Source organism: Citrobacter sp. Cpo037, from assembly GCF_030332945.1.
Lineage (GTDB): Bacteria > Pseudomonadota > Gammaproteobacteria > Enterobacterales > Enterobacteriaceae > Citrobacter > Citrobacter portucalensis.
Genome location: NZ_JAOWGW010000080.1, coordinates 42,656 through 99,041, shown reverse-complemented (window position 1 = coordinate 99,041; position 56,386 = coordinate 42,656). Strand labels below are relative to the sequence as shown.

General features: G+C 50.6%; 58 protein-coding genes and 2 pseudogenes (1 of these 60 only partly in view). 21 read left to right on the top strand and 39 right to left on the bottom strand.

The genetic code is table 11. The features are described from left to right. On the bottom strand, window positions 1-726 hold the 5' portion of the coding sequence (locus OGX94_RS21480) for a LysR family transcriptional regulator (RefSeq protein WP_257661688.1). It extends 189 nt beyond the left edge of the window; only the first 726 of its 915 coding nucleotides appear in the window; its start codon is at window positions 724-726; its stop codon lies beyond the left edge, outside the window. Window positions 727-840: 114 nt separating this feature from the next. Here OGX94_RS21480 and OGX94_RS21475 point away from each other — a divergent pair, with 114 nt between their 5' ends. The 3 genes from OGX94_RS21475 to OGX94_RS21465 all read left to right on the top strand — a co-directional run bounded on the left by OGX94_RS21475 (window position 841) and on the right by OGX94_RS21465 (window position 5,215). Beyond that, the gene (locus OGX94_RS21475) at window positions 841-1,983 is read left to right on the top strand and encodes a M20 family metallopeptidase (protein ID WP_257661689.1); all 1,143 of its coding nucleotides are present in this window, start codon (window positions 841-843) and stop codon (window positions 1,981-1,983) included. Between the two features lie 114 nt (window positions 1,984-2,097). Further along, on the top strand, window positions 2,098-3,480 hold the full coding sequence (dcuC, locus tag OGX94_RS21470; protein ID WP_257661690.1) for a C4-dicarboxylate transporter DcuC: 1,383 nt from the start codon (window positions 2,098-2,100) through the stop codon (window positions 3,478-3,480). 40 nt (window positions 3,481-3,520) lie between these two features. Beyond that, complete coding sequence (locus OGX94_RS21465; RefSeq protein WP_257661691.1) at window positions 3,521-5,215, top strand: NAD-dependent malic enzyme; 1,695 nt, start codon at window positions 3,521-3,523, stop codon at window positions 5,213-5,215. A 115-nt stretch (window positions 5,216-5,330) separates the two neighbouring features. Here OGX94_RS21465 and trpS read toward each other — a convergent pair whose 3' ends face one another. The 4 genes and pseudogenes from trpS to OGX94_RS21450 all read right to left on the bottom strand — a co-directional run bounded on the left by trpS (window position 5,331) and on the right by OGX94_RS21450 (window position 9,564). Then, a complete protein-coding gene (gene trpS / locus OGX94_RS21460; RefSeq protein ID WP_032943285.1) occupies window positions 5,331-6,335 on the bottom strand; it encodes a tryptophan--tRNA ligase in 1,005 nt (334 codons plus the stop codon). Between the two features lie 215 nt (window positions 6,336-6,550). Then, window positions 6,551-7,378, bottom strand: coding sequence for a sensor domain-containing diguanylate cyclase (locus OGX94_RS25045; protein ID WP_502873449.1), 828 nt, complete (start codon window positions 7,376-7,378; stop codon window positions 6,551-6,553). Window positions 7,379-7,585: 207 nt separating this feature from the next. Next, window positions 7,586-7,771, bottom strand: a pseudogene (locus OGX94_RS25040) (HAMP domain-containing protein); the annotation flags it as partial. Between the two features lie 683 nt (window positions 7,772-8,454). Next, window positions 8,455-9,564 (bottom strand): AI-2E family transporter, encoded by a 1,110-nt coding sequence (locus OGX94_RS21450; RefSeq protein WP_126318234.1) that lies wholly within the window; start codon window positions 9,562-9,564, stop codon window positions 8,455-8,457. Between the two features lie 288 nt (window positions 9,565-9,852). Between OGX94_RS21450 and OGX94_RS21445 the strand changes: the two genes are divergently transcribed. Then, entirely contained in the window at window positions 9,853-10,812 is a 960-nt protein-coding gene (locus OGX94_RS21445; protein WP_212023724.1) for a YbgA family protein, read from the top strand. A gap of 12 nt (window positions 10,813-10,824) precedes the next feature. Here OGX94_RS21445 and OGX94_RS21440 read toward each other — a convergent pair whose 3' ends face one another. From OGX94_RS21440 to OGX94_RS21410, 7 genes are all read right to left on the bottom strand, one after another. After that, window positions 10,825-12,753, bottom strand: coding sequence for a putative bifunctional diguanylate cyclase/phosphodiesterase (locus OGX94_RS21440; RefSeq protein WP_126956289.1), 1,929 nt, complete (start codon window positions 12,751-12,753; stop codon window positions 10,825-10,827). Between the two features lie 17 nt (window positions 12,754-12,770). Then, window positions 12,771-13,265, bottom strand: a complete 495-nt coding sequence (locus tag OGX94_RS21435) for a putative pterin-binding protein (protein ID WP_003832739.1) — start codon at window positions 13,263-13,265, stop codon at window positions 12,771-12,773. A gap of 410 nt (window positions 13,266-13,675) precedes the next feature. After that, window positions 13,676-14,317, bottom strand: a complete 642-nt coding sequence (locus tag OGX94_RS21430; protein WP_008784655.1) for a helix-turn-helix transcriptional regulator — start codon at window positions 14,315-14,317, stop codon at window positions 13,676-13,678. A 127-nt stretch (window positions 14,318-14,444) separates the two neighbouring features. After that, window positions 14,445-15,413 (bottom strand): threo-3-hydroxy-L-aspartate ammonia-lyase, encoded by a 969-nt coding sequence (locus tag OGX94_RS21425; protein WP_286569922.1) that lies wholly within the window; start codon window positions 15,411-15,413, stop codon window positions 14,445-14,447. A 27-nt stretch (window positions 15,414-15,440) separates the two neighbouring features. Further along, a complete protein-coding gene (locus OGX94_RS21420) occupies window positions 15,441-15,836 on the bottom strand; it encodes a RidA family protein (RefSeq protein WP_003832744.1) in 396 nt (131 codons plus the stop codon). A 246-nt stretch (window positions 15,837-16,082) separates the two neighbouring features. After that, window positions 16,083-16,391: a monooxygenase gene (locus OGX94_RS21415; protein ID WP_003832746.1), complete on the bottom strand. Its 309-nt coding sequence runs from the start codon at window positions 16,389-16,391 to the stop codon at window positions 16,083-16,085. Window positions 16,392-16,427: 36 nt separating this feature from the next. After that, window positions 16,428-17,219 (bottom strand): PhzF family phenazine biosynthesis protein, encoded by a 792-nt coding sequence (locus OGX94_RS21410; protein WP_257661693.1) that lies wholly within the window; start codon window positions 17,217-17,219, stop codon window positions 16,428-16,430. A 129-nt stretch (window positions 17,220-17,348) separates the two neighbouring features. On the opposite strand from OGX94_RS21410, the gene OGX94_RS21405 reads away from it, so the two are divergent. Further along, window positions 17,349-18,047, top strand: coding sequence for an RluA family pseudouridine synthase (locus OGX94_RS21405; protein ID WP_257661694.1), 699 nt, complete (start codon window positions 17,349-17,351; stop codon window positions 18,045-18,047). A 37-nt stretch (window positions 18,048-18,084) separates the two neighbouring features. Here the strand turns inward: OGX94_RS21405 and mdtK are convergent, their stop codons facing one another. Then, window positions 18,085-19,458: a multidrug efflux MATE transporter MdtK gene (gene mdtK, locus OGX94_RS21400; protein WP_008784661.1), complete on the bottom strand. Its 1,374-nt coding sequence runs from the start codon at window positions 19,456-19,458 to the stop codon at window positions 18,085-18,087. Window positions 19,459-19,675: 217 nt separating this feature from the next. On the opposite strand from mdtK, the gene OGX94_RS21395 reads away from it, so the two are divergent. Beyond that, window positions 19,676-20,323, top strand: a complete 648-nt coding sequence (locus OGX94_RS21395) for a riboflavin synthase (protein ID WP_003832752.1) — start codon at window positions 19,676-19,678, stop codon at window positions 20,321-20,323. Between the two features lie 41 nt (window positions 20,324-20,364). Here the strand turns inward: OGX94_RS21395 and cfa are convergent, their stop codons facing one another. After that, window positions 20,365-21,513, bottom strand: coding sequence for a cyclopropane fatty acyl phospholipid synthase (cfa, locus tag OGX94_RS21390; protein ID WP_003832753.1), 1,149 nt, complete (start codon window positions 21,511-21,513; stop codon window positions 20,365-20,367). Window positions 21,514-21,803: 290 nt separating this feature from the next. After that, window positions 21,804-23,009: a purine nucleoside transporter PunC gene (gene punC, locus OGX94_RS21385; RefSeq protein WP_003832754.1), complete on the bottom strand. Its 1,206-nt coding sequence runs from the start codon at window positions 23,007-23,009 to the stop codon at window positions 21,804-21,806. Between the two features lie 112 nt (window positions 23,010-23,121). Here punC and punR point away from each other — a divergent pair, with 112 nt between their 5' ends. Next, a complete protein-coding gene (punR, locus tag OGX94_RS21380; RefSeq protein WP_003029215.1) occupies window positions 23,122-24,054 on the top strand; it encodes a DNA-binding transcriptional activator PunR in 933 nt (310 codons plus the stop codon). Here the strand turns inward: punR and purR are convergent. Continuing rightward, entirely contained in the window at window positions 24,051-25,076 is a 1,026-nt protein-coding gene (purR, locus tag OGX94_RS21375) for an HTH-type transcriptional repressor PurR (RefSeq protein WP_003832757.1), read from the bottom strand. The genes punR and purR overlap by 4 nt on opposite strands. Window positions 25,077-25,373: 297 nt before the next feature. Here purR and cydH point away from each other — a divergent pair, with 297 nt between their 5' ends. Continuing rightward, a complete protein-coding gene (gene cydH / locus OGX94_RS21370; RefSeq protein ID WP_003029209.1) occupies window positions 25,374-25,463 on the top strand; it encodes a cytochrome bd-I accessory subunit CydH in 90 nt (29 codons plus the stop codon). Between the two features lie 175 nt (window positions 25,464-25,638). After that, window positions 25,639-26,808: an MFS transporter gene (locus OGX94_RS21365; RefSeq protein ID WP_257661695.1), complete on the top strand. Its 1,170-nt coding sequence runs from the start codon at window positions 25,639-25,641 to the stop codon at window positions 26,806-26,808. Between the two features lie 39 nt (window positions 26,809-26,847). On the opposite strand, the gene sodB is transcribed toward OGX94_RS21365, so the two are convergent. Continuing rightward, window positions 26,848-27,429 (bottom strand): superoxide dismutase [Fe], encoded by a 582-nt coding sequence (gene sodB, locus OGX94_RS21360; RefSeq protein WP_003029205.1) that lies wholly within the window; start codon window positions 27,427-27,429, stop codon window positions 26,848-26,850. Between the two features lie 127 nt (window positions 27,430-27,556). Beyond that, window positions 27,557-28,387, bottom strand: coding sequence for a C40 family peptidase (locus OGX94_RS21355; protein WP_257661696.1), 831 nt, complete (start codon window positions 28,385-28,387; stop codon window positions 27,557-27,559). A gap of 334 nt (window positions 28,388-28,721) precedes the next feature. Between OGX94_RS21355 and grxD the strand changes: the two genes are divergently transcribed. After that, complete coding sequence (gene grxD, locus OGX94_RS21350) at window positions 28,722-29,069, top strand: monothiol glutaredoxin 4 (protein WP_003832760.1); 348 nt, start codon at window positions 28,722-28,724, stop codon at window positions 29,067-29,069. Window positions 29,070-29,122: 53 nt separating this feature from the next. Here the strand turns inward: grxD and rnt are convergent, their stop codons facing one another. The 4 genes from rnt to OGX94_RS21330 form a co-directional block, all read right to left on the bottom strand. Beyond that, entirely contained in the window at window positions 29,123-29,770 is a 648-nt protein-coding gene (gene rnt / locus OGX94_RS21345) for a ribonuclease T (protein WP_257661697.1), read from the bottom strand. A gap of 95 nt (window positions 29,771-29,865) precedes the next feature. After that, a complete protein-coding gene (gene gloA / locus OGX94_RS21340; RefSeq protein ID WP_003832762.1) occupies window positions 29,866-30,273 on the bottom strand; it encodes a lactoylglutathione lyase in 408 nt (135 codons plus the stop codon). A gap of 97 nt (window positions 30,274-30,370) precedes the next feature. After that, window positions 30,371-31,468, bottom strand: a complete 1,098-nt coding sequence (locus OGX94_RS21335; RefSeq protein WP_063941544.1) for an alkene reductase — start codon at window positions 31,466-31,468, stop codon at window positions 30,371-30,373. Between the two features lie 54 nt (window positions 31,469-31,522). Continuing rightward, window positions 31,523-32,122, bottom strand: a complete 600-nt coding sequence (locus tag OGX94_RS21330) for a TetR/AcrR family transcriptional regulator (protein ID WP_003832766.1) — start codon at window positions 32,120-32,122, stop codon at window positions 31,523-31,525. Window positions 32,123-32,193: 71 nt separating this feature from the next. On the opposite strand from OGX94_RS21330, the gene OGX94_RS21325 reads away from it, so the two are divergent. From OGX94_RS21325 to sodC, 3 genes are all read left to right on the top strand, one after another. Continuing rightward, entirely contained in the window at window positions 32,194-32,463 is a 270-nt protein-coding gene (locus OGX94_RS21325) for a DUF1289 domain-containing protein (protein ID WP_257661698.1), read from the top strand. A 49-nt stretch (window positions 32,464-32,512) separates the two neighbouring features. Continuing rightward, window positions 32,513-33,409 carry an aldo/keto reductase gene (locus OGX94_RS21320; protein ID WP_148362018.1) on the top strand — a complete coding sequence of 299 codons (897 nt, stop codon included), beginning with the start codon at window positions 32,513-32,515 and terminating at the stop codon, window positions 33,407-33,409. An 81-nt stretch (window positions 33,410-33,490) separates the two neighbouring features. After that, complete coding sequence (gene sodC, locus OGX94_RS21315; RefSeq protein WP_003832772.1) at window positions 33,491-34,015, top strand: superoxide dismutase [Cu-Zn] SodC; 525 nt, start codon at window positions 33,491-33,493, stop codon at window positions 34,013-34,015. Here the strand turns inward: sodC and OGX94_RS21310 are convergent. The 3 genes and pseudogenes from OGX94_RS21310 to OGX94_RS21300 form a co-directional block, all read right to left on the bottom strand. Then, window positions 33,991-36,031, bottom strand: a pseudogene (locus tag OGX94_RS21310) (FUSC family protein). The gene sodC and the pseudogene OGX94_RS21310 sit on opposite strands and share 25 nt — an antisense overlap. Then, window positions 36,028-36,891: an efflux RND transporter periplasmic adaptor subunit gene (locus tag OGX94_RS21305; RefSeq protein ID WP_032934449.1), complete on the bottom strand. Its 864-nt coding sequence runs from the start codon at window positions 36,889-36,891 to the stop codon at window positions 36,028-36,030. Before OGX94_RS21305 ends, OGX94_RS21310 begins: the two are co-directional and overlap by 4 nt. 2 nt (window positions 36,892-36,893) lie before the next feature. Beyond that, complete coding sequence (locus tag OGX94_RS21300; RefSeq protein WP_063941548.1) at window positions 36,894-37,130, bottom strand: DUF1656 domain-containing protein; 237 nt, start codon at window positions 37,128-37,130, stop codon at window positions 36,894-36,896. A 192-nt stretch (window positions 37,131-37,322) separates the two neighbouring features. Here OGX94_RS21300 and slyA point away from each other — a divergent pair, with 192 nt between their 5' ends. Further along, window positions 37,323-37,763: a transcriptional regulator SlyA gene (slyA, locus tag OGX94_RS21295; RefSeq protein WP_122973940.1), complete on the top strand. Its 441-nt coding sequence runs from the start codon at window positions 37,323-37,325 to the stop codon at window positions 37,761-37,763. A 46-nt stretch (window positions 37,764-37,809) separates the two neighbouring features. Here slyA and slyB read toward each other — a convergent pair whose 3' ends face one another. Continuing rightward, window positions 37,810-38,277, bottom strand: coding sequence for an outer membrane lipoprotein SlyB (gene slyB, locus OGX94_RS21290; RefSeq protein ID WP_003029175.1), 468 nt, complete (start codon window positions 38,275-38,277; stop codon window positions 37,810-37,812). A 274-nt stretch (window positions 38,278-38,551) separates the two neighbouring features. On the opposite strand from slyB, the gene anmK reads away from it, so the two are divergent. The 5 genes from anmK to pdxY all read left to right on the top strand — a co-directional run bounded on the left by anmK (window position 38,552) and on the right by pdxY (window position 43,132). Continuing rightward, complete coding sequence (anmK, locus tag OGX94_RS21285; RefSeq protein ID WP_257661699.1) at window positions 38,552-39,673, top strand: anhydro-N-acetylmuramic acid kinase; 1,122 nt, start codon at window positions 38,552-38,554, stop codon at window positions 39,671-39,673. A gap of 87 nt (window positions 39,674-39,760) precedes the next feature. Further along, a complete protein-coding gene (mliC, locus tag OGX94_RS21280; protein ID WP_003029170.1) occupies window positions 39,761-40,090 on the top strand; it encodes a C-type lysozyme inhibitor in 330 nt (109 codons plus the stop codon). 59 nt (window positions 40,091-40,149) lie between these two features. After that, the gene (gene pdxH, locus OGX94_RS21275) at window positions 40,150-40,806 is read left to right on the top strand and encodes a pyridoxamine 5'-phosphate oxidase (RefSeq protein WP_003029169.1); all 657 of its coding nucleotides are present in this window, start codon (window positions 40,150-40,152) and stop codon (window positions 40,804-40,806) included. A gap of 126 nt (window positions 40,807-40,932) precedes the next feature. After that, a complete protein-coding gene (tyrS, locus tag OGX94_RS21270) occupies window positions 40,933-42,207 on the top strand; it encodes a tyrosine--tRNA ligase (protein WP_003029168.1) in 1,275 nt (424 codons plus the stop codon). Window positions 42,208-42,271: 64 nt separating this feature from the next. Beyond that, a complete protein-coding gene (pdxY, locus tag OGX94_RS21265; RefSeq protein ID WP_286569916.1) occupies window positions 42,272-43,132 on the top strand; it encodes a pyridoxal kinase PdxY in 861 nt (286 codons plus the stop codon). 83 nt (window positions 43,133-43,215) lie between these two features. Here pdxY and gstA read toward each other — a convergent pair whose 3' ends face one another. The 12 genes from gstA to blr form a co-directional block, all read right to left on the bottom strand. After that, a complete protein-coding gene (gene gstA, locus OGX94_RS21260) occupies window positions 43,216-43,821 on the bottom strand; it encodes a glutathione transferase GstA (protein WP_286569914.1) in 606 nt (201 codons plus the stop codon). 104 nt (window positions 43,822-43,925) lie between these two features. Continuing rightward, complete coding sequence (dtpA, locus tag OGX94_RS21255; RefSeq protein WP_020996425.1) at window positions 43,926-45,431, bottom strand: dipeptide/tripeptide permease DtpA; 1,506 nt, start codon at window positions 45,429-45,431, stop codon at window positions 43,926-43,928. A gap of 613 nt (window positions 45,432-46,044) precedes the next feature. After that, a complete protein-coding gene (nth, locus tag OGX94_RS21250) occupies window positions 46,045-46,680 on the bottom strand; it encodes an endonuclease III (protein ID WP_003029161.1) in 636 nt (211 codons plus the stop codon). Next, the gene (locus tag OGX94_RS21245) at window positions 46,680-47,372 is read right to left on the bottom strand and encodes an electron transport complex subunit E (RefSeq protein ID WP_126956307.1); all 693 of its coding nucleotides are present in this window, start codon (window positions 47,370-47,372) and stop codon (window positions 46,680-46,682) included. The genes nth and OGX94_RS21245 overlap by 1 nt, the downstream gene beginning before the upstream one ends. A 2-nt stretch (window positions 47,373-47,374) precedes the next feature. Further along, window positions 47,375-47,995 carry an electron transport complex subunit RsxG gene (gene rsxG, locus OGX94_RS21240; RefSeq protein WP_164562825.1) on the bottom strand — a complete coding sequence of 207 codons (621 nt, stop codon included), beginning with the start codon at window positions 47,993-47,995 and terminating at the stop codon, window positions 47,375-47,377. A gap of 9 nt (window positions 47,996-48,004) precedes the next feature. Further along, entirely contained in the window at window positions 48,005-49,057 is a 1,053-nt protein-coding gene (gene rsxD / locus OGX94_RS21235) for an electron transport complex subunit RsxD (protein WP_003832796.1), read from the bottom strand. Then, on the bottom strand, window positions 49,058-51,175 hold the full coding sequence (gene rsxC, locus OGX94_RS21230; protein WP_257661700.1) for an electron transport complex subunit RsxC: 2,118 nt from the start codon (window positions 51,173-51,175) through the stop codon (window positions 49,058-49,060). It abuts the gene before it with no gap. Next, window positions 51,168-51,746, bottom strand: a complete 579-nt coding sequence (rsxB, locus tag OGX94_RS21225; protein WP_003832800.1) for an electron transport complex subunit RsxB — start codon at window positions 51,744-51,746, stop codon at window positions 51,168-51,170. Before rsxB ends, rsxC begins: the two co-directional genes overlap by 8 nt. Continuing rightward, window positions 51,746-52,327, bottom strand: coding sequence for an electron transport complex subunit RsxA (gene rsxA, locus OGX94_RS21220; RefSeq protein ID WP_003029144.1), 582 nt, complete (start codon window positions 52,325-52,327; stop codon window positions 51,746-51,748). Before rsxA ends, rsxB begins: the two co-directional genes overlap by 1 nt. Window positions 52,328-52,403: 76 nt before the next feature. After that, window positions 52,404-52,844: a DUF2569 domain-containing protein gene (locus OGX94_RS21215; protein WP_003832803.1), complete on the bottom strand. Its 441-nt coding sequence runs from the start codon at window positions 52,842-52,844 to the stop codon at window positions 52,404-52,406. A gap of 91 nt (window positions 52,845-52,935) precedes the next feature. Next, complete coding sequence (gene ydgT, locus OGX94_RS21210) at window positions 52,936-53,151, bottom strand: transcription modulator YdgT (protein ID WP_003832804.1); 216 nt, start codon at window positions 53,149-53,151, stop codon at window positions 52,936-52,938. A 290-nt stretch (window positions 53,152-53,441) separates the two neighbouring features. Beyond that, a complete protein-coding gene (blr, locus tag OGX94_RS21205; RefSeq protein ID WP_003029134.1) occupies window positions 53,442-53,567 on the bottom strand; it encodes a division septum protein Blr in 126 nt (41 codons plus the stop codon). Between the two features lie 241 nt (window positions 53,568-53,808). Between blr and OGX94_RS21200 the strand changes: the two genes are divergently transcribed. Continuing rightward, window positions 53,809-54,849, top strand: a complete 1,041-nt coding sequence (locus OGX94_RS21200; protein WP_148362016.1) for an oxidoreductase — start codon at window positions 53,809-53,811, stop codon at window positions 54,847-54,849. Between the two features lie 104 nt (window positions 54,850-54,953). Here OGX94_RS21200 and add read toward each other — a convergent pair whose 3' ends face one another. After that, a complete protein-coding gene (add, locus tag OGX94_RS21195) occupies window positions 54,954-55,955 on the bottom strand; it encodes an adenosine deaminase (RefSeq protein ID WP_003832808.1) in 1,002 nt (333 codons plus the stop codon). Between add and OGX94_RS21190 the strand changes: the two genes are divergently transcribed. Next, window positions 55,954-56,178: a hypothetical protein gene (locus OGX94_RS21190; protein WP_257661701.1), complete on the top strand. Its 225-nt coding sequence runs from the start codon at window positions 55,954-55,956 to the stop codon at window positions 56,176-56,178. The genes add and OGX94_RS21190 overlap by 2 nt on opposite strands. Window positions 56,179-56,386: the final 208 nt, after the last annotated feature.

Genomic DNA, 56,386 nt, shown 5'->3' with positions numbered 1-56,386 from the left:
AATCCCCAGTCCCGCACGGCACAGGGCTATTGCGCTGGTAAACAAATTACAGCAGTAGGATGGCCTGAACATAATCGCTTCATCGCGAAACATCGCAGCGAGATATCGCTGAAGCCCAAAATTGTCATGCATAGCAATCAGGCGATGCCGGGAAAGTTCCTGAAGCGTTACTTTCTTTAAATCAGAAATAACATGATCCTTCCTGACAATGGCACAAATGGCTCCCCGGTTATAGCTATATCGTTTAAGTGCCGGTTGCCCAACTGGACCAAATCCTACGGCCATATCCACTTCACCTCTTGCAATGAGTTCCATCGATGTTTCCATGTTGCCAGAGGTGATATCGACAAACACATTCGGGTAGATTTGGGCAAAATCGCTCACGACGTGGGTAATGATTTCATGGACCATTCCTTGTCCAACGCGCAGCGTAACTGTCCCTCCACGCATATGGCGCATATCGCTGAGTTGCCGCTCAAGTTCATTGCGTTTTTGTTGAGTAATGGCGTAGTCATCAGCCAGTAATCTGCCCGCCTCGGTGAGGACTACGTTACGTCCTCTTTTCTCCAACAATGGCAGCTGTATTGTTCTTTCCAGAAGAGAGATTTGACGACTGACAACCGAAGGGTTAAAGCCAAGGATGTCGGCGGCTCTGCGGATCCCACCGTACAATCCGACCATATATAAATAACGGATCGCTTTTTCTGGATAGGTGCTCAATGTCATGTTTTTGCCATTATTGTTGACCTGAAGGCAACAATAATAGCATAGGAGCCTGATTCTTTTTCAACCGGGATTCATTACATACTAATGCTAAATACCTATACGGAGAGTGTGGCAATGAAGAGCGTTGTTAATTACTTACAGAAACATACTGACCTTATCATGGAAGATATCAGCGATTTGGTACTGGCTGAGTCTCCTTCAACTGATAAAGCTGCTGTTGACCACTGTGGTGACGTTTTAAAAGCTATTTTCGAAAAGCGTCTGGGTATACAGGCTGAAACTGAAAAACAGACACATTACGGTAACCAGTTAAAATTTGTTCTGGGAAATGAGGGCCCGCAAACCACAATTTTGGGGCATTTTGATACGGTCTGGGATAAAGGGGTACTCTCACTTCGCGAAGAAGAGGGGAAATGGTATGGCCCGGGGATCCTCGATATGAAAGCCGGGATGATTCAGTCTATCTGGGCGGTTCGTGCGTTAAAAGAGAGTGGGCAACTCGGCGGTAAGCGCATTGTTTTCCTGTGCAATAGTGATGAAGAACTCGGAAGTCCAAGTTCGAAGGAATGGATTATCCGTAATGCTACAGGATCTGAGCAAGTATTGGTTGTTGAACCGGCGACAACTCATGGTGATTTAAAAATTGCCCGTAAAGGCACTGGCCGCTACCGCATTGCTATCACAGGTCATGCTGCGCATGCAGGCAATAATCCAGGTGAGGGGGTTAGTGCTATTGAGGAAATGGCTTTTCAGATCCTCAAATTGCGAGAGTTGAATGATCCTGAGCGCGCTACTACCGTTAACGTTGGTATTGTACGGGGTGGCAGTAGGGTCAATGTCGTCGCGGATTATGCCGAATTAGAAATTGATACCAGAGTGGAAAATCAGTCAGAAGCTGCACGGATCCATGATGCTATCACCCGTTTGACACCTCATTTGCAGGGTAGCCAACTCAGGATTGAAGGAGGGCAAACTCGCCCACCGATGGAACGTTCTTCAGCTTCTGAACAGCTATTTGAAAAAGCGCAAAAGATTGCGGAAATACTGGGTATTACGATTACCGCGAAATCGGCTGGAGGTGGTAGTGATGGAAACTTCACCGCGGCGTTAGGTATTCCTACATTAGATGGCCTTGGTGCGACAGGAGCCGGTATCCATGCGCTCCATGAGCATATATTACCCGAAAATATCGTTACCAGAACCGCACTGGTTGCTGGAATGATGCTTAACGATATTAATTCTGATGATGAGGCATAATTTTAGCTAAATACATCATGCACACTCAACGACATTATTGTTTGTTATCCTCATGTAACCACTGTGGCTATATGGATTATTAATATCTTGACGAATAAATAACAGGACATATCCATGAGTGCTTTTATTATTGCGATAGTTATTACTGTCGTTGCGGCTTGGTTAATTATCAAGAATTACCAACCGCAAACTATTTTGCTGTTGGCGGGGCTTTCCTTGTTAACAATTACAGCCATTTTCTACCCTGAAAAAAGTATCTTATATGGAAATGCAAAATCCACAGGGTCTGTCTGGATTGATATATTTGCTTTTGTAAAAGGTTCATTATCAACGCAGGTAGCAGGGATCGGTTTGATTATTATGGCGGCCGGTGGTTTCGCCAGCTATATGGATCATATTAAAGCTTCAAAGGCCATGGTTGATGTCTGCATTCGGCCGCTGGAGGCTTTAAAAGCACCTTATCTGATCCTTGCCATCGGCTACATTTTTGCACAATTGCTCCATGTTGCCATATCCAGTGCTGCGGGCCTTGCAATGTTATTGCTGGTGACATTTTTCCCGGTCTTGGTTCGGCTTGGGGTAAGTAAGGCTGCTGCCGCGGCTATGATTGGCATGTGTGCCTTTATGGATCTTGGTCCGGCCGTTGGCACCGCGAACTTAGCTGCTGAATATGCTGGCATGGAAACAGCACTGTATTTTGCTCATTATCAGATGCCGGTAGCTGCGGCGGTGATGGTTGTCGTTTCTATATTAATCTATTTTACGGCGAAATATTTTGACAAAAAAGATGGACATGTTGTTGCGTCACAACGTGCTGTGCACCCCGAGATTGCTGAAAAAGATGACGCACCAGCACCTAAGTTCTACGGGTTATTGCCCATTTTTCCTGTCGTTCTGGTATTGGTGTTCAGTCCGTTGGTTGTTGATACCATTAAAGTAGATGTCGTGACTGCAATGGTTATCGGAACTCTTGTCGCCTTTATTTTTGAGCTATGTGTAAAACGAAACTTTAAAGAGTGCTGCAAGGGAGTACAAGTCTTCTTTAAAGGTATGGGGAGTATGTTTACCAGTATCGTTTCATTACTGGTATGCGCCGAAATTTTCGCACAGGGATTACAAAAAATTGGTGCAGTGGATTATTTACTCGATGCGACACATAACGCTGGCTTTGGTTTCACCAGCATGACGATTGTAATGGCATGTTTGGTCGGGGTAACGGCCGTACTGACAGGATCGGGGGTTGCAGCCTTCTTTTCATTTGCCGGTATGGCGCAGACTATTGCAACAAAGTTTGGAATGAACGCCGTACATATGCTTCTGCCGATGCAACTGATGGCTGGGATGGGGCGCGCAATGTCGCCCGTAGCCGGTATTATTATTGCCGTCAGTAAATCGGGTGAGTGTTCCCCATTTATGATCGTGCGCAGAACGGTCATTCCGGCACTTGGTGGAATCATAACTATGCTAATCGCTAATATGCTAATTTCCAGTATGTAATAGTAACTGAATACGGAAGGTTTTTATCTGGATGAACACTATGTTAAATAAAAATGTAGATAATTTACTCTATATTCCTTACTCAGGTTCTGTTCTACTCGAATCTCCTCTTCTTAATAAAGGAAGTGGTTTTAGCGAAGAGGAACGAGTGATATTCAATCTGGAAGGATTGCTACCCAATGCAGTTGAAACAATTGAGGAGCAATCCCATCGAGCATATCGCCAGTTTAGCGATTTTAAGTCTGCTATTGCACAGCATATCTACCTTAGGAACATTCAAGACACTAACGAAACACTATTCTATTATCTGGTGAATAAACATTTAGCAGAAATGCTACCTATTATTTATACACCTGTTGTTGGCCATGCTTGCGAGCATTTTTCTGATATTTACCGTAGGGCCAGAGGGTTATTTATCGCATGGCCGGATCGCCATAAAATCGATGATATATTGCACAATGCCACGAAACAGCATATTCGTGTCATTGTCGTCACCGATGGCGAACGGATCCTGGGACTTGGGGATCAAGGTATTGGCGGCATGGGGATTCCAATCGGCAAACTGTCTTTGTATACCGTCTGCGGTGGTATAAATCCGGCAAATACATTACCCATTCTGCTGGATGTTGGAACCAATAATTCTCAACTGCTAAATGATCCTCTTTATATGGGATGGCGTCACCCAAGAATTACCGGGGAAGAATATTTTGAGTTTGTGGATATGTTCATAAACGCGGTTAAACGTCGATGGCCTGAGGTCCTACTGCAATTCGAGGATTTTGCTCAGCAAACGGCACTTCCTCTTCTGGAGCGATACAGAGATGAGATGTGTTGTTTTAATGACGACATCCAGGGAACTGCTGCCGTCGCGCTAGGATGTTTAATGGCGGCAAGTTCAGTCTCTGGTCGTTCATTATGCGAGCAAACAGTCGTATTTCTGGGGGCCGGATCGGCTGGTTGCGGTATTGCTGAGCATATTGTTCAGCAGATGATCGCTGAAGGCTTGTCTGAAGTGGAAGCTCGTGCCAGAATTTTTATGGTGGATCGGTTCGGATTGTTGACTGATGACCAGGCAAACCTTCCACCTTTTCAGCGACAACTGTCACAGCCTCGAACGATCGTCGAAAGCTGGGTTGTGGAAAGCGAAAAAATGACGCTGATGGATGTTGTTTGTCACGCGCATCCTACGGTGTTGATAGGTGTTACCGGCCAACCAGGCTTGTTTAGCGAAGCTATTATTAGGGAAATGTACAAGTACTGTAAGTTCCCAATAATCATGCCGTTATCCAACCCAACTTCACGGGTCGAGGCGAGGCCGGAAGACATCATTGAATGGACAGAGGGAAACGCCATTGTTGCAACGGGAAGTCCATTTAATCCCGTAGTATACAAAGGAAAGGAGTACCCCATTGCACAATGTAATAACGTTTACATCTTCCCTGGTATTGGTCTAGGGTGTCTGGCAAGCGGCGCCACACGAATTACCGAAAATATGCTAATAACGGCAAGCCGAACGTTAGCCTCTTTTTCGCCAATGAAAAGCAATAAAGATTCTCCATTATTACCGGATATAAATAATATTCAGGAAGTAACAAAGGCTATTGCCTTTAGTGTTGGTATTGCAGCGCAACGCGATGGCGTAGCCATTCGTATACCGGAGGAATCATTACGAGGCAAAATTGACGAGATTTATTGGCATCCGCAGTATCGTCAATATAAACGCACTTCATACTAACATTAATCAGCAATACGAAAACCGGCCCCCTTCATGGAGGGGGCCTCTGATAACTCCCGGCGGTGGCATTCAGACGGGAGTCATCGTTACTTATCGCTCCTGTTGCAACTCGATATCAGAACACCGGCAAACCCAGCCCTTGCTTCACTTCTCTTAATGTCTGCTGCGTAATCTCGTGCGCCTGCTCGCTTCCTTTTTTGAGCATCGCCATCAGCATGCCTTTATCCTGAATGTAGGTTGCACGCCGCTCGCGCATTGGCGCGATGAGTTCTTGCAAGCACACTTCCAGCTCGTTTTTGCATGTCCGGTCACCCAGTCCACCCCGTTGGTAATGCGCTTTCATTTCCGCCACTTTTGCTTTATCCGGATGAAAAGCATCGAGGTAAGTGAATACCATATTGCCGTCTATTTGCCCTGGGTCGGACACTTTCAGATGATTAGGGTCGGTGTACATTGCGCTGACCGCGCGGTGAATGGTTTCTTCGCTGGCTGACAGGAGCAATGTGTTACCAAGCGATTTTGACATTTTAGCGTTTCCGTCGATCCCTGGAAGGCGGCTGGTTTCACTCAGCAGCGCTTTGCAGTGCGATAGGACGGGGGCCGGTAACAGGCTATTCATCTTATGCACGATTTCGTTAGTCTGCTCAATCATTGGCAACTGATCGTCGCCGACGGGAACGACTTCGGCTTTGAAGGCCGTAATATCTGCCGCCTGACTGATGGGATAAACCAGAAAACCAACCGGTAACGAGCGGGCGAACCCTTTCTGCGCAATTTCGTTTTTGACCGTAGGATTACGCTCCACGCGAGCCACGGTAACGATGTTCATATAAAGCGCGGTTAACTCTGCGAGAGCAGGCAGTGCCGATTGCAGACAGATGGTAGTAAGTGACGGGTCTATTCCTGCGGCAAGATAGTCGGCAAGTACTTCGGGAATATTGTTGCGGATCTTTTGCGGTGTGCTGCCGTTATCGGTTAACCCTTGTAGGTCAGCCACCAATATAAACTGCTGATAATCGTGTTGCAGCGTGGCGCGCTGGCGCAATGACCCCACATAATGGCCAAGATGCAGCGGGCCGGTGGGACGATCGCCAGTGAGGATGATGGTTTTATTGTTCATGTAAGACTCCTTAGTCATAAAACCGAAAGGGGTCTCTAAATGCAAATAACCGCCTTTCGGCGGTTATTTAAAATGAGGAAAACACATTCTGACCGCCTTTAAGAAGGCAGCCACCACAGGTTGTGATTAAAACCGTTGATATCGTGTTTTGTGTTCATCCAATTAACATACCACCTGGCGTAGAGGTAAAGCAATGCCCGAAGTGCTGGCGCATATCAGCTCGCTTCCAGCATGCCAAAGCTCACAATGCGCGAACGACCTAACTCTTTTGCGCGGTACAGTGCGACATCTGCGGCGCGTAACAGGTTGTCGCTCTGGGCGTGCTGCGGGTAACTGGCGACGCCAATAGAGACATCCACGTGTCCAATATCGGAAACGCCAAAGCGCAGCGACAGTTCGCGTACACCGTTGTAGATTTCCGTAGCAAAGCGGTTAGCGGCCTGTTCATCCGTATTGGGCAGTAGTACCAGAAACTCTTCACCGCCGTAGCGGAAGGCCATACCGCTGTCGTGGACCACGCGCTGAATAGTCGCGGCGATACTTTTAATCACGCTGTCGCCTGCCTCATGGCCAAAGCGGTCGTTAATACTTTTAAAATGATCGATATCGATCATCAGGCAACTGATCGGTTCTTTGTTACGCACTGCCTGGCTCATCTGAGTACGTAGTGTATCTTCAAGATGATGACGGTTGCGCAGTCCGGTTAGCGGGTCGTAGAGCGCTTTCTCCAGCAGGGCGTCACGCAGACGCTGGTTGGCTAATGCGAGGCCGAGTGCTTCTGCCATTAGCTCCAGATACGCACGAGAGGGGGCGGAATCATCGCTAAGGTTCTGGAATGAGAGCAGGCCGATGGCTTCGCCCTGGGCAATCAGCGGGACGCACAAGGTATGCTGCTGGCATGACTCCGGCAGATGGTAGCAGGCGATATCGGGTTCGCCTTGTACCGGAGGATGGCTCTGGCCGCGGCGCACAGCCCAGCATTCATCCGGGTGGAACGCATCCGCTTTGCTCTGCGGTGAAAGCCATTGTGCAACGCAGCGCATTTGCCAGGGTTCCCGGTCCAGTATATAAAGCCGCCCGGCAATCCCTGGGGCAATATTCGGTGCAAACAGCTCCGCCACATTGATGACATCGGCAAAATTCTCGCAGCCCTGCAGACGCTGCGTCATACGTGCCAGCAGATCGCGGATTGCCCAGTCGGCATCTCGCTCTTTCTCCAGTCTCTGACGAGCCAGACCGTTCTCGCGAAATATCCGGATCGCCTGCGCCATGTCGCCTATTTCATCTATCTGGTTAAAGCTGGGCGTCTCAACGGCATAATCCTGCGATGCGAGACGGTTTACGACATCGCTCAAACGCACGACGGGGCGCAGGACGCGACGCTTTAGAATGAAACCGAGAACGAAAAAAAACAGCAGCGCCGTCAGGCCGACCATCACTTCAGAGGCTGTCCGCAGCATGCGGGATGACTGGGTTGCATCTTCAATTGTATTGCGTACGCGGTTATCGAGCAGTTGGCGGAAATGATCTATCCGGTCCTGGGCGCGTTCCAGTTCCTGTTCATAGCTTTTCCCATAGAGCAGGGCAATAGCCTGCGACTCTTCTGCGCGCGCGACGCTGGCAAGCGCCGCAGCTTGCTCGTCCTGCAGGGCATCAACAATCTGTAGCCCTTCGTGCAATAGCGCCAGCTCTTCATCCGTTGCCCCAAGGTCTTTGAGCTTTGACAGCCGATGCTCAACAGCTTTCAGCGTCGCTTCTTTCTGACGGTAGGCGTTAAGCACCTCAGGATCTTTTGCAATAACATAGTCGCGCGCCAGGTCGGACAGCGACCAGGCATCGAGTTCGACTTCTTCGGTAAGTTGATCGAACTGATAACGCTGTTCTACCACCTGGCGTTCTGTGTTATCGGCGCTGGATGCCATCAGCATGACAACGCCTGAAGCGATGGTCAGGCATACCGTCGCGCTATAGGCCCAGTTGGTGATTGTGGCAATTCGCACTGATTAGTTCCTTCTGCGACGATTAATGAATACGCATGATTGCAATTATAGGAAACACATGATTTTGCGTGAAAATAAAAAAGGCGGTCCCGAAACCGCCTTCTGTTATCGTCCTGCAATCATAAATCTGGAGGATTTTTTCCTTCCTCCATAAAGGCTTCGTCGATTCCTTCCACGTTACCTTCATGGTCACGCCCGGAAAACAGGTTCCAGCAGGTTATGAATAGTGCAGCAATCAGGGGGCCAATCACAAAGCCGTTAATGCCGTAGATCTCCATGCCGCCGAGAGTGGTAATCAAAATCAGATAGTCCGGCATTTTGGTGTCTTTACCTACCAGCAGCGGGCGCAGGATATTGTCCACCAGCCCAACGATAATCACGAAGAAGCCAACGATAAACAGCCCTTGCCATAGCTGGTGGGTGGCGAACAGGAATATTGCTGCAGGTACCCAGACGATCGCTGAGCCCACTGCAGGCACGAGCGAGAGAAACGCCATCAACGCCCCCCACAGAACGCTGCCGTCGATATCCACAATTGCAAACGCGATGCCGCCAAGAATACCCTGAACCAAAGCGACGACCGCCGTGCCCTTGACGGTTGCCCGCGTCACGCCGACGAATTTGGCAAACAGGTGCTGTTTGGCAAAGTCAGAAAGGGGTAATGAGTCCAGAATCTGGCGCACCAGATACGGTCCATCCTTCAGTAAGAAGAACAGCAGATACAGCATGATGCCAAAACTGATAGCAAAGCCGAATGTCCCTTTCCCAATCAGGAATGCACTGCCAGCAAGGTACTGCCCGCCTTGCAGCACGACATCGGACAGTTTTTTCTGGATCTGCGCGACATCATCCAGATTGTGTTCTGCCAGAAATCCTCTGGCCCAATCAGGAAGGTACGAAAGAACAGAAGTGACTACTTCCGGGAACTGCGTGTCATTCTGTTGCAGTTTGGTGTATACCACGTTCAGTTCAATGGCCAGCGATGACAGGATTACCATCAGCGGGATAAATACAATCAGACAGATAATGGCGATGGTAATCAACGATGCCAGCCCGTTGCGTTCGCCAAGCGCGCTACGCAGTCGGTTTTTTACCGGGTTAAAGATAGTCGTTAATATCGCGGCCCACAAAATGGCGGAAAAGTAGGGGGACAATACATCGAAGAACGCCCAGGTCACGAGGGCAAGTATGAAAATGAAGAAACCTTTAGTCAGTCCGTTAAATCGCATTAGTGAACCCTGTAATGAGAAGCAGTCCCGACTATAGAACCGTTCAGGGGATTTACCAACTTTAGCTGCAGATATTTAGAATAAAGATGTTGCACTAAGGCTACATTCTTATTGTCCTTGCTTCACTGGCGGGAGAGCTATCCTTGATCTCCTCCCTGAAAACAGTACCAGTCTAAACTGAAGTCTCCGGTCTTTCTTCCATCTCACAGCAGATAACGTACGCTATGATTTAATAGTGAAACCGTCATTTTTTCCCGAAAAGGGTCATCAATTAACGAGGGGGTCGTTATGAACACTCAGCCTGTCATCGGGATTAGTGGATGTTTAACTGGTTCAGCCGTGCGATTCGACGGTGGGCATAAACGGATGGGGTTTGTGATGGACGAGCTGGCTCAGTGGGTGACTTTCAAACCTGTCTGCCCTGAGATGTCTATCGGTTTGCCTGTACCACGTCCCGCGTTGCGTCTGGTTCAAACCGCCCAAGGGAATGTCCGCATCTGTTTTAGCCATGCGCCTGGTGAGGATGTAACCGATAAAATGTCCGATTTCACCAACTCATATCTTCAGGGACTTGGTGGCCTCTCGGGTTTTATCGTCTGTGCTAAATCACCGAGTTGCGGTATGGAAAGAGTGAGACTGTATGACGAGAAGGGAAATCGTGGGCGAAAAGAAGGGACTGGTCTGTTTACTGGCGCATTAATGGAAACCTACCCATGGTTGCCAGTCGAAGAAGATGGCCGCTTGCACGATCCGGTGCTGAGGGAGAACTTTGTCGAACGCGTGTTCGCATTGCATGAGCTTAATAGGCTGCGGGCCAATGGTCTTACTCGCCATGGCTTACTCAACTTTCACAGTCGCTATAAGCTCCAGCTTCTGGCTCATCACCAGGCCGGTTACCGGGAAATCGGCCCATTCGTAGCCTCGCTTCACCAGTGGGATGATTTGGACGCTTTTTTCGTTGTCTATCGTGAAAAGCTCATGACAATCCTCAAAAAGCCCGCCTCACGGAAAAATCACACCAACGTACTGATGCATATCCAGGGCTACTTCCGCGAACGGTTGAACACCCGCCAGCGCGGAGAGTTACGTGACGTTATCCTCAACTATAGCGGTGGGCTGCTGCCAATATTGGCGCCTCTGACGCTACTCAAGCACTATCTGGCTGAATACCCAGACAGCTATCTGCTTACCCAGAACTATTTTGATCCTTATCCGAATGATTTAGCGCTACGGTTGATGATCAAATAGTCTGAGAGCGATTCAACCGTTTCTGATTTTCTCATCGATACAAGGCTGAGGTTTACCAAACAGATATCCTTGGGCGAAATCGCAGCCCAGCGCCTGAAGGCTTTTTAGTTGTTCCTGCGTTTCAACACCTTCAGCAACAGCCTTCATATTGAGGGATTTCGCCATGCCGGTGATCAGTTTGATGATATTAAGTGCATCTTCCTGTGTGGATATTGAATGGACAAACGACTTGTCTATTTTAATTTTATCGAAGGCAAGCCTGCTCAGGCGCGAAAGGGAAGAATATCCGGTGCCAAAATCATCGATGGAGATTTTTACACCCATGGCTCTGAGTTTGTTAAGTGTGTTCATCGGCGTCGTACTCTCAGTGAAGAGAGAGGATTCTGTTACTTCCAGTTCAAGACGATCGGCTGGGAGTCCAGTTTCTTTCAGAATAGACAGTACGATACCGACAAAGGCTTTGCTGCTTAGCTGGACAGGAGAGACATTCACTGAAATTTTAGCCGGAACCGCCCAACAAGCCGCTTCCCGGCAGGCAATTTCAAGCACAGCTTTCCCCATCTCATTAATCATTCCGGTTTTTTCAGCAACAGGAATAAAGTTATCCGGCGACAGGAGGCCCTTTAGAGGATGGAGCCAACGAATTAGGGCTTCATAGCTATAAATTTCCTGACTGAAGGAGTCAACAATGGGCTGATAATAAACCACGAATTCTTTGTTCACTATTGCCAATGCCATATCATGCTCAAGCGTTCTGCTTTCTTGTAGCTTTTCTAACATTCGTTGTCGGAAGACTTTTATCTTACCAGAGCCTTCACCTTTGGCTTCATAAAGGGCCAGATCGGCAAATTTATAAAGATAGTCGGAACGACGTTCAGTGTCTGAGATAACAATGCCAACACAGGTGGTTATGTTGATAATCGTGTTATAAATAGTGTAGGGCTGGCTGATAAATTCACATATTTTCTGGGCGCGCGAAACGGCGTGGCTTTCTGTCAGGCCGCTTGAGAGAAACGCAAATTCATCTCCACCCAGGCGATACAGCGTATCCGAGGTAAGGCTCATCGAAACCAGTCGGTCAGATATCTGGCGTAGCAACATATCACCGGCATCATGACCATACGTATCATTTACTTCTTTGAATCGATCTAAATCAAACAACATCACAGTCACAGAATCGTGATTTTTTTCTGCTCTCTCAATTGTTTTATTTAAATCGCTCCAGAATAGCTGACGGTTATTCATCTCGGTAAGAGAGTCATGGTAGACGTCATATTCCAGTTTAGCATTCTGCATTTGCAGTTTTTCTTTAGATTTCTGCAGTTCTTCGGCAAGACTCTTGACCTGCAGGTGCGCCCGCAGAATATTTCTGTTTTGATAGAAAATGAGCACGCCCAGAATCGCACTCAGTATTATCAGCAGCACAGAGGTAGCAGAATAAATATAGTACAGCGTCTGAATTTTTTGGTTGGCGTTATTGATCGAGTTAACATCTTTGTTTAACGCACCAGATGAAAGACGACCCAGTGGCGCATCCAGAGTATGCATTTTTTTCAGATAAGCCTGGAGTGCTAAACGGTTCATTTTCTCTAGATTAACATCCAGAAAACTAAGGGTATTTTCAAGTTTTACCGCCAGTTCACGGTGCGCTATATTGCTTTCGATGTAGCGCCCCAGGTCTCCTTCTTTTATCAAATCACTCTGGCTAAGCATAATGTCGAGGCGCATGCGTACATCATCGAGATTCATCGTATCATCGATAGTGTAAAGACCAAGCAACGATTCAAATCGGTAATATTGTGATACCAGCTGAGCAGCAGACCAGGAATCGGTGTAGTGAGTCAGTTTCTGTAACTCTTGTTGCCGTTCATGCACGAGGAAAGAGATATACCCGGTAGATATAAAAAGAAAAAAGATGATGCCAGCCAGTATTCTGTTCATGATGTTCCCCTGAACGCTTACTCAATATCCATACTACTGACCTGCCATGCAGACCTTGAATAATAAATCTGATTATTCAGTTCTGGCATGCTGTCATAGGGGTACACAATGAATAACGGGCCTTTGTCACGGATGCGCATATATTTTCCGTTGATTTTTAACGCAAGGATAGCATTGTATTTTTTGAAATCACTAAGAGGGATTACGGTGGTGTAGTCATTGAGTGCAGTGACCTTAACAACAGAGCCGTTAGCCCCGACATAATCCATGAGCTTTTGTAGCGGAATACCCGTAAAGGTAGTACGCCCATTATACCAGGGGGAGGTGGTCTGGAAACTGACCATGCCCAGCTTCTCAAGGCTGGCGGTATCAAAAACGGCTTTCCCGTCTGCATTTGTATTTTCAATATTACCCGACAGCGTTAAAAGCACTTTACCGGTGGGCCTGGAAAGTTCACCTGCCCATAGCTGGGTGGAGAGTACAAAGCTTACCAACATGACCATTAACCGCATTCTTACCTCACCAATCAGCCGGATGTTAAAGAATTATAATTTAGATATCACGCTATTTATATATATTGCATGGGTATTATTGGTGTAATAACTTCAATGGCTTTTAAACTCTTTTAAATCAGTGGGTTATTTGTTGTCTGTTCTGCTGTGGTGCATTAAAAATGCTGGTGTGTTATTTGAGTAAAGCTAAATTTCACTATGTATGTACAAAAATAAATCATCTATTTACTCAGTGCCAATAAATACGCACGAAAATAAAGGTTTATTTTTTCACTGCGGCTGGATTTGGTTGTTTACTGGTAGGTAACTATATCGGGCACGAAGCCGCCTTTAGTGGAGCGGGAACGCTTCGTGTCGGTAATCAAGGACAGAAATTCTATACGCGGCAAGTGTGGTCTATCTGAACCCGTTTATTCACCCGCCTGAGCTGACTGGCGGGCATACAGATAGGCGGTGGCCCTCGATACGCCCAGATGCTGCGCTACTGTGTCCATAGATTTGCGTACGTTCAGCAAACCGTCCTGGCGTAATTGTTGAATCAGCAGCTTACGGTCTTGAGGTTTAAGTGCTCGGGCCGTCGTCGCGCGTTTAGCGGCAAAGTCATCAATACGCTGGCGGATGACTTCATTACTGCCGGGATCGATATGTTCCTTAATGGGGGAATTTTCAGTTTCAGTAAAACGCGCAAGAGCACTCTGCATACCACGGAACAGCGTCATATCGACATTCAGGCAAAGTGCCGCTACGTATTTGCCGTCTTCGTCCTTGATGCCAATGGAGGTACTTTTCACCGGGCGGCCATCGGCAAACTGATTACTGTAGTTCGCAATGATGCTGGGAAAGTCAGGTGATGCAATTCTCGCCAGACCAAGCTCGGTTGCTGGCTGGCCGGGTTGACGTCCGGACAGATTATTATGGATGGACAAAATGGCATGTTCAGGATTTTTGAGGTCATGAACCACCACTTCGCAAAACGGAGAGAAGGTCTCACTCAATCCCCTGGCGATAGTATCAATTTGGCTGAGAAGCGAGTTATTGTCGGTTTTTGGCATGCCAGTCTCCTGCGGTGATGTCTGTTGCCATGATTGCGAGCAGTTTACAGTGACCTGGGAGCGTTTTTCCAGACGGGAGTGTACAGACAGTAAAAGTAGGGTATCTGCATGGCAGATACCCTGTTTATCATCCGGCCAGAAATTCACTGTAGCGACTGATATCCACGTTTCCGCCGCTGATGATAATGCCGATTTTCTTGCCGCGAAGTTCAGCTTTACGCGCTCTGGCGGCAGCAAAACCCAGACACCCGGTCGGCTCTACGACGATTTTCATGCGTTCAGCGATAAATTTCATTGAGGCAACTAACTCAGCGTCTGAAACAGTCAGAATATCGTTCACGTTTTGCTTGATAATCTGAAACGTATAGTTCCCGAGATGTTGAGTCTGAGCACCGTCAGCAATGGTTTTGGGAGTATCGATATGAACTATTTTTCCACTTCGGAACGACTGTTGACCATCGTTACCCGCCTCAGGTTCGACACCATAGATGATGCAGTCAGGAGACAGATTTCTGGCCGCCAGGGCGGATCCTGAGAGCAGGCCGCCACCGCCAAGACACACGAAAAGGGCGTCTAACTGACCCACTTCTTCAATCAGCTCTTTTGTGGCGGTGCCCTGGCCTGCGATCACGTGCGGATGGTCATAAGGGGGAATCAGCGTTAACCCCTGTTTCTCTGCCAGGTCCCGACCAATTTTTTCACGATCTTCAGTATAGCGATCGTAAGTTACCACTTTTCCGCCATAGCCTTTCGTCGCCGCAACTTTGGCCGCCGGGGCATCATGCGGCATGATAATTGTTGCTGGAATGCCCAACAACTTTGCCGACAGGGCAATGGCCTGTGCATGGTTGCCGGAAGAAAACGTCACGACGCCCGCAGCGCGTTGTTGTGGGGTGAACTGGCGTAGCGCATTCATAGCGCCGCGAAATTTGAAGGCGCCCATTCTCTGGAAGTTTTCGCACTTAAAGAAGACTTCCGCGCCAAATTCTTCGTTAACCGTTCGGGAGGTCATCACCGGCGTTTTGTTAGCATAATCTGCGATGCGCTCTGCCGCAGCGGCAACATCGTTATAATCAGGCAGTGTCATTTCAGTCATTGTTGTTCACCTGTATGTTTTTAAACGTCACGCTTGCGGGGCCAACGCAATAGCTTCAACTTCCAGCGCAAAACCATAATGAAGTTCCGCAACACCTGCTACTGCACGGGATGGACGGAAATCGCCGATCCACTCTCCATAGATTTTGTTAAACGTCGGCCACTGGTTCATATCCGTCACATAGACGCGAACAGACACCAGATGCTGACGTGATGCCCCAGCACCAGCCAGACAAGCATCAATATTCTTGAGTACCAGCCGGGTTTGATCTTCAAAAGAGGCATCCGCTTTTTTCTCGCCGTCGAAAGTGACCGGCAACTGCCCGGAAATGAAGACGAATCCGCCAGCCGTTGTACTGTGCGAGTAATGACCTGCTGGCGGGAAGCTTCCAGCAGATGAGTTCAGTGTAATGTCCGCGGTCATATGAGAATCTCCAGTCGCAGTTTGTGATTCATTTTGTATAAAATAATACTGTTTGTATTATTTTATACGCCTTTATGCCACTTCCTGCTAGAGATAGTTTTCGCGAGTGATGATTTTGTGAACTATTGCAAACTTGGCACACGCTATAGCGCAATCGCGAGGTGACGAAAGAGGGGGATCGCTTTTGATGAGGGAAAGCCGGGGGAAATGAAGAAACGCCCCGGGAGGGGCGTCTAAGGCAAAAGTTTAGCTGATATGACCGTGGTTAATTTTACTTAACGGTTCATTGATATCGAAGATTTTGAACGTTACTTCTTCCACACCCAGGTGCTTCAGGCGGGCGGTATGCTTTTTGATATAGGCCTGAGCGGTGTCTTCGTTCTGGAACAGGTAGATGCCACCCGCTTCGTGATTTGCTTCGTTCTCGGTCCAGATTTTCCAGATGAACCCCGGCTCCTGGTTGATTGATTCGGCCAGTTCAACGAGCTGATTCGACATCTCAGCCCCAAACGGACCATGAAAATCAAAGTGTATCTGCACGAGTTTGTTCGACATAAATCCTCCATGGATTGGTTATTTTGGGTAAGGCCGCTAGCGCAACAGCACTTCACCGGTCAGATAAGTTATCGCCTGCCCACTGATATAAACACGCGTTCCTGCTAACTGACAGCGTAAATCCCCGCCGCGTTCAGAGACCTGGCGTGCCAGCATCTGTGTTTTATTCAGTTTTCCAGCCCAGTAAGGGATCAGCATGCTATGTGCCGAGCCTGTGACCGGGTCTTCCGCGACGGCTTCACCCGGGCAAAAGAAACGGCTGACAAAATCGTATTCCCCGTCACCCGGCGCGGTGATGCATACCATTTTTCCCAGCGGCAGCATGGCGTGGATGTTTGGGCGCACAGCCTCAACCTGCTGTTGATTTTCCAGCACCACCATGTAATCTCTTGCCACACGCACCTCTTTGTATTCGGTGATGCCTAATGTTTCCAGCAGTAAAGCTGGCGGCACGGCAGATTCGCTTGGCCAGGCTGGAAAATCAAGCGTCAGCCATTCACCGCAGCGCGTGACCGTCAGCGGTCCCACAAAGCGGGTAGCAAATTGGATTTTCGTATCCGGGTAATCCAGATGTTCAAAGATGACATGCGCGGCGGCAAGCGTGGCATGCCCACAAAGATTGATTTCACCCTGAGTGGTAAACCAACGCAGCTCAAAACCATTCTCATCGGTGACAAAAAAAGCGGTTTCTGACTGGTTATGCTGCTGCGCCATCTTTAATAATGTTTCATCGGGCAACCAGTCCGTGAGCGGACAGACTGCTGCGGCATTCCCGCCAAACGTCGTGGTGGTAAAGGCATCCACCATGTAAAAATTGATTTGTTGCACAGAGTAACCCTCTCATCGCACTCAGGATAAATCACACTCTACCATGCCAGCCATTGGGTCAATGCTCAGATTCGCCACTGTGGTGAAAATTCGTTATCATCCGTTCCCACACCTCATTCTGGCCGCCTGATGTCTACGATCCTCGATACCTTTATTGCCCCGCCTTGCCATGACGAGATAGAGACCCTCTATCAGGACGAGCATCTGTTGCTCATCAATAAACCCCGCGGGTTGCTTAGCCTGTCGGGCAAAAATCCGCAGAATCTCGATTCGGTACATCACCGGCTGGTACAGATTTACCCTGGCTGCACGCTGGTACATCGGCTTGATTTCGGCACTTCTGGGCTGATGGTGGTCGCTCGTAACAAGGCTATCAACGCCGCGCTTTGCCAGCAGTTCAGCCAGCGTACGGTCACTAAGGTGTACAGCGCGCTGTTATGCGGGCATCTGGAAAACGACGAAGGGGTTATCGATGCAGCGATTGCTAAAGACCCGGCGCTGTTTCCATTGATGTCGATTTGTGCTCTCAACGGCAAACCCGCACGCTCGCGCTATCAGGTTGTCGAGCGTTTTTATCATCGTCAGGAAGAGGGGGCGTTGCTCCCCTTGACGCGAGTGCAACTGACGCCTGAAACCGGGCGTACCCATCAACTACGGATCCACTGTCAGCAGTTAGGACATCCCATTTTAGGATGTGATTTGTATGGCGGGCGTTTGCTGCCTGGCACTGAACAAACGCCGCGATTGATGCTGCATGCCAGTGAACTGCATTTCAGGCATCCCATTAGTGAAGCGTGGATGAACGCCAAAAATGACAGCCCGTTTTGAGGCGAAAAAAAGCCGCCTGGCGGCGGCTTTTATGAGGTTATCGCGCAGCGCGTTGTAAAATAACCGCTGACGGCTGGCGTTGTAGAAACCGCATCCGCAGCATCATCAGTATCGCCGCAGAGGTCAGGCCGATAATAAAGCCCATCCAGAATCCCGCTGGTCCCATCCGGTCAACTACCAGATCGGTAAGCGCCAGAATATAACCGCTCGGCAGACCCAGCACCCAGTATGCCGTAAAGGTAATAAAGAAAATGGAACGCGTATCTTTATAACCACGCAGGATCCCGCTGCCAATAACCTGGATAGAGTCCGAAATTTGATACACCGCGGCCAGTAACATGAGCTGAGCCGCCAGGGCGACAACTTCCGGGTTATTGTTATAGAGCAGGGCAATATGCTCGCGGAATGTCACGGTGAAAATCGCCGTTACGACAGCCATGCAGACACCAACACCCAGACCCGTTCTGGCTGCAGTTTGCGCATCCAGCGTGGAGCCCTGGCCCAGACGATAGCCGACACGAATGGTGACGGCGGCAGCCAGAGACATCGGCAGGACGAACATTAACGAGCTGAAGTTCAGTGCGATTTGGTGTCCGGCTACGTCGACAATCCCCAGTGGAGAAACTAGTAGCGCGACCACCGCAAACAACGTCACTTCGAAAAATAACGCCAGCGCGATAGGTAAACCCAGCTGTACCAGACGCTTCATTACTGCGGTGTCAGGTTTCTGGAAACCACGCTCATTACGGATATCGCGCATTGAACGCGCACGTTTGATGTAAGAGAGCATGGCGATAAACATCACCCAGTACACCGCTGCTGTTGCCACACCACAACCCACGCCACCCAGTTCCGGCATGCCTAAATGCCCATAGATGAAAACATAGTTAACTGGAATGTTCACCAGCAGGCCGAGAAATCCCATCACCATCGCCGGTTTAGTCTTTGCTAATCCTTCGCACTGGTTACGGGCTACCTGGAAGAACAGATAACCCGGTGCGCCCCACAGCAGGGCACGCAGGTAGCCAACGGCTTTATCCGCCAGCGCCGGGTCGATGTTATGCATGGAGCGAATAATGTACCCCGCATTCCATAGCACAACCATAATCAGCACGGAGACGCTGCCCGCCAGCCAGAAGCCCTGACGTATTTGATGGGCGATACGGTCGCGGCGTCCGGAACCATTGAGTTGCGCAATTACCGGCGTCAACGCCAGCAGTAGTCCGTGACCAAACAGAATGGCCGGTAGCCAGATGGACGTACCAATGGCGACTGCCGCCATATCCGTCGCGCTGTATCCGCCCGCCATGACGGTATCAACGAATCCCATTGCGGTTTGAGCGATTTGCGCAAGAATCACCGGAATTGCCAGAGCTAATAACTGACGCGCTTCACTTACATACTTTTGCACGTGTACACCACTATATTGTTGTTATTTGAGAGACTAAAAAAGCCGCCTTATATGGCAGCAAGGAGAAAAAGCAGGGGAAATTTCAGTCTATTGTAGCGAGGAATACGTAATTCTCCAGTGAAAAAACAGGCGCTGGTGGCGCATTGCTGGCAACCTGAATTTCCACCTGCTATTGTGCTGTGCAGAGATGTCTTAATTGAGTTCAGGAGTAGGAAGTATGTTTACGGGTATTGTGCAGGGCACCGCAAAATTGGTGTCCATTGATGAAAAACCAAATTTTCGTACGCATGTTGTGGAGTTGCCTGAATATATGCTGGATGCGCTGGAGACCGGCGCATCGGTTGCCCACAATGGGTGCTGCCTGACGGTCACCGAAATTAACGGTAACCAGATAAGCTTCGACCTGATGAAAGAAACGCTGCGTATCACCAACCTGGGCGATCTGAAGGTCGGAGATTTGGTTAACGTTGAACGTGCGGCAAAATTCAGTGATGAGATTGGCGGACATTTAATGTCGGGCCATATTATGACCACTGCCGAAGTGTCGAAAATTCTGACCTCGGAGAATAACCGTCAGGTGTGGTTTAAAGTCCAGGATCCGTCGCTGATGAAATATATCCTGTACAAAGGATTTATTGGTATTGACGGAATCAGTCTGACGGTCGGTGAAGTGACGCCGACGCGTTTCTGTGTGCATTTGATTCCGGAAACGCTGGAGCGCACTACGCTTGGCAAGAAAAAGCTGGGCGCACGGGTTAATATCGAAATCGATCCCCAAACGCAGGCGGTGGTTGATACCGTTGAACGTGTCCTGGCGGCGCGTGAAAGCGCCATCAGCAACATAACGGGCGAAGCGGGAGCCTAAGCCAGAGAGTAAAGCCCCCGTTGCTACGGGGGCGAAAACGATTAGCGGGGAACGCGCAGACCGTGTTCAACACCGCGGGAAAATACCACCTGCCATAGCTGAATGTCGCGAGCACGAAACGCCCCGGCGCAGGCGTTCAGATAATAGCTGAACATCCGTTTGAAACGTTCGGTATAGTTATCGGCGATTTCAGGCCATGAGTTCATGAAACGCTCGTGCCATGCCATCAGCGTCGTGTCGTAATCCGCGCCAAAATTATGCCAGTCCTCCATCACAAAATGCGGTTCGCTGGCGTTGGCAATCTGGCGAACTGACGGCAAACACCCGTTTGGGAAGATATACTTATTGATCCACGGATCAACGTTATTGTCGGTTTTTTTGGAGCCGATGCTGTGCAGTAAAAAGAGACCATCCGGTTTTAAATTACGATCGACCACCTCAAAATAGGTGGCGTAGTTCTTCGGTCCAACATGTTCAAACATGCCGACGGAGACAATGCGGTCGAATTTGTCGTTCAGGTCGCGATAATCCTGCAGCAAAATGGTGACATCCAGCCCAGCGCAACGTTCCTGTGCCATTTTCTGCTGTTCTGCCGAAATGGTCACACCCACCACGCTCACACCATATTGCGATGCCATAAACTGGGATAAACCACCCCAGCCACAGCCAATATCAAGCACCCGCATTCCTGGCTTCAGTTGCAATTTTTCAGCAATCATTTTGAGCTTCGCCTGTTGGGCAGATTCCAGAGTGTTGGCATCTTTCCAGTAGGCGCAGGAATACTGCATATAGGGGTCAAGCATGCGGGTAAAGAGATCGTTGCCCAAATCGTAATGTTCTTTGCCGACCATCCACGCACGTTTTTTGGTCTGTAAATTGAACAGGCGAGCCGTGGCGATACGTAGCGTATCTTTAAAGTGGCGGGGGAGTTGGTTTTCAAGACCGGCACGCAAGACTTTACTAAAAAACATGTCCAGCCGGTCGCATTCCCACCAGCCATCCATATAACTTTCACCCAACCCTAACGATCCTTCCTGCAATACGCGTTTGAAAAAATCGGGGTTCTTTACTCGAATATCAGCCGGTGCAGGGCCATTAATGGCAATGCCTGCACGGCTCAATAATTCATTGGTAATGCGGTACCAGTCATCATCCGGTACGCTGACGTCTTCTATACATGATGAACTCATAGCTTCTCCATCACTGGTCGGTGATCAGAACCTTAAAACAGCGTAGACGCTTTTTTGGGCTTTGTGAGAAATCTCACGGAATTAATCCGCGAATCTATAATCCGACGTAGAACAGAGGAAGGGAGAAACCCTTGCCGAAAAGGCCATCCGTGGTAAAACGGGAACGTTCTTGTCCCCGTTAACGCATTAAAATTATCGTTTTTTTAACAACTGAAAATCAGTATATGCCTGAATTTTTGACGATTCAACCGATAATTGTTAGCGGGCTAACTAAATGCCCGCAACCATTATTAGTGCGACTCTCCGTGGGCAACTTGCGCATGATCATCTGTTTGCGGGGCGTCAGTTTTCTGCGATTGCATTTTGTAACCCACAGCAGCCAGCAATACTGTTGTCAGCATAACGCTGGTGGTGGTGAGCAGCGGGGTGGCAATCAACCAGGAAACGACAAGGCTTGCCAGGAAGCATAAACCCAGTTGCAGCGTATTCTGCAATGCGGCTGCGCGTCCCGTGGCCTGTGGGAAAGGGCGTAATGCCTGCGCGACAACGATAGGGTAGATTGCGCCGTTCGCAATCGCCATAACGCAGAATGGGATCAGGATTTCAGCCAATGCAACATGATGAATAAAACCGGTCGCCCAGGTGCCTACAACGCTGAAGGCATACAGGATGAGTAACCAGGGCAGCAGCTGACGACCCTGCCATTTTTGCAGCGCTGCACGACAGCCGTAACCACCAATTAAGAAGGCGATAGTTTGCGGAACATAGCTCAGACCAATTACCGCTGGGCTATAACCCATTTCGCTGAGGATGAACGGGGAACCCGTCAGCCATGCGAAAAAGCTCGCGGAACAGGCGGCATAAATCAGCACGTTTCCACGGTAAGTTTTCGAGCGCAGCAAGGTGGCGAAAGTCAGTTTATCCTGGCTGTCATCGCGCGCTTTAGCCGTTGGCTTTAGACGCAGAGCCGGAAGCATCAGAATCAGAGTAATGGCAAACAGAGTGGCAAAAATGGCCTGCCAGGAAAAATGTACCAGGATCCAACTGCCTAATAGCGGGGCGAGTGCAGGAGATAACCCGACCAGCGGCATAATAGTAGCAAAGATGCGGTTTACTTTTTGTGAAGGATAATAATCGGTAACCAGCGCTTGCCAGATAACCGATGCCGCACAGACGCCAACGGCCTGAACAAATCGCAGTACCAGTAGACCAGTGGCGTTTTCAACCCACAGCATACCCAGACTGCCTAGTGCGAAGATAGATAAACCCAGCAGCAAAATAGGCTTGCGACCATAGTGGTCAGAAAGCGGCCCCCACAGCAGTTGTGCGACGGCAAAACCGGCTAAGAACAAGCTCAGGCTGGCGCTGACGGCAGATGCAGGTGTTTGCAGATCGGACTGAATAGCAGCAAAGGCGGGTAGATACATATCCGTTGCCAGAAAACCAAGCACGCTAAGACCAGCCAGCCAGACTAAAAACCCTTTCCCAGGTTGCATCATCATTTCTCTTTTTTAGCAGTAGAACAATGCCGCTGAGTGTAGTGAGTGTAATTCTCGCTGTGAAACGCTAATATTTGCTTACTGATTTCAAATTTTTTGCAGGCAGAATATGTGGTCGGAATATTCACTTGAAGTGGTTGATGCGGTTGCGCGTAACGGTAGCTTTAGTTCGGCCGCGCAGGAGCTGCACCGTGTACCTTCGGCGGTAAGCTACACCGTGCGCCAGCTGGAAGAGTGGCTGGCGGTGCCACTTTTTGAGCGACGCCATCGGGATGTTGAATTAACGCCTGCCGGGGCGTGGTTTTTAAAAGAAGGCCGCTCTGTTATCAAAAAAATGCAGATCACGCGCCAGCAATGTCAGCAAATTGCTAACGGCTGGCGCGGACAGCTGGCGATCGCCGTCGATAACATTGTCCGCCCGGATCGTACCCGACAGATGATAGTGGATTTCTACCGTCACTTTGATGATGTGGAATTGTTAGTTTTTCAGGAAGTGTTTAACGGCGTGTGGGACGCACTGTCTGATGGACGCGTGGAACTGGCCATCGGTGCCACACAGGCCATTCCGGTCGGGGGGCGCTATACCTTCCGCGATATGGGAATGCTGAGCTGGAGCTGCGTGGTAGCCAGCCATCATCCACTGGCGTCAATGCCTGGACCGCTAAGTGATGACACGTTGCGCAACTGGCCGTCACTGGTGCGCGAAGATACCTCTCGAACATTGCCGAAGCGTATTACCTGGCTGCTGGACAACCAAAAGCGCGTAGTCGTGCCGGACTGGGAATCCTCAGCGACCTGTTTGTCCGCGGGATTGTGCGTGGGCATGGTACCGACGCATTTTGCCAAACCGTGGATCGATAGCGGCAAATGGGTTGCGCTGCAACTGGAGAACCCTTTTCCTGATGCCGCATGCTGCCTGACATGGCAGCAGAACGATACGTCACCGGCATTGAGTTGGCTGCTGGACTATTTAGGGGATAGTGAAACGTTGAACAAGGAATGGCTGCGGGAGCCAGATGAGACTCCCGCACAACAGGCTTAACGGCGGTAATCGCGGAACGGACCGTCGGCAACGGAGCGACGCTCAACCAGGCGCGGATGCACCTCGATAGACTGTGACTCTTCACGTTTATTCACGATACGGTCTAACAGCATGTTGAAGGCCGTTTCACCCAGTGAATCCTTCGGCTGGTGAATGGTCGTCAAGGCCGGCGTGAAGAAGCGGGCGTTGCGCACGTTGTCGTAGCCGATGAGTGAGACATCCTGCGGTACGCGCAGTCCCATTTCGTCAGCGGCGCACAGCGCACCCATTGCCATAATATCTCCACCGCAGAAGACCGCGGTCGGACGATGAGACTGCGACAGAATTTGCTGCATGGCGCGATAGCCGGATTCAGGCTCAAAATCGCCCTGGACAATCCAGTTTTCAGGCACTTTAATCAGCGCTTCTTCCATCGCTTTCATAAAGCCAGCCAGACGCCCGGCCCCGGTGTTACGTTCCATTGGGCCAGGGATCACGCCAATCTCACGATGACCGCGTTCTACCAGATACCGGCCCGCCATGTAACCGCCTTCGAAGGCGTTATCAATGACCGTATCGGTAAAGTCGGCTTTTGCTTCGCCCCAGTCCATGACGACCATCGGGATATGGCGATACTCTTCGAGCATCGAAAGCAGTGACTCCGGATACTCAGAACACATCACCAGCAGACCATCAACGCGCTTTTGCGCCATCATCGACAGATAAGCCTGCTGCTTTTCGAGACTGTTCCATGCGTTACCCAGGATCAGGGTATAGCCTTTCTGGAAACAGTTTTTCTCAACGGCTTCGATAATTTCGGCGAAATAGGCCGCTTCGCTGCTGGTCGCCAGCAAGCCGATAGACTTGGTGTGATTTACCTTCAGGCTGCGGGCAACAGCACTCGGAGAATAGTGCAGTTCTTTGATTGCTGCCCAGACAGCATTACGTGTTTCTTCCGCGACAAAGCGCGTCTTGTTAATTACGTGTGATACGGTTGTAGTGGAAACGTTTGCTCGCTTCGCTACATCTTTAATTGTTGCCATTACATCTCACTCCAGACCATATCCTAAGCTCCTGAGAATACTCCAGGTAAACGTTTGCCTTTACACACCCTTATCGCAACGTAAGGGTTGCGGCACGCCGGGAAAACGACACGGAACGTCAGGAAGGGGTCAATGGCCGGTACGCTAATCAAGTAAGCGTGGAATTTTGTCTGATCTTAACGAAAAGGGGAAGAGTTAAAAGCAGTTATCAATATAAATCGTGAGAGATTTTTGCTTTCAAGTGTGTAAAAATGCGCAATATCACTTTTTGTGTGGGAATAAAAAGGAGAAAACTTGATGAGCACCGATCTGAAATTTTCGTTAGTGACTACCATTATTGTTCTGGGTTTGATCGTCGCGGGTGGTCTGACCGCAGCGCTGCATTGATTTCCCCGAGGGAGTTAGCTCTCCCTCATCCCTTCGACTCGTTTTTCCCCTGTATTGTTTGCGAATAAGCAAAAGTCTTTTGCAGTTTTGTTAACTTTATTAATTTTGCGATCAATGTCATGCTTTTGACTCTTATTTTATGTCGTGCCACGGCTCGACGATACGGAGTCGAAATATGAAAATCAATTACCCTCTACTGTCGCTGGCAATCGGGGCGTTTGGTATTGGCACCACCGAGTTTTCGCCAATGGGGTTATTGCCCGTCATTGCCAAAGGTGTGGACGTCTCGATTCCGGCGGCTGGCATGCTGATCAGCGCTTATGCAGTAGGTGTGATGGTAGGTGCACCGCTGATGACATTGCTGCTGTCTCATCGTGCGCGACGTAATGCTTTGATATTCCTGATGGCGATTTTCACGCTGGGTAATGTGCTTTCGGCTATCTCGCCGGATTACACCACGCTGATGCTATCGCGTATTTTGACCAGTCTTAACCATGGAGCCTTTTTTGGTCTCGGTTCTGTGGTTGCAGCCAGTGTGGTACCCAAACATAAGCAGGCCAGCGCTGTGGCAACGATGTTTATGGGGTTAACTATCGCCAATATTGGCGGCGTTCCGGCGGCGACCTGGCTTGGTGAAACCATCGGCTGGCGCATGTCGTTTATGGCCACTGCAGGGCTGGGCGTCATTGCGATGGTCAGCCTGTTCTTCTCATTACCCAAGGGGGGAGCAGGAGAGCGCCCGGATGTCCGTAGCGAACTGGCGGTACTTATGCGCCCGCAGGTGCTGTCGGCGTTACTGACTACCGTACTGGGTGCTGGGGCGATGTTCACGCTGTATACCTACATCTCGCCGGTTCTGCATACTATCACTCATGCTACACCGGCATTTGTTACCGGGATGCTGGTGTTGATAGGTGTTGGCTTCTCGATCGGTAACTATTTTGGCGGCAAACTGGCTGACCGTTCAGTCAACGGTACGCTAAAAGGCTTTTTACTGCTGCTGATGGTTATTATGCTGGTCATTCCTTTCCTTGCGCGTAATGAGTTGGGAGCGGCGGTCAGTATGGTGGTCTGGGGCGCGGCGACGTTTGCGGTCGTTCCACCGTTGCAGATGCGTGTGATGCGCGTTGCCAGCGAAGCACCTGGATTATCATCGTCAGTCAATATTGGCGCGTTTAATCTGGGGAACGCACTGGGGGCTGCGGCCGGTGGGGCGGTAATATCTGGCGGCCTGGGCTACAGTTTTGTGCCGGTAATGGGGGCGATTGTGGCGGGTCTTGCGCTGCTGCTGGTGTTCATTTCCGCAAGAAGACAGCCTGAAGAGGCTTTCACTACCGCGAATTAATGCAAAAACGCAGAAGGAAGTCCTTCTGCGTTATCTTTTTTATGCTGCGAAGTTCTTCGCAACAAATTCCCAGTTCACCAGTGCCCAGAAATGTTCCAGGTAGCCAGGACGAGCATTGCGATAATCGATGTAGTAGGCGTGTTCCCATACGTCAACGGTCATCAGCGGCGTCGCGTCGGTGGTCAGCGGAGTACCTGCGTTGGAGGTGGAGACGATAGCCAGTTTGCCATCCGTTCCTTTAACCAGCCAGGTCCAGCCAGAACCGAAGTTTTTGATAGCGGCATCGGTGAATTGCGCTTTGAAATCTGCAAAGCTGCCAAAGGAAGCGGCGATTGCATCGGCCAGTTTTCCGGTCGGTTCACCACCTGCGTTTGGTGCCAGGCAGTTCCAGTAGAACGTGTGGTTCCATACTTGTGCTGCGTTATTGAATACACCGCCTTCAGAGCTACGAACGATCTCTTCCAGTGATTTGCCTTCAAACGCCGTGCCTTTAATCAGATTGTTCAGATTGGTCACGTAAGTTTGATGGTGTTTGCCATAGTGATATTCCAGCGTTTCGGCAGAAATGTGCGGTGCCAGAGCATCTTTGGCATACGGTAATGCAGGTAATTCAAACGACATTGCTTCTCTCCTTATTATTTATATTGAGTACACACAATAGCCTCATTGTGAGTAAGGATAGGGTAGCAAATTGAAAGGTTATGCAAAAGAAGAACTTACCCTACAGTATGTTCTGTAGGGTAAGTTTTTAGCGAATTGTTTTTGGCGTCATTACCCGACGAGCGCCCACATAGTGGCGCTGCCAGTAATCTTCGCTCAGAGAGGTGATTTGAATTTCCTGCCCGCTGCGCGGTGACTGAATAAACTTACCGTTGCCGACGTAGACGCCGACGTGATCGGCTGTGCCGCGACCCTGGGTACGAAAGAATACCAGATCGCCATTTTTCAGTTCGCCACGTTCAATTGGTGCGGCATCACGCAGATGGTACATTTCATTCGCGGTACGCGGAATGTGGAACTTCACCAGATCTTTATAGGCGTAATAAACCAGACCGCTGCAGTCAAACCCGGTTCTTGGCGAGGAGCCGCCCCAACGATAAGGTTTACCGATTTGGTTCATCAAGGTGGACATAGCTGTTTTAGTCGCTTTCTGCACTTTCACTTTATGTGCGTCAGCAAGCGTAGTCGGTGCAGTGGTTTTCACCTTCACGCAGCGTGGTTTATGACCTTTGCGCGGTGTGCATTTTTCCGTCCAGGTAACGGCTGCGGTTTGTGCTGCGGCAGTTTTACCACGGCGATTTGCAGTTTTAGTCGACTTTGCCGGAGTGGCAGTGCGTTTTTTAGAAGAGGAAGCGGTTTTGGTGCTGGTTTTGCTGGTGGTCTTTGTCGCCGTTTTCTTACTGGTCTTTGTTGTTTTTTGGCTGGTTGTTGCGCTTTTCTTTTTATCTACCGTTTTGATGGTGTGAGAATTGGTAGGTGTCGTCCTGGCCTGCTTGGAAGCATGAGCCATAGGCGTAAAGGGCAGTGTAGTAAAAAGCAAAGCACAGAGCGTGATCGAGATTCGGTTTATCCGCGCCACTGAGCAGTCCTCTGGTAAGGCAGGTCTATCGTGCCTGCGTGTGATTTTCAAAACTTGATGATTCTAATCTATAGAAAGAGGGAAAGTTAATAGCTTTTTTTGTTTAAAACTATGTTTCGTAACCGACCGCAAAAAAAAACAGCAATTAACGTTTGAGTTGGTGAACGGATAATCAAATCCACATGTTTGAAGGGGATAAGTGAGATTGTGAATGCAACTTTTAGCGTCAGGGGATAAAATAATAACGCGTAATGAAAATGTTATTTTCCGTTGCCTGTCTGACCCGTTACAATGTCAGACTACTGCCGTAAAAGAAGTTTAAGGAAGCAAGATAATGAGCACCACTATCGAAAAAATCCAGCGCCAGATCGCTGAAAACCCGATTCTCCTGTACATGAAAGGTTCCCCTAAACTGCCAAGCTGCGGTTTCTCCGCACAGGCTGTGCAGGCGCTGTCAGCCTGTGGTGAACGCTTTGCTTACGTTGATATTCTGCAGAACCCGGATATTCGCGCCGAACTGCCGAAATACGCAAACTGGCCGACCTTCCCGCAACTGTGGGTTGATGGTGAGCTGGTTGGCGGTTGTGACATTTTGATCGAAATGTACCAGCGCGGTGAGTTGCAGCAGCTGATTAAAGAAACAGCAGCGAAATACAAAACCGAAGAGCCGGACGCTGAGTAATACCAGCAGAAGTAAAAAAGCGACCTGAAATGGTCGCTTTTTTTATATCGCCGTTACGCTTCTTCAGGCACGGGAAGAGGCCAACCGCCGAGACGTTTCCAGCGGTTAACGATTTCGCAAAACAGCACGGCCGTACGTTCGGTGTCATACAGCGCCGAGTGCGCCTGATTCCCGTCAAACTCCATTCCCGCCGCCAGGCACGCTTTTGATAACACAGTCTGCCCCAGAGACAGGCCGCTTAATGCCGCCGTATCAAAGGTTACAAATGGGTGGAATGGGTTACGTTTGATTGAGGCGCGTTCTGCTGCAGCCATCATGAAACTGTGGTCGAACGTAGCGTTATGCGCCACCATGATCGCCCGATTGCAGCCGCTGTCTTTAATGCCTTTACGCACCATTTTGAAGATGGCATGCAGAGCATCATATTCGCTGACCGCACCGCGTAGCGGATTGTTAGGGTCAATACCGTTAAAGGCGAGCGCTTCCGGTTGCAAATTGGCACCTTCAAACGGCTCTACGTGGAAATGTAACGTCGTGTCCGGCATCAGCCAGCCTTGTTCATCCATTTTCAGTGTGATGGCGGCAATCTCAAGCAGCGCATCGGTTTTGGCATTGAACCCTGCGGTTTCGACATCAATGACGACAGGATAAAAACCACGAAAACGGTCACACAGACCGGAAAGTTGAGCGTTATCGGACATCTGGGTCTCTTAATACGGGAAAATTGCAGCGCGTATTATGGCAAAATGATGAGTATAAAACTATGGGCACAGACGATCTGCGCCCGAGGGGGAGATTAATCGCCCAGGCCGCGCCCGGCGTCTTTCTCTTCGATCAGCTCAATTTTGTAGCCGTCCGGATCTTCAACGAACGCAATCACTGTGGTGCCGCCTTTTACTGGACCTGCTTCACGTGTTACGTTACCGCCATTCTGGCGAATACGTTCACAGGCTTCAGCCGCGTTGTCTACGCTCAGGGCTATATGGCCATAGGCAGTACCCAGATCATACTTGTCGACACCCCAGTTATAGGTCAGTTCGATTACTGCTTCACTGGTTTCAGGACCGTAGCCGACAAAAGCCAGAGAGTACTTGTATTCAGGGTTTTCGCTGGTACGCAGCAGCTTCATGCCCAGCACGTTGGTATAAAACTCGATGGAACGCTGCAGGTCACCCACGCGCAGCATGGTATGGAGTAAACGCATCTTTTTCCCCTTCAAAAATGGCTAATACATTCAAAATGTTGTTTTAGTATAGCGGCGTTGTTACGCCGCTATCAATGTCAGAACGGAGATTGTGACGTTAGAGGGTAGGATAGTCGGTGTAACCTTCCGCGCCGCCGCCGTAGAAGCTCTCGGCACGTTGCGGATTCAGTTCTGCTTTGCGTTGCAGACGCGCCACCAGATCCGGGTTAGCAATATAGGCGCGACCAAAAGCAACGGCGTCGATCAGACCTTTCTCGATCAGCGCTTCTGCTTTTTCTGGGGTGTAAGCACCAGCACCAATGATAGGACCGTGGAAGCGTGCGCGAACTTTTTCGCGGAACGCATCGGAATACGGCTCGCCACCGGCCCAGTCCGGCTCAGACATGTGCAGGTAAGCGATTCCGCGCTTGCCCAATTGTTCAATCAGATACAGCGCATCGGCTTCTTCGTTCGGACCGTTGTCAACGTTCTGGAAAGTGCCAATCGGGGAGACGCGAATACCAATGCGATCGGCACCCCATTCTTTAATACCGGCGTCAACCACTTCCAGCACCAGACGCGCACGATTTTCGACGCTGCCACCGTATTGATCGGTACGCTGGTTAGACGTTGGCGACAGGAACTGGTGCAGCAGGTAGCCGTGGGCAGAGTGCAGTTCAACCATATCGAAACCTGCCACGCGCGCATTGGCTATCGCCTGACGGAAGTCATTAACGATACCCGGAATCTCTTCTGTTTCCAGCGCACGTGGCATTGAAGTATCGGCACGCGTTGCCAGGCCGTTTTCATCACGTAGCGAGGTGCGGGTTCCAGCGCTAATCGCGGAAGGTGCAACTGGAGCTTGGCCGTTTGGCTGCAGACTGGCGTGAGAGATGCGTCCGGTGTGCCACAACTGGACAGCAATATGACCTTGCTCAGCGTGTACGGCAGCAGTGATTTTCTTCCATGCGGCAATTTGCGCTTCGCTGTGTAAGCCGGGTGCTCCGGCATAGCCTTTCGCCTGTGCGGAAATCTGCGTCGCTTCGCTGATGATAAGACCCGCGCTGGCGCGTTGACGGTAATACTCGGCCATCAGCGGAGTAGGGATGTCGCCAGGCTCAATACTGCGCAGACGCGTCAGTGGCGCCATAAATACGCGGTTTGCTGCCGTAATGGCACCCACTTTCAGTGGGGAAAACAGTTTTTCAGATGACATGTGATACTCCTGAATAGACCGGTCGTCTAGTAATAAAGAAAATAAAAACGCCTGTTAAACGGCAGGCGTTGTGATGATGTTTTTAACGTGCGCCAGCGCATTTTCCAGCGGAGTGGCGCTACGAGAAATCTTGGCCTGCAGGTTGGCGCCAAGCCACAGCGCATACAGTACCTGCGCCTGCTGTAACGGCTCGCCAACAAAAGACAGACAATGGCTGGCCTGACCTTTCTCCAGCGCCTGCGCTAACAGCACAATAATGTGCCGCGCGCCTTTATCCATCGCAGTGCGCATATCTTCTGACAGATCGCACACTTCGGCAGACAGTTTTACTGTTAAACAGCCGCTAATAATGCCGTGCTGGCTAAACTGGTTCAGGGTTTCCTGATAGTAGGCCAGAATGCGGTCGCGGTAGTTTCCCGCTCCCGTATCAAAGTGCGTAGCCAGTCGCCGATGATAGGCCGCATAGTGGCGTTCCAGCATCGCGACACCGAACGCTTCTTTAGAGCGAAAGTAATGATAAAACGAACCTTTGGGTACTTCAGCGGTTTTCAGTAGTTCGCTTAAACCCATGCCGGTGAAGCCGCGCTGCATACACAGCAGTTCGCCAGTCGCCAGCAGATGTTCGCGTGTATCGTGTTCAGTGATTTTGTTCATGAAAACGAGTGTAATAGACCAGTCGGTCTAATGCAATAGCGCTTGCGAGAAATTCAGTTAACGTCTTCAATATGTATATCAATCTTATTAAAGGAGGGGATGTGGCCGAACAGCTGGAGTTTTTCCCCGTCCAGAGCCCATGCCGTGGAATATGTCAGTCTGACGAACGCGGCTTTTGCCGTGGCTGTTTTCGCAGTCGGGATGAGCGTTTTAACTGGCAAAAGATGAGCGATACCCAAAAGCAGGAAGTGCTGCGGCTTTGTCGTCAGCGCCTGATGCGTAAATTACGAGCAAACAAAGCCAACCCTTCGGAAGAACCGCAACAACCTTCACTCTTTTAAAAGCGTAATTGCGTATACTCGAGGCACATTCACTTAAAAGGAAGCTGCTATGGTTCAGCGTATTACTATTGCGCCGCAAGGCCCGGAATTTTCTCGCTTTGTGATGGGGTACTGGCGCCTGATGGACTGGAATATGTCCGCGCGCCAGCTAGTCAGCTTTATTGAAGAGCATCTGGATCTTGGCGTGACCACCGTCGATCACGCCGATATTTACGGTGGATACCAGTGTGAAGCGGCGTTTGGTGAGGCAATGAAGCTGGCTCCGCATTTGCGTGAAAAAATGCAGATTGTGACCAAATGCGGGATCGCGACGACGGCGCGCGCGGAAAATGCGCTGGGCCACTACATCACCGACAGTGCACATATTATTGCCAGTGCAGAAGAGTCGCTGAAGCTGTTGGCGACCGATCATATTGATCTGCTGCTGATCCACCGTCCCGATCCGCTTATGGATGCTGACGATGTCGCCGACGCTTTTAAAAAATTGCACCATAGTGGCAAAGTGCGTCACTTTGGCGTCTCCAACTTTACCCCTTCACAGTTTTCGCTGCTGCAATCGCGTCTGCCGTTTACTCTGGCGACCAACCAGGTAGAAATTTCACCAGTACATCAGCCGCTCCTGTTGGATGGTACTTTAGATCAACTGCAACAGTTACGTATTCACCCGATGGCCTGGTCCTGTCTCGGCGGTGGTCGCCTGTTTAATGATGATGCTTTCCAGCCTTTACGTAATGAGCTTGCCGTGATCGCAGAAGAGTTGAATGCGCAGTCTATTGAACAGGTGGTATACGCCTGGATTTTACGTCTGCCGTCTCAGCCGCTGCCGATTATTGGCTCAGGAAAAATAGAGCGTGTACGTGCTGCCATTGAGTCTGAATCGCTGAACATGTCTCGCCAGCAATGGTTCCGCATTCGTAAAGCGGCGCTGGGTTACGACGTACCCTAATCGCGTTTTTGGCGCATCTCCGTTCAAATTTGTGTCACTGGTTTACACTTAACAATCAGACACCTTTTGGACGGAGGTCTTATGAAGCGTTTGAGTTTGGCCATTATCACTCTACTCGCCTGTGCAGGTGCGCAGGCTGCCAGTGAAGAAAAAGTGACGATGAATCTGGTCACATCGCAAGGCGTCGGCCAGGCGATTGGTACGGTCACTATTGCTGAAACCGCAAAGGGGCTGGAGTTTACGCCCGATCTGAAGGCGTTGCCGCCAGGTGAACATGGCTTCCATGTGCATATGAACGGCAGCTGCCAACCGGCAATTAAAGATGGGAAAGCCTCAGCCGCAGAATCGGCTGGCGGCCATTATGATCCGCACCAAACCGGCAAACATGAAGGCCCGGAAGGCGCAGGTCATATGGGCGACCTGCCGCTATTGGTGGTGAATAACGACGGTAACGCTACAACGCCGGTCGTTGCGCCGCGGCTTAAAACGCTCGATGAGGTTAAAGGTAAAGCGCTGATGATCCATGTGGGCGGCGATAATATGTCCGATCAACCGAAACCGCTTGGCGGTGGCGGAGCACGCTATGCCTGTGGTGTTATCAAATAATCAACGACTGAGAGTGCCCGGCGGCGGCGCCTGTTCGAGTTGTGAAAGCGAGCAGTGTAGCCGCCAGACCAGTGCCGACAGTTCCTGCGCAGCGGGTTGATGATGGTGGGCAAGCGTATCGCAGATGCGCTGTAGCTCATTCAGTGTGGCATTCAGTGGTCGTTGCTGGACGCCACGCTCGCTCATTACATCGCGCAGCAGCGAGATACACACGTCCCTGACGCGAGCCAGCGGATCGGAACGCGCCTCCCAGGTACGCAGTTGCCACACCACGTGCGAGCAGTTCAGTAAAACGACCCCCCAACGTAATAACCAGCGTCGCGCCAGCGCATCCTGACTGTTGCTGAGCTGGCTGACGTGATGATAGGTCAGCGATTCAAATTCGTTTTCACTGAGTGATGGATGTCGGCTGAGCTGATCGACAAAATCCCGGCGCAGGGCGCGAATATGGCGGCGACTTTTCCGTGCATCCGATCCGGGGCGCAGAATGGCGAAGGCCAGCCATGACAGCGCCACGCCGGTGATTTTCGCCATATTGTCATTCAGGAAATCAGCAAAATCATATACCGGCGGATTGGTTACCGCGATAAACGAACCCATAAATACAATCAACTGCCCCCAAAGACCTGCCAGGGCAGGCATTTGTAGCTTCAACAGTTGCATGGTGGCGAGTAGCGGGAAAAGAAAGAGAATAAACTGCCAGAGGTCGGAAATTTGCACCATCAGGCCAAACTTAACCACAAAGCTAAATAGCGACAGTAGAACCAGCGTACGCATCAGCAAAGAAAGCGACTTGAACGGTGTGGCAACGGCGGAATACAGCACACTGCTGATCGCAGCGAGCGTGAGTGCGCCAGAGCCTGATTCCCATTGTGCGCCAATGCTCCATGCGCCGATAAGCATCAAAGTGCAGAACGTACGCAACCCGCTCCAGATAGCTTCCGCATTATCGGTATGACGGGCAAGCCCCGGCGTGCGGGCGATATTAATACGCTCGGCGGTAACACCATTTTCCAGTAAATGCAGATAATGGCTGCTGCGCAGGTAGAGCCGACAAAAATAACGCAGTCGTTGCCAGAAGGCGACGTGTCGATAGTCGCGGGCATCGACGGGCTGCAGTGGGGCAATAATACGTGCGACAGTGTAGCTATTCGCATTGGATTTGATTAGTTCGCTGAGCAACTGTTCGATGATTTCCCGGGTATTGGACGGAGGATTAGGCCAGTTCAGCAGCATCCTGCGCAGACTGGAAATCACGCTGGTCATGCGTAACTGCTGGTGCAACAGCGAATTGAGCAAAGCATTCTGGCGACGAAAACGATAATGACTCCAGAAAGCCTGAATACGCAGCAGGTTCATGGTCAGAATCTGCCCGATAACACCTTCATGGGCTGTGCGAATGGCATCCGTGGTTTCTGGTTGCCAGAGTAGGCTGGCATGTTCCAGTAAACGTGAATGCATGTTTTTCAATGCAGTCAGTAACGTGGTGCCATCGGAGGTGCTGGGCAGGATCATCATCATCACGCCGCCACACAGGATACCGACGATGACTTCACACACACGTGCCTGCGCGATATCCCATAACTGTGTAATTTCCACGGTATTGACCATGGGAAACGCAATGATCGCCGCCGTATAACCCGCCAGTTGAAAGGCGTAGGCAACGTTATTGGTGAAATGCGCACAGGCCCAGGTACAAAATCCGATCCACACTGACATGCTCAGCAAAAACAGCCACGGCTCATTGAGAGTATGACCGGCAATAATCAATGCGGCGGTGGCTCCCAGTAGGCTACCCGCCACGCGACCCAGACTTTTGCTGATAACCCCGCCAACGGTGGGAAAACTAACCACCGCCGCCGAGGTCATTGCCCAGTAGGGCTCATCCAGATTCAGATAATAAGCAAAAGTTAACGCCAGGCACATCGCAATGGTGTTACGCAGCGCATAACGCCACTGTGCCGCCGTGGCTTTAAACCACGGCAAATTGCCTGGTGTCAGGCGGGGCAGTTTCATTTACGCTGGCCGATGGATACGCTGCAGGTTGTACCTGACACCAGCGTGACCTCCCGCGGCAGGGCGTCGAATTCGATGCGTACCGGGACACGCTGCGCCAGACGCACCCACGGCACGTTGGGTTTGATGTCGGGAATCAGGCCGGAATCACTTTCCACACTTTGATCATAGATGGCACGGCCAATACTGGAAACGTGACCCTGTAACTTTATATCACCGCTGTAGAGCGTGATAAGGGCGGGCGCACCCTCGCGAATGTGGCGTAACTTAGTTTCTTCAAAATATCCCATCACATAAAAAGAGTGACTGTCGACAAGGGCAAACAGGGGCTTACCAGTTGAGGCGTAATCACCGGTACGGGTAGACAGGTTTGTGACCCAACCCGCTACGGGGGCTTTGACCACCGTTTGTGTCAGTTGCCACTGGGCCTGGCGCAAACTGGCCTCAGCCGCTTCAACGCTTGCCTGCATGGCTTTTACGTTGAGATTTGCGGTATCCAGATCCTCGGCTGAGATGTAATTTTGCGATAAATGACGGCGGCGGTTGGCTTCGTTATTGGCTTTCGCCAGGTCAGACTGCGCTTTTGCCAGTTGCGCTTGCGCATTCAGTTCAGCAATGTGAAATGGCGTCTTGTCGATAATAAAAAGGACATCGCCTTTATTCACAAACTGGTTATCTTTTATATAGAGTTCGCTAATGCTGCCTGACACTTGCGGCGTGATGCTGACCTGCTCAGCACGTACTTTGCCATCACGTGTCCAGGGCGATTGCATATAGTAATTCCACATCCACCATCCGGCGAAAACTGCGATTGCAGCGACTATAATAGTGGAGAAGTATTTAACGGTTTTAAGCGACATAATCACCACGCTATCAGCATAACAAAGGCCAGACATACGCAAAGCGTAAAGAGTGACAGATCCATTAGCAGGGGATGCCAGATTTCGCCGGAGTAAATCCAGTCGCGCAGCAGGCGATGAACAACCAGCCAGAGAATAAATCCTGCTACAATCGACTTGAAAACAGGAGGGAAGTAGACAGATGCGCCGATCATTAAATCCTGTAGGGGCAATCCTGTTGCATTAAATATAAACTTCACGGGCAAAATCCTTGACGGAAGAGAGCATTGCTATAGGTTTAGCAAAAAAGAGACAATGAGTCTCTGTAACGCATAATGTCTGAAAAAATGTCAGCCGGTAAGCAAATTTGGCAATACATTTGTTTTGGGAATACAAATGCTGCACACTATTCTAAAATCAGCACAATAACTTAGCAAGCTAATTATAAGGAGATGAAATTGGAATCGCCATTAGGTTCTGATCTGGCACGGTTGGTGCGCATTTGGCGTGCTCTGATTGACCATCGCCTGAAACCTCTGGAGTTGACGCAGACGCATTGGGTTACGCTGCACAACATTCATCAGTTGCCGCCGGATCAATCGCAGATTCAGCTGGCTAAAGCGATTGGCATCGAGCAGCCTTCGCTGGTACGTACGCTTGACCAGTTGGAAGAAAAGGGACTCATTTCACGACAGACTTGCGCCAGCGATCGTCGAGCTAAGAGAATTAAACTGACAGAGAAGGCTGAGCCGCTGATCGCTGATATGGAAGCGGTGATCAACAAAACACGTGGAGAAATTCTGGAAGGGATTTCAGCTGAGGAAATTGATCTGCTGATTAAGCTGGTTGCCAAACTCGAACACAATATTATTGAACTGCAGTCACAGGATTGAAACGATAAGTTACGTGTGGCCAGAGCCTGACCACACGTGAATTCGATTAGCGTGGAGACACGGTAACCTGGCTGCCGTTGTTAGCCATAACAACGCGCTGGCCGGCTGAAAACTTGGTTGCACCTTGTTTCTGAACCACCATGATGGTATTACCATCATCCTTACGGATTTCCAGTTCCACACCCTGGGTTTTATTCATCGCACCTTGTACGCCTTGACCCGCTACGCCACCGGCAACTGCACCTGCAGCCGTCGCTAATGAACGACCCGTACCGCCGCCGACGGTGTTACCAAGGAACCCGCCGAGTACCGCACCACCAATAGCACCAATCACGTTTGCGTCATCGCCACCCTGGATTTGCACCGGACGAACATGAACAATCGTACCGTAGGTAACGTTCTGAACTTGTTTCGCTTCGGATGCGGTATACACGTCACCTGAAAGGCTATCATTGTTAACGCAACCCGCTAAAGATACGCCCATTAATGAAACAATCAGCACACGTTTAATCATTTACAAATCTCCTTTGTCACCACGAAACGCTAATAAAGCACCCTTCATGGTTAAATTATATGGCATTTGTGAGCCTAAGGTCACATGTTCTACTGGAACAATATGAAAATCTTAACCGAAATCGGATCAACCGAGTATAAACGAATCATTCATGTAATTGATGTAATTAAACGATCATTGTAATGATTAGCCACCAAAAATCATTAAGGAAGCATGGCATTAGTCGACACTTTATGGTTGAGTGTCAAGGCTAATTTGCTTAAAAGGATGACCTATGAAATCGGGCCGTTTTATCGGTGTAATGTCTGGAACCAGCCTTGATGGCGTCGATGTTGTGCTGGCGACAATAGATGAAACGATGGTTGCGCAGCAGGCGAGTCTGACCTGGCCCATCCCCATTCATGTTAAACAAGCGATTCTGGATATCTGCCAGGGGCAGCAGCTTACACTTTCTCAGTTTGGTCAGTTAGATGCACAGCTCGGTTATCTATTTGCTGAGGCGGTGAATGCGCTGTTGGTGCAAGAAAAATTGAAACCGCAGGATATCGTTGCGATTGGTTGTCACGGGCAAACCGTGTGGCATGAACCGAACGGTGCTGCGCCGCACACGCTGCAAATTGGTGATAACAACCAGATTGTCGCGCGTACCGGGATAACCGTAGTCGGCGATTTTCGTCGACGTGATATCGCCCTTGGCGGGCAGGGTGCACCGCTCGTTCCCGCGTTTCATCAGGCACTGCTGGCACATCCAACGGAACGGCGAATGGTGTTAAACATCGGCGGTATTGCCAATCTGTCTCTGCTTATTCCGCAACAACCCGTTCGCGGATACGACACCGGGCCGGGCAATATGCTGATGGATGCCTGGATCTGGAGGCAATGTGGCCAGCCCTACGACAAAGATGCGCAGTGGGCCATTTCAGGAACGGTGATCTTACCGTTGCTGCAGAATATGCTTAACGACCCTTATTTTTCCGCGCCTGCGCCGAAAAGCACCGGCCGTGAGTATTTTAATTACGGCTGGATAGAGCGTCATCTGGCGCAGTTTCCGGGAATTAGCCCACGAGATGTACAGGCGACGCTTGCCGAACTGACGGCAGTAACCATTTCAGAGCAGGTCTTGTTAAGCGGCGGCTGTGATCGACTCATGGTATGTGGTGGTGGCAGTCGTAATCCACTGCTGATGATGCGTCTGGCGGCATTATTACCGGGTACAGAGGTCACCTCAACCAATGAAGCCGGGATCAGCGGTGATGATATGGAAGCGTTAGCCTTTGCATGGTTGGCGTGGCGAACACTGGCCGGATTGCCGGGAAATTTACCGTCTGTGACTGGGGCGTCAGAGCCGAGTGTTTTAGGGGCAATTTATCCTGCCAATCCGCGAACTCAGAGTTAACTGAAATTATTCAGCGCGGTATGCCGGTAAACTAAGGATATTAGGGAGGGTGCCATTACCCTCCAGGACCAGGAAAGTCTTCAGGATATGGCTATGAAAAAACTGTTGTTAGTGTGTCTGCCCGTACTGCTTAGCGGTTGTAGTGTGTACAACCAATTTGTCGAGCGTATGCAAACGGATACGCTTGAATACCGCTGCGACGAAAAACCGCTGACCGTGAAGCTGAACAATACCCGCCAGACGGCAAGCTTTGTTTATGATAATCAACTATTGAACCTCAAACAGGGCGTGTCGGCATCAGGTGCACGTTATACCGATGGTATCTACGTATTTTGGTCTAAAGGCGACGAGGCAACGGTCTATAAACGAGACAGAATTGTGCTAAATAACTGTCAGTTACAGAACCCGAAGCGTTGAGATTTTCACCTGGGCGGCGCACAATAGCGTCACCCACTGACAATCCGTAGCCCAACATCATGTCTGATAACGACGAATTGCAGCAAATCGCGCATCTGCGCCGTGAATACACGAAAGGCGGTCTTCGCCGCCGCGATCTTCCCGCCGAACCCCTTGCGCTGTTTGAGCGCTGGCTGGGGCAAGCCTGTGATGCCAAACTGGCCGATCCCACCGCAATGGTCGTTGCGACTGTCGATGAAAATGGTCAGCCGTATCAGCGCATCGTGTTACTCAAACATTATGATGACAAAGGGTTGGTGTTCTATACCAACCTTGGCAGCCGTAAGGCGCATCAGATCGAGAAAAATCCACGCATCAGCCTTTTATTTCCCTGGCATACGCTGGAACGGCAGGTGATGGTGATCGGCAAGGCAGAGCGTCTTTCCACACTCGAAGTGGTGAAATACTTCCACAGTCGCCCACGCGACAGTCAGATTGGCGCCTGGGTCTCAAAACAATCCAGTCGGATCTCCGCGCGCGGTATTCTCGAAAGCAAATTCCTCGAACTGAAGCAGAAGTTTCAGCAAGGGGAAGTTCCTCTGCCCAGTTTCTGGGGCGGTTTTCGCGTGAGTATTGAACAAATGGAGTTCTGGCAGGGCGGTGAAAACCGTCTGCACGATCGTTTTTTATACCAACGCGAAGATAACGCGTGGAAAATTGATCGCCTGGCCCCCTAAAGATGCAAATTTCTTGTTTTAAGCGCTGGTGCTGATCAATCCGGCGCTTTATTCTATGTTTCTTTCGCATCAGGCGAAAAGTCGTGTACCGGCAAAGGTGCAGTCGTTTTATACATGGAGATTTTGATGGCAAGCAGTAACTTGATTAAACAATTGCAAGAGCGGGGGCTGGTGGCCCAGGTGACGGACGAGGAAGCGTTAGCAGAGCGACTGGCGCAAGGCCCGATCGCGCTCTATTGCGGCTTCGATCCTACCGCTGACAGCTTGCATTTGGGGCATCTGGTTCCATTGTTATGCCTGAAACGCTTCCAGCAGGCAGGCCATAAGCCTGTTGCACTGGTAGGTGGCGCAACCGGTCTGATTGGTGACCCGAGCTTTAAAGCCGCCGAGCGTAAACTGAATACCGAAGACACCGTGCAGGAGTGGGTGGATAAAATCCGCAAACAGGTTGCACCGTTCCTCGATTTCGACTGTGGCGACAACTCGGCGATTGCTGCGAACAACTACGACTGGTTTGGCGGTATGAACGTACTGACTTTCCTGCGCGATATCGGCAAACACTTCTCCGTTAACCAGATGATCAACAAAGAAGCGGTTAAGCAGCGTCTGAACCGTGACGATCAGGGGATCTCCTTTACCGAGTTTTCTTACAACCTGCTGCAGGGTTATGACTTTGCCTGCCTGAACAAACTGCACGGCGTGGCACTGCAGATTGGTGGTTCTGATCAGTGGGGTAACATTACTTCGGGTATCGATTTGACCCGTCGTTTGCACCAGAATCAGGTGTTTGGTCTGACCGTTCCGCTGATTACTAAAGCTGATGGCACCAAATTCGGTAAGACGGAAGGCGGCGCAGTGTGGCTGGATCCGAAGAAAACCAGTCCATATAAATTCTACCAGTTCTGGATCAACACCGCCGATGCGGACGTTTATCGCTTCCTGAAATTCTTCACTTTCATGGACATTGAAGAGATCAATGCGCTGGAAGAAGAAGATAAAAACAGCGGTAAAGCGCCGCGTGCCCAGTATGTTCTGGCCGAACAGGTTACGCGTCTGGTTCACGGTGAAGAAGGTCTGGTCGCGGCAAAACGCATTACCGAAAGCTTGTTCAACGGCAATCTCAGCGATTTGAGTGAAGCAGATTTCGAACAGCTGGCGCAGGATGGCGTGCCGATGATCGAGATGGACAAAGGTGCCGATTTGATGCAGGCGCTGGTGGACTCTGAGCTGCAGCCTTCTCGCGGTCAGGCACGTAAGACCATTGCGTCAAACGCGGTAACCATCAACGGTGAGAAGCAGTCCGATCCGGAATATTTCTTCCAGGAGAGTGATATCCTGTTCGGGCGCTATACCTTACTGCGCCGTGGCAAGAAGAACTATTGTCTGATTTGCTGGAAGTAAGATTGAGTTAGCAGGGGCGTGGGAAACTACGCCCCTTTATTTTTTCAGGGTTGTGGTAAGTAAAATGAAGAATATCCTCGCCATCCAGTCCCACGTTGTTTTTGGTCATGCGGGCAATAGTGCAGCAGAATTTCCGATGCGTCGTCTTGGCGCAAATGTCTGGCCGCTGAATACCGTTCAGTTTTCAAACCACACGCAGTATGGCAAATGGACCGGTTGCGTTATGCCGCCGAGCCACCTGACTGAAATTGTTCAGGGCATTGCTGATATTGATAAACTCCAGACCTGTGACGCAGTACTGAGCGGCTATCTTGGCTCAGCAGAACAGGGCGAGCATATTCTGGGTATTGTTCGCAAAGTAAAAGCGGCAAACCCGCAGGCAAAATACTTTTGCGACCCTGTGATGGGACACCCTGAAAAGGGGTGTATCGTCGCACCCGGAGTGGCGGAATTTCATGTACGCCATGCGCTTCCGGCCAGTGACATTATTGCCCCAAATCTGGTTGAGCTCGAAATTCTGTGCGAGCATGCGGTGAATAATGTCGGTGAGGCCGTTGCAGCAGCGCGTGAAATGATCGCTCAGGGACCTGAAATTGTACTGGTGAAGCATCTGGCACGCGCAGGTATCAGCACCGACCGTTTCGAGATGCTGCTGGTCACCGCTGAACAAGCGTGGCATATCAGTCGTCCGTTAGTCGATTTTGGCGCACGTCAACCGGTTGGTGTGGGTGATGTGACGAGTGGCTTGTTACTGGTGAAACTGCTGCAGGGCGCGTCTTTACAGCAGGCGCTTGAGCATGTGACTGCGGCGGTGTACGAAGTGATGATCACTACCAAAGAGATGCACGAGTATGAGCTACAGGTCGTGGCCGCGCAGGACCGTATCGCCAAGCCTGAACACTACTTTAGCGCAACTCAGCTGTAATCGATGCCCGATGGCGCTCACGCTTATCGGGCATATTTTTAGCTGTAGGCCGGGTATGTGCAAGTGCCACCCGGCAACAACAATTAATTTAAGCCTTCTGCTTTCAGCGCAGCAGCAACCGCCGGGCGTTCAGCCATTCGCGCCATATAGGCGTCAATATTACTTAATCCTGCCATATTCAGCTTAACCGCATAGGCCCAACGCAGTACGGTAAACAGATATGCATCGGCGATGCTGAAGCGCGGGCCGCAGATCCATTGGTTATCTTTCAGCGAGTCGTTCACATACTGCATTTTTTTCTCCAGCAGCGCGCGAACGGTTGGCTTAAAGTCTTCCGGCGTATCGGGACGGAACAGTGGCGTAAAGCCTTTATGCAGTTCTGTCGCAATGTAGTTAAGCCATTCGATGGTTTTGTAACGGGAGAGGCTGCTGGTAGGGGCAAGGAGCTGGCGGTCTGGCACGCTGTCCGCCAGGTATTGCATGATGGCGACACCTTCGGTAAGTAGCGTACCGTCATCCAGCAACAGTGCGGGAACTTGCCCTTTTGGGTTTACCGCGAAAAAATCATCGCCATTTTCCAGACGTTTCTTCATCAGATCAACACCATCCAGCGTGAAATCTTTACCGCTCTCACTAAGTGTGATGTGGGAAGCGAGAGAACATGCGCCCGGTTTGTAGAACAGTTTCATCGGTAACTCCTTTTGACTGAGGTATATCGTATGGTAGTGCTACCTCAGGCAAAAAAAAAGCCGCTAACAACAGTTAGCGGCCTGAAAATGAGTTTCCCTGAGAATTACGCTGTCGCGGCCTTAGAGGCTTTCTCATTGACGTCATCGTCCTGAGTCATACGGTTCAGTTTCGGAGCCGTCAGCAGCATCAGAACAGCGATAACAGCCGTTGCGACACCAATCTGCAGGAACACACGACCGTAGACTTCAAGGGACATCAGCGGGTCAGTCACATTCTCTGGTACAGCCATCATGTTAGCGACGTAGCCACCGATGATGTTTGCACCGGCGGTGGTCAGGAACCAGCTACCCATGATGAAGCCCATCAGGCGTTGCGGAACCAGTTGTGCCACCATTGCCAGACCCAGACCGGAGATCATCAGCTCACCGATACTTTGCAGACCGTAGCAGATGATCAGCCAGTTAACGGAAACGATGCCCGCATCGGTAGCGAATTTCGCGCCCAGCGGCAGGATCAGGAATGCACCGGAACACAGCACCATACCAATCGCAAACTTGGTCGGCATCGGCAGGGTATCGCCCATTTTGTTATAGATAGCGGCGAGGATTGGGCTACCAATGATGATCCAGAACGGGTTCAGTGCCTGGTACTGTTCAGGTTCGAAAGCAATGCCAAGAATAGAGTGCTCAACGTTACGAATCGCAAAGAAGTTCAGTGAGGTCGGCATCTGGCTGTACAGCACGAAGAAGATAATCGCTTCCAGCATCAGAATGAAGGCGACGATCATTTTACGACGCGCAGCACCGTGCATGGTGAAGGCTTCTTTACCGAAGATGAACACGATACCCAGCGCAATGACGCCCAGAACCATACGTGCGATCTGCTGGTTGTGCAGCAACCAGGTTGCAATCGCGATCAGTACCACAACGCCAGCAATGGTCAGCAGCAGGTTACGGAAGTTGATCGGTTCAAAGTCAGGTTTAGAACCGTACTGTTTAACCCAGCGCTGACAGAATGCGAAGTTAACAACGGTAATCAGCATACCCACGACGCTCAGAGCGAACGCGGTGCTCCAGCCGTAACGCGCAGCTAACCATGGCGTTGCCAGCATAGAGAAGAATGAACCGATGTTGACGGACATGTAGTACATGGTAAATGCACCATCAAGACGCGGGTCATCTTTGGCATAGCAGGTAGAGAGCAGGGAGGATGGGTTTGCTTTAAACAGGCCGTTACCGACAGCGATGGCCGCCATGCCCATATAAACGATACCCGCATCGTGACCGGACCATGCTACCAACGCATAACCGATGGCCAGCACAACGGCACCCAGCATAATGACACGTTTTGTTCCCAGAACTTTATCACCTAACCAGCCGCCAATGGCAACCAGACCGTACACCAGGGCGCTAAAGGACGAGAAAAGGGTGATGGAATCCGCTTCTGACATACCCAGCTGTTTAACCAGGTAGACGGCCATAATCCCTTGCAGGCCGTAATAACCAAAACGTTCCCACAGCTCAATAGAGAAAATGAGATAGAACGCTTTTGGTTGTTTGAAGGCGTTTAAACTTACGCTTTCTGTTGGTTTATTGTTTGCAGTAGACACTTTTACCTCTTTTTTTACATCCCATATCAACGGGGGTGTTCAGGTACGTGATGAGTCAAGTTCATCCGTCCGATTGTTATAGTGGGAGGGGAAACGGCAAGTAATGTTCACTATCTTGACCCTTCAGACAAGTGGTTTGTAATAATCTGTTACATATATCATGACTGGTGAAATCGTCGGGGCGGTGAAATGTTATCTAGCGTTAAATTTCTTCATTTCTAAAATGGCAGATTTTTACACTGTTTAATCACCGTAAAAACCGCAATGTGGCGATATGTTCTGCTATTTAAGGTTGAATCCAGTGATATAGGCCATTATCTGAAAAATAGGCAGTGTAATGTTTTGTTTGGAAACTGTGCAGTTAGGTCATCCAATTGTCACCTTAACTAAAAAATAAAAATTTATTAACATTGTGTTAGCTGGATGATCTGGATCACGTATAGATAGAAATTTCTTTTGCTAAAAAAACGATTAACCTGCTCAGGTGTTAATTAACAAGAATATTGCATTAGATATGAGCAATTGAATGGCATCATTGTCGGGAAAATAAACGCTGGGGAGTGCATAACTAATCGTTATGTATGTAAGGGCCGAGGAGGATGCCCCGGCAGCATTAGATATCGACTTTCTCTTTGAATTCGCAGAGATCTTCAATAATACAGGAACCACAGCGCGGCTTTCTGGCGATGCAGGTGTAGCGGCCGTGAAGAATTAACCAGTGATGGCAATCGACTTTAAATTCACTGGGTACGACTTTCAGCAGCTTCTCTTCAACCTGCTCGACATTTTTACCCGGGGCGAATTGCGTGCGATTACAGACGCGAAAAATGTGGGTATCTACAGCGATAGTGGGCCAGCCAAAGGCGGTATTTAACACCACATTAGCTGTCTTTCGCCCAACTCCAGGGAGAGCTTCTAACGCCGCACGGTCTTCAGGTACTTCACCATTGTGTTGTTCCAGCAGAATGCGGCAGGTTTTAATTACGTTTTCCGCTTTGCTGTTAAACAAACCGATTGTCTTGATGTAGGACTTAACACCTTCAACACCGAGCTCCAGCATCGCGGCAGGCGTATTGGCGACGGGATATAGCTTAGCCGTCGCTTTATTGACACTGACATCGGTCGCTTGTGCGGAGAGTAAGACTGAAATCAACAGTTCAAACGGCGATGTAAAATTAAGCTCGGTTGTCGGATGCGGGTTGTTATCCCGCAGGCGCGTCAGTATTTCCAGACGTTTTGCTTTGTTCATTACGCATTCCCTGTTTCACCCGCGGGACTGTCCGCGACAGCCGCCTCGGCACGACGTTTCTTCATTTTCTCATCAATCAGATACTTCACTGCCAGCATCAGACCCAGGCCAATAAACGCGCCCGGTGGCAGCATGGCCAGCAGAAACGGCGTATCAGTATGGAAGATCTCAACGCGCAAGACTTTGGCCCAGCTACCCAACAAACCGTCTGCACCATCAAACAGTGTACCGTTACCAATTATTTCACGCAGCGAACCCAGAACAAACATGGCACCGGTTGCGCCCATGCCGATAGAGAAACCATCAAGTGCGGATAACGCAGGGCCCTTTTTGGCGGCGAAGGCTTCTGCACGGCCAACAACAATACAGTTAGTCACAATCAGCGGGATGAAGATGCCCAGAGATTGATACAGGCCGAAGGCGTAGGCATTGATCAACATCTGCACCGCGCTCACCACGGAGGCGATGATCATGACATAAATCGGAATGCGAATTTCAGGCGGTGTCCAGCGACGGAGTGCTGAAATCGTCAGGTTGGTCAGCGTCAGGACGAGCGTAGTCGCGAGTCCCAGACCCAGCGCGTTAGTGGCGGTAGAGGTGACGGCTAACAGCGGACACATCCCGAGTAGCTGCACAAGCGCGGAGTTATTTTTCCATAACCCCTGGACAATAACGTCTTTAATTTCGCTCATGGTTATTCTCCACAGGCGCTAAGTTGAGGGAGTTGCGCAGGCAGTGTCTGCGCATACAGGCCGGCACGTTTAACCGCGTTAACTACCGCACGGGGTGTAATGGTTGCGCCAGTAAACTGGTCAAAGTCGCCGCCATCTTTTTTCACTGCCCAGTGAGAGTCATTACCCGCCGCGATTGTTTTACCGCTAAAATGGGTGATCCAGTCGGACAGTCGCAGTTCGATTTTGTCGCCCAGCCCCGGCGTTTCATGGTGTTCGGTAACCCGCGTACCCAACACGGTACCCGTGAAATCGACACCCACCAGTAGTTGAATCGCTCCGGAATAACCATCTGGCGCCGTAGCTTCAAGAATTGCTGCAACGGGGCGATCGTCCTGGCGGGCAATATATACACGGTGCGTACCTTTGCCTAACGCCGGCGCATTGACCAGATAACAACTTTCAGACAAGTTATTATTGTAGCGATCGCCAGGCAGAACCTGATCGAACAGCGTTTTTTGCTGTATCGCGGCCTGTTCATCAATGGTTGACTTGGTTAATTGATTGATTGCTGCAGTTAACCCCGTCGAGCCTGCGGCAAACAGCGCCAGCGTAATACCGTGTTTACGAATCGTTTTCAGCATAGGGACTCCTTAGCGATGTCCGTACACGCGAGGGCGAGTGTAATAATCAATCAGGGGAACCGTGATATTCGCCAGCAATACGGCAAAAGCCACGCCATCAGGATAACCGCCAAAACTGCGAATCAACCATACTAACAGGCCAGCAAGTGCGCCAAAAATCAGGCGACCGCGGTTGGTTGTTGATGCCGTAACGGGATCGGTAAGAATAAAGAACGCACCTAACATTGTCGCGCCGGAAAGGAGGTGCAACTGAGGCGAGGCCAGCGATTCTGGCGAAAATATCCAGCCCAAAGTGGCACAAACGGCGAGTGACAGCAGGAAGCTAACCGGGATATGCCAGCGAATCGCTTTTTGCCATAACAGCACGATACCGCCCACCAGCCAGGCAAGGTTCACCCACTGCCAGCCAGCGCCTGCCAGCATGCCGCTGTAGATCGGGTATTGCATCACCTGCTCAACGGTACGTCCTGCATGCAGGGATGTCTTAAAGGTATCAAGAGGCGTTGCCTGACTGATACCATCGATGCCCATACGCAGCGAATTCATATCCCCACCGCTGGCGGTATGTCCGTTAAAGATAACGTTCAGGGCGTCAAAAAAACCAGGCACCGTGGCCGCAATTTCATGCGGCGGAAGCCAACTGGTCATCTGTACCGGAAATGAGATGAGCAGCACGACATAACCAATCATGGCAGGGTTAAACGGGTTCTGCCCGAGCCCGCCATACAGCTGTTTCGCAATGATAACCGCAAATACCGTGCCTAATACCACCATCCACCATGGCGCGAGGGGCGGAATACTGACGGCCAAAAGCAACCCGGTGAGTAACGCAGAGTTGTCTTTTAAAATCGGCACAATGGGTTGTTTACGCAGTTTAAGCACACCCGCTTCGGCAGCAATAGCGCTGATGGATGCGAGAACTATCTGGAACAACGTGCCCCAGCCAAAGAACCACAGCTGAGCGGCGATCCCCGGCAATGCAGCAAGTAATACCAGCATCATGATACGCGATGTCTGGCGCTGGTTATGGGTATAAGGGGAGCTTGCTATTCTGAATACCATTTATTCCTCGTTTACAACCTGCTGCTGTGCGGCTTTCTTAGCCTGAGCGCGTGCGATAGCGGCCGCGACGGCGGCTTTACGTGGATCAACCGGCTCGGCTGTTTCAGCTACCGCCTGCTGCTCGAGCTTGCGGGCCTTGGCGCGGGCGATTGCTGCTTCCACGGCGGCTTTACGCGGATCAACCGGTTCGGCCGTTTCCGTTACCGCTTCTTGCTCAAGTTTGCGGGCTTTGGCGCGGGCGATTGCCGCTTCGACGGCGGCTTTACGCGGATCAGCCGGTTCGGCCGTTTCCGTTACCTGTTCTTGTTCAAGTTTGCGGGCTTTGGCGCGGGCAATTGCCGCTTCCACGGCGGCTTTACGCGGATCAGCCGGTTCGGCCGTTTCCGTTACCTGTTCTTGTTCAAGTTTGCGGGCTTTGGCACGGGCAATTGCCGCTTCCACGGCGGCTTTACGCGGGTCTGTACCCGTGCTGCTGCCATCACTATGCGGCGGATTTTCCTTACGGGAGGCACGAGCTTGCGCCTTACGCGCCTCGCGTGCGGCAATCACGGCACTATTGTCAGGTTTTACGCCTGCCTGAATGACCACTGGCTGTAGCGCCTGAGCCTGCTTTTCTTTTACACGAGCCAGCGCGGCAGCAATGGCATCATGATCTTTGGCCGCCGGCTGAGCAGCAGCGCTCTTATGGCGTTCAAGACGCGCTGCTTTTTCACGTTCAAGGCGCGCCTGGCGGGCTTCAAACCGAGCTTTCGCTTCAGCGGCGCGTTTTTCTTCCTGGCTAATGGCGTAAATCTCGGCTTTTTCCTGACGGAAATATTGCACCAGCGGAATATTGCTTGGGCATACCCAGGCGCAGGCACCGCACTCAATGCAGTCGGCGATATTATGGGCCGTTGCCTTGTCGTGCTGTTGCCCTTTACTGAACCAATAAAGTTGTTGTGGCAGGAGATCCGCCGGACAGGCATCGGCGCATGCGCTACAGCGAATGCAGCCTTTCTCTTCCGGTGTTTCACCCATTTCACTGGCAGAGGGTGCCAGAAGACAGTTGGTTATCTTCACCACCGGGACATCCAGCCACGGCAGCGTAAAGCCCATCAGCGGCCCGCCCATAATTACCATCTGGTCGGCGGAAGGGCAGAAGCCCGCATCGTTGAGCAGATGACGAACCGGCGTGCCTAAACGCGCCCAGACGTTGCCCGGACGGCTGACGGCTTCACCGGTAAGCGTCACGACACGTTCGGTGATCGGCTCTCCGTCAATTACTGCCCGTTTAATTGCATAGGCGGTTCCGACGTTTTGCATCAATACGCCGATATCAGAGGAGCGTCCGCCGTGGGGAACCTGCTTGCCGGTCAGGATTTGTGTTAACTGCTTGGCCCCGCCGGACGGGTACTTGGTGGGGATCACGCGTAGGCTAATGTCGTGTGAATCAGCCAGCACCGCGCGCAGCATAGATATTGCCTGCGGTTTGTTATCTTCGATACCAAGGAGGATCTCGCGTGGCTGAAGAATGTGCGCCAGGATGCGGATACCTTCGACGACCTGAGCGGCACAGTCCTGCATCAGGCGGTCATCTGCCGTAATGTACGGCTCGCATTCGGCGGCGTTAATGATCAGGGTTTCAATTTTATCTCCACCGCCCTGCAGTTTAACGCCGGTGGGAAAACCCGCGCCACCCAGTCCGGCGACACCGTACTGATGAATACGCGCAATCAGTTCTTCCCGGTTGTGGGAGCGGTAGTCGGTCCAGCCATCTCGCTCAATCCAGCGGTCTTCGCCATCGGCGTCTATGATGACGCTCAGCTCAGCGAGTGCCGAAGGATGTGCGGTGGAATGCGGCGCAATAGCAACCACGGTGCCTGATGTTGGCGCATGGACTGGAAGCATTTTGCCACGCCCGCGGGTTAAGGCCTGACCACGCAGCACGGTGTCACCCACGTTTACGCACAGTTCACCCTCCGCACCAATATGTTGTTTCAGCGGAATAACGAAACGCGGCGCCAGCGGAACCTGTCGCAACGGCGTTCCGTTTGACTGGGTTTTCATTTCTGGTGGATGAATGCCGCCATCAAAGTCCCAGATTTTATTTTTTCTGAATGCAGAGAATAACTTAAACATGTTGTTCCACGGGAATGATGCGCACAGGGATGGTGTTTAAATCCCATTTCCAGCTATCGGGTGTCTCGGCTACCGGGCGTAATTCAATACATTGCGTCGGGCACGGGTCAACGCACAGGTTGCACCCGGTGCAGAGATCGCTCATTACCGTGTGCATGGAGCGGGTCGCGCCCACGATCGCATCGACCGGGCAGGCCTGAATACACTTAGTGCACCCAATACAGTTATTTTCATCAATGACCGCCAGCATTCGCACCGGCGTAACGTCTTGTTCATCGCCATCAATAGGTTGCGGGTCGACGTTCAGCAGAGCGGCAATTTTTAACATCACCGCTTCGCCACCGGGGGCGCAACGGTTAATTTTTTCACCCTGAGAGCCTATCGCTTCAGCGTAAGGATGACAGCCCGGATAGCCGCACTGTCCACACTGGCTTTGCGGGAGAATTTCATCAATTTTCTCCACGACCGGATCATCTTCAACGGCAAAACGTCGCGAGGCGTACCCCAAAATAGCGCCGAACGCCAGACCCAGTAGACTCACTGCGGCAACGGCAATCCAGATAGCATTCATTACAACTTCACCAAACCACTAAAGCCCATAAAGGCCAATGACATTAAACCAGCAGTAATCAGCGCAATCGCATTGCCGCGAAACGGCGCTGGGACATCCGCTACGGCGAGACGTTCGCGGATCGCAGCGAACAGTACCATCACCAGCGAGAAGCCGACGGCGGCGGAAAAACCGTATAGCGCCGACTGTAAAAAGTTATGGCCGAGGTTGATGTTCAGTAGCGCCACACCTAACACTGCGCAATTAGTGGTGATCAGCGGTAGGAAGATCCCCAGCAGGCGGTACAGCGCAGGGCTGGTTTTACGCACAACCATTTCGGTAAACTGCACGACGACGGCGATAACCAGAATAAAAGCCAGCGTGCGCAGATAGATGAGATTGAGCGGGATTAGGATCCAGGTATCAATCAGCCATGCGCAAATGGAGGCCAGCGTCATGACAAACGTCGTGGCAAGGCCCATACCCATTGCGGTTTCCAGTTTTTTGGAAACACCCATAAACGGGCAGAGGCCCAGAAACTTGACCAGTACAAAGTTATTGACCAGTACAGTTCCGACAAACAGCAGCAGGTAATCAGTCATTTTTCGGCCTGAAATAAAAAAGCCGCCTATTATCTGACAATCTACAACAGGCGACAACAGGTTAACTGTAGGGTTATTACGGGTTCACAAACGTCGATTTAACGCGCTGCGATCGTTTGAAGTAGGGCACCAACAGTGCTGCGGCTAGTAATGGGAACAGCAGTTGGCGCACGGCAAAAGCGTCTGGAACGGGTGAAAACGCAAACGCTTTAATCGCCAGCAACACGGAGATCAGCAGCCACAGAATGTAATGCTTAGGCACACAGGCTCGGCGTTTGAAAAACGCAATCGTCAGCCACAGTGTGTAATACCACATGGCGATCGCGGTAACAAAAGAGACGCCCCATAACAGCAAGTTTGCCGTACTTTGCTCACCCAGCGTTTTGAAGGTTTGCGGTGTAGCCAGCGCAGTGACATAAAGTAATAACGCCAGCGAAGCGCTCAACAACGCGACTAACAGCCAGGCCAGTGGCCCAAGTAGCCAGCCTCCGATACGTTGTGCCGGTGTGGTAGTCATCTCTTCTCCAGGTTTACGCGCGCAATCAATCATGCCATTCATTTTGGGGCAATTATTATAAAGCTTTTAACGTTGAGCGCTACTTTCTTCTTTATTGCACGTAATGCCAGACTGATTTAGGTACCTGACCAACATCAAACAGACGGCCTCCGGATATAAGCTCCGCACGGCGATGGTCTGCGGCACGGTACATATTGATGATGTCGCTATCGTCGGTGAGCGTGTAGTTTAGATGGTCGAACAGCTTTTCCAGACTTTCGAGTGAACTGATTTTGCGGAATTTTAATAAGTAATCCTGAACAGTCATAAATGCAGATCCATATTAATAAAATAATACCAACGGAGTAGAAAATATAAAAATAAACAACGTGCACAGGTAAAAGCGGATTTACGTGCAAATTTAAGAAGAGTGTTCATACCTGTGAAAAGCAGGCGCTATGCGCGTCTTTGGCAAGGGTAACGCGCTTAGCGATCGCTGGCAATATGCAGCGGAGCGGGATGCGGCATAATTCCCTTTTTTTGACAGAAAGCGATCTTTTCCTGGCAAGCCCTGCAACTACCAATGTTAATTGCCGGGCAATAAAAGGCTGCGGATGCTTATTTCTTCTGCACTGCGGCAACGGGCTCTGGCGGCTGGTAATTGTCAATATGATTGGCAACACCCAGCAGGATCACGGAGACGGCGAGAACAATCCAACCTGTTAATTCAATAAGACGATTCATTACTGATGACATTTGCTTTGATTTATCCATAAACACAGGCTGCAAATGTTACTAATCTCTCATTAATACAGCAAGATGATTGGGAACGATTTCTACCTCTTTTTCGCTGCAAGTTAAGCATAAGTGGCATATGTTTGACTTAAGTTAAAAAACAACCTTTGTAGCGCAAAGGTTATTAAACTATTGAGACGTTGCAAGGTATGGTGTGAAATAGGTCAGTCCTGAATTGAGAGGCAATAATATGAGTGACAACATCCGCGTTGGGCTAATTGGCTATGGTTATGCCAGCAAAACCTTCCATGCCCCACTGATTGTGGGCACGCCGGGCCTGGAACTGGCTGCGGTTTCCAGTAGTGATGAAGCAAAAGTGAAGGCAGACTGGCCTACGGTGGCGGTTGTTGCTGAGCCTAAGCATCTTTTTAACGATCCAAAGATCGACCTGATTGTGATCCCCACGCCTAACGACACGCACTTTCCGTTAGCGAAAGCTGCGCTGGAAGCGGGCAAACACGTGGTTGTTGATAAGCCTTTTACCGTGACACTGTCACAAGCTCGTGAGCTGGATGCGCTGGCGCGCAGCCTCGGGCGCGTGCTGTCTGTGTTCCATAACCGTCGCTGGGACAGTGATTTTCTGACGCTGAAAGCTCTGCTGGCGGATGGTGTTTTGGGAGAGGTGGCGTATTTCGAATCCCATTTCGATCGTTTCCGCCCGCAGGTTCGTGATCGTTGGCGTGAACAGGGCGGTCCGGGAAGCGGTATCTGGTACGATTTAGCACCGCATCTTTTGGATCAGGCGATTAACCTGTTTGGTTTGCCCGTCAGCCTGACAGTAGACCTTGCCCAGCTGCGCCCGGGCGCGCAGGCAACGGATTACTTCCATGCCATCCTGACGTATCCGCAGCGTCGAGTGATCTTGCATGGCACCATGCTCGCTGCCGCAGAATCGGCCCGCTATATTGTGCACGGATCGCGTGGCAGCTATGTGAAGTATGGTCTTGACCCGCAGGAAGAGCGCCTGAAAAATGGCGAACGACTGCCACAGGAAGACTGGGGTTATGATATGCGCGATGGCGTATTGACGCGAGTAGAAGGCGAAGAGCAGGTCGAAGAAACATGGCTTACTGTACCGGGCAACTATCCGGCGTACTATGCTGGCATTCGTGATGCGCTAAATGGTAACGGTGAAAACCCGGTACCGGCGAGACAGGCTATCCAAATTATGGAGCTGATTGAGCTGGGTCTCGAATCCGCGAAACATCGTTCGACGCTGTGCCTTGCCTGATTAGGTAAATGGCGCAAGGCGATACCTTCCTGGCATCGTATCCGGCCTACAATCAAAACCAACGTAGGCCGGATAAGCGTTAGCGCCATCCGGCACTTTACCTGTTACGCTGCGGCGACTTTCTCGCGCAAGGCTCGTTTTTCTTCGTTACTCAGGAATGCCATTTCCAGACCGTTGATTTGGGCCTGACGTATCTGTTCACGCGTTAACCCTGCCGCGGGTGCGGCAATGGTGTACTCGTGAATAATATCCACACCTTGAACAGCCGGGTCGTCCGTATTCAAACTGGCGATAACGCCATGCTCAAGGAACGTTTTCAGCGGATGGTTCGCTAGTGAGGCAACGGTGCTGGTCTGAATGTTTGATGTCAGGCAGGATTCGATGCCGATACGGTGCTCGGCGAGGTAATCCATCAACGCACGATCTTCAACGGCTTTAACGCCGTGACCAATACGCTCAGCGCCTAGCTCTTTAATGGCCTGCCAGATGCTTTCTGGTCCCGCGGCTTCGCCCGCATGAACGGTAATACGCCAGCCGGCGTCGCGAGCCTGGTTGAAATGGGACAGGAACAGGCTGCCCGGGAACCCCAGTTCGTCACCGGCAAGATCCAGTGCCGTAATATGGTCTCGGTGGGCTAACAGCGCATCCAGTTCCTGCAGGCAGGCGGCTTCGCCAAAAGTACGGCTCATAATGCCAATTAAGCGTGCTTCGACGCCAAAGGTCTTGCAACCCTCGCGTACACCTGCGATGACGGCTTCAACCACACCTGCAACCGGGAGCTGATGCGTCATCGCCATGTATCCTGGGGAAAAACGCAGTTCAACATAGTGCAAGCCGTTACGTGCGGCATCCTCAATATTTTCAAATGCCACGCGACGACACGCATCCAGCGAGGCCAGTACCTTCACGCCCCAGTCGAGCTTGGATAAAAAGCTCACTAAATCCGGCTCAGTTGATGTGACTTGCACATGAGGGATCAGCGTTTCCAACGTTTGTGCCGGAAGCGTTAAGTTGAACTGACGACCCAGATCCAGGATCGTTTGTGCACGGATGTTACCATCAAGGTGGCGATGGACGTCGGTCAGGGGGAGGGAAGTATCAATCATGGTCGCACTCGTGTATTTAGGTAAAGTGCAGGCCATTATACAACAGAAAAATGTTCCTCTAAAAACTTTAAAAAAAGCAGTGCAGAGTTCGGGGTTATGGGGAAGCAAGTATCGCCAAATTGTTGACCATGCTGTTAGCGCTCTAACAGAGTGGTGTTCCGACGGCCTGATCCTTGAGACCGTATCACGCTGCTTTTGCCTTGCGGTGGCAAGATGGGCGTAAAGTAAGCAATAACGCATTTCCTGCAGCATGTGTGTAATGAAGGGATTTTATTTTAAGATTATTTACCTCGTTTTTATATAATTACTGCCTGTCAGTGTTATTTTATTCAGATATTTATTGAGTAACATTGCTAGGGAAGGTGCGAACAAGTTCCTGATATGAGATCATCATATTCATCCGGAGCGCATCCCAGAGGGACATCATGAGC

What these genes read in the sequence shown, in the direction of transcription:
- OGX94_RS21335 (WP_063941544.1), bottom strand. Translation starts at nt 31,468, where the DNA reads ATGTCATCTGAAAAACTGTTTTCCCCACTGAAAGTGGGTGCCATTACG.
- punR (WP_003029215.1), top strand. Translation starts at nt 23,122, where the DNA reads ATGTGGTCGGAATATTCACTTGAAGTGGTTGATGCGGTTGCGCGTAAC.
- OGX94_RS25045 (WP_502873449.1), bottom strand. Translation starts at nt 7,378, where the DNA reads ATGCGCTGCGTTGCACAATGGCTTTCACCGCAGAGCAAAGCGGATGCG.
- rsxG (WP_164562825.1), bottom strand. Translation starts at nt 47,995, where the DNA reads ATGCTGAAAACGATTCGTAAACACGGTATTACGCTGGCGCTGTTTGCC.
- OGX94_RS21245 (WP_126956307.1), bottom strand. Translation starts at nt 47,372, where the DNA reads ATGAGCGAAATTAAAGACGTTATTGTCCAGGGGTTATGGAAAAATAAC.
- OGX94_RS21190 (WP_257661701.1), top strand. Translation starts at nt 55,954, where the DNA reads ATGGTCGCACTCGTGTATTTAGGTAAAGTGCAGGCCATTATACAACAG.
- blr (WP_003029134.1), bottom strand. Translation starts at nt 53,567, where the DNA reads ATGAATCGTCTTATTGAATTAACAGGTTGGATTGTTCTCGCCGTCTCC.
- pdxY (WP_286569916.1), top strand. Translation starts at nt 42,272, where the DNA reads ATGAAGAATATCCTCGCCATCCAGTCCCACGTTGTTTTTGGTCATGCG.
- ydgT (WP_003832804.1), bottom strand. Translation starts at nt 53,151, where the DNA reads ATGACTGTTCAGGATTACTTATTAAAATTCCGCAAAATCAGTTCACTC.
- purR (WP_003832757.1), bottom strand. Translation starts at nt 25,076, where the DNA reads ATGGCAACAATTAAAGATGTAGCGAAGCGAGCAAACGTTTCCACTACA.
- OGX94_RS21435 (WP_003832739.1), bottom strand. Translation starts at nt 13,265, where the DNA reads ATGCGGTTAATGGTCATGTTGGTAAGCTTTGTACTCTCCACCCAGCTA.
- OGX94_RS21200 (WP_148362016.1), top strand. Translation starts at nt 53,809, where the DNA reads ATGAGTGACAACATCCGCGTTGGGCTAATTGGCTATGGTTATGCCAGC.
- grxD (WP_003832760.1), top strand. Translation starts at nt 28,722, where the DNA reads ATGAGCACCACTATCGAAAAAATCCAGCGCCAGATCGCTGAAAACCCG.
- nth (WP_003029161.1), bottom strand. Translation starts at nt 46,680, where the DNA reads ATGAACAAAGCAAAACGTCTGGAAATACTGACGCGCCTGCGGGATAAC.
- OGX94_RS21415 (WP_003832746.1), bottom strand. Translation starts at nt 16,391, where the DNA reads ATGTCGAACAAACTCGTGCAGATACACTTTGATTTTCATGGTCCGTTT.
- OGX94_RS21215 (WP_003832803.1), bottom strand. Translation starts at nt 52,844, where the DNA reads ATGACTACCACACCGGCACAACGTATCGGAGGCTGGCTACTTGGGCCA.
- add (WP_003832808.1), bottom strand. Translation starts at nt 55,955, where the DNA reads ATGATTGATACTTCCCTCCCCCTGACCGACGTCCATCGCCACCTTGAT.
- OGX94_RS21430 (WP_008784655.1), bottom strand. Translation starts at nt 14,317, where the DNA reads ATGCCAAAAACCGACAATAACTCGCTTCTCAGCCAAATTGATACTATC.
- anmK (WP_257661699.1), top strand. Translation starts at nt 38,552, where the DNA reads ATGAAATCGGGCCGTTTTATCGGTGTAATGTCTGGAACCAGCCTTGAT.
- OGX94_RS21425 (WP_286569922.1), bottom strand. Translation starts at nt 15,413, where the DNA reads ATGACTGAAATGACACTGCCTGATTATAACGATGTTGCCGCTGCGGCA.
- OGX94_RS21305 (WP_032934449.1), bottom strand. Translation starts at nt 36,891, where the DNA reads ATGTCGCTTAAAACCGTTAAATACTTCTCCACTATTATAGTCGCTGCA.
- sodC (WP_003832772.1), top strand. Translation starts at nt 33,491, where the DNA reads ATGAAGCGTTTGAGTTTGGCCATTATCACTCTACTCGCCTGTGCAGGT.
- cydH (WP_003029209.1), top strand. Translation starts at nt 25,374, where the DNA reads ATGAGCACCGATCTGAAATTTTCGTTAGTGACTACCATTATTGTTCTG.
- gstA (WP_286569914.1), bottom strand. Translation starts at nt 43,821, where the DNA reads ATGAAACTGTTCTACAAACCGGGCGCATGTTCTCTCGCTTCCCACATC.
- sodB (WP_003029205.1), bottom strand. Translation starts at nt 27,429, where the DNA reads ATGTCGTTTGAATTACCTGCATTACCGTATGCCAAAGATGCTCTGGCA.
- OGX94_RS21420 (WP_003832744.1), bottom strand. Translation starts at nt 15,836, where the DNA reads ATGACCGCGGACATTACACTGAACTCATCTGCTGGAAGCTTCCCGCCA.
- OGX94_RS21320 (WP_148362018.1), top strand. Translation starts at nt 32,513, where the DNA reads ATGGTTCAGCGTATTACTATTGCGCCGCAAGGCCCGGAATTTTCTCGC.
- OGX94_RS21325 (WP_257661698.1), top strand. Translation starts at nt 32,194, where the DNA reads ATGTATATCAATCTTATTAAAGGAGGGGATGTGGCCGAACAGCTGGAG.
- rsxC (WP_257661700.1), bottom strand. Translation starts at nt 51,175, where the DNA reads ATGTTTAAGTTATTCTCTGCATTCAGAAAAAATAAAATCTGGGACTTT.
- OGX94_RS21465 (WP_257661691.1), top strand. Translation starts at nt 3,521, where the DNA reads ATGTTAAATAAAAATGTAGATAATTTACTCTATATTCCTTACTCAGGT.
- rsxD (WP_003832796.1), bottom strand. Translation starts at nt 49,057, where the DNA reads ATGGTATTCAGAATAGCAAGCTCCCCTTATACCCATAACCAGCGCCAG.
- OGX94_RS21405 (WP_257661694.1), top strand. Translation starts at nt 17,349, where the DNA reads ATGTCTACGATCCTCGATACCTTTATTGCCCCGCCTTGCCATGACGAG.
- OGX94_RS21475 (WP_257661689.1), top strand. Translation starts at nt 841, where the DNA reads ATGAAGAGCGTTGTTAATTACTTACAGAAACATACTGACCTTATCATG.
- slyA (WP_122973940.1), top strand. Translation starts at nt 37,323, where the DNA reads ATGAAATTGGAATCGCCATTAGGTTCTGATCTGGCACGGTTGGTGCGC.
- gloA (WP_003832762.1), bottom strand. Translation starts at nt 30,273, where the DNA reads ATGCGTTTACTCCATACCATGCTGCGCGTGGGTGACCTGCAGCGTTCC.
- OGX94_RS21395 (WP_003832752.1), top strand. Translation starts at nt 19,676, where the DNA reads ATGTTTACGGGTATTGTGCAGGGCACCGCAAAATTGGTGTCCATTGAT.
- tyrS (WP_003029168.1), top strand. Translation starts at nt 40,933, where the DNA reads ATGGCAAGCAGTAACTTGATTAAACAATTGCAAGAGCGGGGGCTGGTG.
- punC (WP_003832754.1), bottom strand. Translation starts at nt 23,009, where the DNA reads ATGCAACCTGGGAAAGGGTTTTTAGTCTGGCTGGCTGGTCTTAGCGTG.
- rnt (WP_257661697.1), bottom strand. Translation starts at nt 29,770, where the DNA reads ATGTCCGATAACGCTCAACTTTCCGGTCTGTGTGACCGTTTTCGTGGT.
- OGX94_RS21330 (WP_003832766.1), bottom strand. Translation starts at nt 32,122, where the DNA reads ATGAACAAAATCACTGAACACGATACACGCGAACATCTGCTGGCGACT.
- slyB (WP_003029175.1), bottom strand. Translation starts at nt 38,277, where the DNA reads ATGATTAAACGTGTGCTGATTGTTTCATTAATGGGCGTATCTTTAGCG.
- rsxB (WP_003832800.1), bottom strand. Translation starts at nt 51,746, where the DNA reads ATGAATGCTATCTGGATTGCCGTTGCCGCAGTGAGTCTACTGGGTCTG.
- dcuC (WP_257661690.1), top strand. Translation starts at nt 2,098, where the DNA reads ATGAGTGCTTTTATTATTGCGATAGTTATTACTGTCGTTGCGGCTTGG.
- cfa (WP_003832753.1), bottom strand. Translation starts at nt 21,513, where the DNA reads ATGAGTTCATCATGTATAGAAGACGTCAGCGTACCGGATGATGACTGG.
- rsxA (WP_003029144.1), bottom strand. Translation starts at nt 52,327, where the DNA reads ATGACTGATTACCTGCTGCTGTTTGTCGGAACTGTACTGGTCAATAAC.
- mliC (WP_003029170.1), top strand. Translation starts at nt 39,761, where the DNA reads ATGGCTATGAAAAAACTGTTGTTAGTGTGTCTGCCCGTACTGCTTAGC.
- OGX94_RS21365 (WP_257661695.1), top strand. Translation starts at nt 25,639, where the DNA reads ATGAAAATCAATTACCCTCTACTGTCGCTGGCAATCGGGGCGTTTGGT.
- trpS (WP_032943285.1), bottom strand. Translation starts at nt 6,335, where the DNA reads ATGAACAATAAAACCATCATCCTCACTGGCGATCGTCCCACCGGCCCG.
- pdxH (WP_003029169.1), top strand. Translation starts at nt 40,150, where the DNA reads ATGTCTGATAACGACGAATTGCAGCAAATCGCGCATCTGCGCCGTGAA.
- OGX94_RS21445 (WP_212023724.1), top strand. Translation starts at nt 9,853, where the DNA reads ATGAACACTCAGCCTGTCATCGGGATTAGTGGATGTTTAACTGGTTCA.
- OGX94_RS21440 (WP_126956289.1), bottom strand. Translation starts at nt 12,753, where the DNA reads ATGAACAGAATACTGGCTGGCATCATCTTTTTTCTTTTTATATCTACC.
- OGX94_RS21450 (WP_126318234.1), bottom strand. Translation starts at nt 9,564, where the DNA reads ATGCGATTTAACGGACTGACTAAAGGTTTCTTCATTTTCATACTTGCC.